Raw genomic sequence first — 55,564 nt, forward strand, 5'->3', positions numbered from 1 at the left:
CGAAGCAATCTCTACACAGGAAAGTCCGCCACGCATGTCGCCTACTTATCTATCGGGAGATTGCTTCGTACCTCGCAATGAGGCGGTGGTTTAGTTGGAAAACAAGGAAAATCCCCCTTGTCATTCAGAGCGATAGCGAAGAATCTATTGTACGCTATGTATAGCCGATATGCGATTCAATTTGTGTTTTCAAAATAGTTTCACTTGCTTTCTCGCCGCTATATCTGCCTTTGCTTCTTGGGCATCTTTCCACTCGGTTTTACCGGCAAACCCGGCTATGTTTTTAAACGGGATGGTTTTATAAGTTTTCCATTTGCCATGCGTGGTGCCAAAGCTTTCGCGCTGCAATATTTTTAGTTCGGAGATCCAGAATGGCTCCAGCAATTTTTTGTGCTTAAAGTTTGGCCATAGTTTAGTAAAATCAGCCTCGGGAACGTTTCTTACCACAGTGATATGAGGCACCACCGCTTTCTTTACGTTGAGATTTTTGCGTAGCAGGGCAAACCAGTTTTCCGTAGCAGGGGTGCTGCGGATGTAGGCGTAGATGGTGTTTTTGCTGTGCAGATGTTCGAAGTGCTTAAACCCATCCATGTGCAGCAGTACGGGGGGCATAGCCTGCAGGGTGCTTTCCATCCGCTCAAAGGCGGCGTCTATCATGTAGGGCTTTTGGCGCTCCAGTTGATTGATGGTGATATGCGCGGGCGAGTTCATACTACCAAAATCGCCAATGTATTTTACCGACGCTTTTTTATAACGCGCTACCTCGTGCCTGATGTTCTCTGGCGGTGTAAGCAGGAAGAGGTAGTCGGAGTAGCCGTTCATGCGTTGTGTTTTATCATACAAATTTTGCTAATTATTTTAGCATTTCAAATTAAATTTTCATATTTGTGTATGGATGCTCAACGGCATATTGTACATATTGATCTCGACTCATTCTTCGTATCTGTAGAGCGTAAATTCAACCCTTCGCTCATTGGCAAGGCGGTTATCATCGGCGGTTCGGCAGATCGGGGCGTGGTGGCATCGTGCAGTTACGAGGCACGTGCTTTTGGCGTGCACAGTGCTATGCCTACACGGCAAGCGCTTAAACTTTGCCCCCATGCTATCGTGATCCACGGTACCCACGGGCGCTACAGCGACGCCTCTCGCGAGGTTACGAAGATCATCCATAAAAGTGTGCCCCTTTACCAAAAAACCTCGGTAGATGAGTTCTATATCGACCTGAGCGGCATGGAGCGTTTCCACAACCCGTACCAACTGGCTACCGACCTGCGGCAACGGGTGATCAGCGAAACCGGACTGCCTATTTCCTTCGGGATGGCATCGGGCCGGACCGTAGCTAAAATGGCGACCAACCAGGCAAAACCAAACGGACAGCTTTGGATAAAAGCAGGTGAGGAGAAGGCTTTTTTGGCACCGCTGAACATCCGCAAAATACCCGGATTGGGCGAGCATACCTGCCAAAAACTGTATCAGTACGGCATTGAAAAAATTGGCGATCTGCAAAAAGTGAACATCAAATTCCTGGAGGCGGTTTTCGGCAAAGCGGGCACTTACATCTACAATAAAGCCAACGGGATAGACGATACGGAGATCGTTTCGCACACAGGTCGCAAATCCATATCTACTGAAACTACTTTCCACAGTGATGTAAAAGATATCCGCACGCTGGAAAACACCCTCGTAAGCATGACCGAAGAACTCGCCGGCAAACTGCGCCGTGAAAACAAGGTAAGCAGTTGCCTGGCCATCAAGATCCGCTACGCTAATTTCGAAACGCATACCTTTCAGCAAAAGATCCCGCTAACAGCAGCCGAGCATATTCTGATACCCGGCATTAAAAACCTCCTCAAAAAAGCATGGAACCAGCACCGGCCCATTCGCCTCATCGGCGTACGCCTGAGCGACCTGTGCACCGGCAGCTACCAGATAAACCTGTTTGAAGACAATGAGGAACGCATTAAACTATACCAAGCCATGGATCATATCAACTTCAGATACGGAGAGAAAACCGTTTGCAGGGCCGCCGGCATGGAGATCGGGGCAAGGACGTTTAATCCGTTTATGAGAGGGTAACCGGGATTAAACCGATTTTTGCGATTAAGGGATTTTGATTTGCTTGCCATGGATTCAAGCGTGTAGATGATGTGAAAATGACCGGCGTGGGTTCACATCTGCATATTTGAAAATATATAATCTGCACATCAAACCAACTCTTTCCGCATCAACAGATCTGTTTGTTCATCCTGGCCCAGCATAAATTTGTGCTTGTCGAAAATGCTGAAACCTTTGTTTTGGTAAAAGCGGATGGCACCGGCGTTGTGCTCCCATACGCCAAGCCAGATGTACGTGCATTTGGCATCAATGGCGGTTTGGATGGCAAACTCTATAAGTTGCTTGCCAATTTGCTGCCCCTGGTATCCTTTAGAAACGTAAATGCGTTCCACTTCGAGGGCATCCGCGTGCTGAAATTCGGTTTGGGCGTTGTTGTGGTTGAGTTTAATATATCCGGCTGGTTCGCCATCAATCATAGCGAAAAAGAAATAGGAATCGGGGTTGGCCAGTTGCTGGTCAAAGCTTTGCAGTGTGAACGCTTTGGAAGCAAAGGCTTCCATATCCGCAGGATTGTTGAGATGCGCGAAAGCATCGAAAAAGGTCCGACGGCTTAGCTCCAGCAAACGGACGGACAGATCGGGCGTTACTCTTTTTATACTGACGTTGACAGGCATCGGCCCAAAAATACTTAATTGAATTGTTCCTGCAAACGCACCAGGCGGTCTATCATCAGGTTCAGTTTCTCCTGTTCGCTGGCGAATATTCGGCCCTTTAAGTAAAAGGTACAAAACAATAACCATGCTGCGGTAAGCCCGTAAGCAGCCAGCTTAAATTGGGTTGAGGCGCTTTGCAGTACTTCAAAAAAGTACAGCGTAAGGCCTACGCTCAGCAGTAAAACATATAAATAATACATCCAGCCGTAAATAGTGGCGCGGCTTTTCTGGTATTCTTTTAAACTTTGTAAATACGAAGAGGGGTCGATAGTGAGGTCCTGTTTGTTAATGAGGCGGTAATCGCGTATCATCATCAGTACATAAATAACCATGGTTGATAGTATGACAGCTATACCGGCATAGGTTATCCAGGAATGGAATACAAAAAACAGCATCACCATTGAAATACCGAATAAGGCCAGCAGCATGCCCGTAATACTCCAGAAAAGGTTGCGCGTTAAGCTGCTCATCCCTTTTTTTACCTGTTTCAGCACTTCTTCTACCGCAACCGGCTCAAGTTTTGGCTGTCCCTGCCAAACCATCAATAAATGATCAAAGTCTTTCATAATGGTTGTATAATTCGGTTAATTTTTGTTTAATACGATATATCTTCACTCTCAAATTCCCTTCTGATATACCCGAAACATCTGCAATTTCGGGATACGGCACTTCATCAAGCACCAATGTTATTATAATTCTTTCCGATTCCTCCAGCTTAGATATACACTTGTACAGCAAAGCAACCTGTTCGTTCTTTTCAGAGAACTCCTCGCGTTTGTTTTCAGCAATTAGTGGGGTCAGCTCATCCTTGGCCTGCCGTTTTTCCGACCGCAGGTAGGTTAAGCAGGTGTTCACCGCTATACGGTAGATCCAGGTTGATATCAGCGCCTGGTTACGAAACTTGTGTAAATTTTGCCAAACCTTTAAAAAGGTCTCCTGTAGCAGGTCGTTAGCGGCATCATCGTCACCCGTGTAACCATAGCACAAATGGAAAATTTTCTTTGAATTGGCTTCATATACCTTCCGGAAAGCTTCTTCTTTATTATCGGCCACTTGTTAATAGTTTAGTAGTTTTTGAAAGTTTGACGAAGGTAGGGGGTAAATGTTACAACAGGTAACTTTTTTTATTTATCCAGGTGAGTTTATCTTCGGCATTATCCAGCAGGGCGTTGTAATCCTGACTGTAATCAAACTGCAGGTCCTCGTGTAATTTACCAATAGAGCCTTTTACTTTCTCCAGTTGGCGGGTGAATATGAGGCGGATAGGCTTATAAGATGTTTGGCGGACAACATACTGCAGGTAGTTTTGGCAAAAGTTAAGCAACAGCTCAATCTCGGCCGGTTTTGTGCCGATGAATTTGGTATACTTGGTCAGCATTTTTAATATTTTGCGCAGCCCCTTGGCTGTAAAATAGCTTTGCGCGGGCAGTTGGCTAAACATAAAACCTGCTTCGGCTTTAATGCTTTCTATAAAATCATGCTCGTTATTCGCCTCAAAGAGGAGGTAAGCCAGCAGTTCTTTGTTTTCCTTTTTATAGCGTATCAGCCGCAGTGCTAATTCGGCAAGCTGCTCTTGCGGCAGGTGCTGTAGTTCTTTTTTTATTTGTTGTAATCCGTAGGTGGCGATGCTCATATTAAACTTTCTGCAACATAGTAAATTTTGTAGTTTAGCGGCACTGATCGTAACCAAATGCAAAAAAACAAACTCACCTTGTATATTTTTATAGCGCTTGTACTGGGTGTTATAGCCGGCTATATATACAATGCTACGGTAATAAACGCCATTAACACCAAAATGAGTGTTGCCGAAGCGCAGATAAAAACCATAGACCTGCAAATAGCAGCTGCCAAAGATACCACAACCGCCGATTTTAAGGCGCTTAAAACACAACGCACAGCGCAGGCAAAAGTTCGCAAGGAAAGTGATACCGCACGCGAGGATAAGCTGGTTGGCTTTACAGTGCTGAGTGATATTTTCCTGAGGCTTATAAAAATGATCGTAGCACCGCTGGTGTTTACTACACTTGTAGTGGGCGTGGCCAAGGTAGGCGATATTAAATCCGTAGGGCGTATTGGTGGTAAAACATTGCTATGGTTTTTGAGCGCAACGCTGGTATCCTTACTGCTGGGTATGGTGTTGGTTAACTTTTTTAAACCTGGCGAAGCGATGCATTTGCCATTACCGGATGCTAACCTAAGCACAGGCATCCAAAAAACAGCCTTATCCCTGCGCGATTTCATCGGTCACGTTTTCCCGAAGAGCTTTATAGAGGCGATGGCTAATAACGAGATATTGCAGATCGTGGTGTTCTCGCTTTTCTTTGGTGTAGCAACCGCCGCTATTGGCGAACCCGGGCTGATCGTGATTAAAGCTTTAGATGCTATTGCCCACGTGATATTAAAGATAACCGGCTATGTAATGCAACTGGCACCTTTAGCCGTATTCGGCGCTATAACCGCAATTATTGCCAAGCAGGGTTTGGGCATCTTATCCACCTACGCCATATTTATAGGTGAGTTTTATTTTTCCCTGTTGATATTATGGACAGTAATTGTGCTGGCAGGCTTCGCCGTGCTGCAAAAGCGCGCGTTTAATTTGGTGGGCAGGATAAAGGATGCTATGCTCATCGCCTTCAGTACCTCAACCAGCGAAGCTGCTTACCCTAAAGTATTGTTAGAATTAGAGCGTTTTGGCTGTAATAACAAAATCGTGAGTTTTGTATTGCCGCTGGGCTATTCCTTTAACCTTGATGGCTCCATGATGTACATGACTTTTGCATCCTTGTTTTTGGCCCAATCGTACGGTATTCATCTTAGTTTTAGTCAGCAATTATCTATGTTGCTGGTGCTCATGCTTACCAGTAAAGGTATAGCGGGTGTGCCGCGTGCATCTTTAGTAGTAATAGCAGGTACAATCTCATTATTTAATATCCCCGAAGCGGGATTGGCCTTATTAATTGGTATAGATCCCCTGTTAGATATGGGCCGCTCAGCGACAAATGTTTTAGGCAACGCAATGGCGACAGCCGTTGTAAGCAAATGGGAGGGAGAGCTTGGCAATGATTGAATTAGTGAAGGAGTGAATGAGTGATTTATCGAAGCAGTGGTTGCATGATCTTGAATATTGACTTAATTGTGGTTAATTTCACATAAATAAGTATTTAATTTGCACCCGATATGCCCGAAACTAACAAAACCGAATTCGTAGAAGCATTCCGCAACCGTACAAAAAAATTCGTAGTAGATAATATTAGATTTTTTAGGACCCTGCCGAAGACCGAAGAGGCAAGAATCATCGACAGGCAACTGCTTCGTTCGTCCTCTTCTGTAGGTGCAAATTATAGGGCTGCATGCCGGGCAAGATCCCAGGCAGAATTTCATTCAAAATTATCTATTGTGGTAGAGGAAGCAGATGAATTTGCTTTTTGGACGGAAGTACTTGTTGAGGCAGACGTTGTTACATTACCGGAGTTAGAACCACTACTAAATGAAGCAAACCAAATCCTGAAAGTAACGGCTGCCGCCCGTAAAACCGTCTCTAAATAACCGCGAATGAGCTCTTAAATCACTCATTCGCTAAATCACTCATTCACTAATTTTCTTCCATGAAGTCGAAAAAAATATTTCTTATCCTAAGTATTGTTGTGCCTTTTTTGCTGTATTGCTTTTATTACTACGGCATGATGGTGAAGAACGCTCCTTATAAATTCTCGGAGTTTCAGTCGATGCAGTTTCAGTTTGGTTATAAGGACCGCCTCCTGAATAAATACGATTCTAAAACCGGCGACTACCAGTATCTCACCCGCAAAGATTCGTTAGTGAAGATGCATATGCGCCTAACTAATGACGACCTGCTATACCTGCACCGCAAAGCCGCAGAATTGGGTTTTTGGGATTTCCCGGCGAATGAGTTAAGTGAAGACAGTACTACGCGCGTACCGCGCTATATCATAACCTTCACTTACAAGCGTAAAACCAAGCGCATTGTGTTTGATGGCGATTACAATGGCCCCGAAAAATTGGTAGATGCCAACCAGCGCCTGATAAAAGAGATCCAGGGCAGGTTGGGTGATGCTGAGCAGCGCTTGAAAAAATAATATGAAATACCTGCTGGCTTTTACATTTATACTGTTTTGCACAACCGGTTTTGCACAACAAATTACGTATTCCGAATGGAAAATACAAGCAACAGAGGATATCCGTTTATTGCCAGAGTATGGGCACGTTGCTAAATCTGAAGAGCAAATTGCAGCCGATAAGGAATTGATTGCTACCGAACTTAAAGAAAACGGCACGCACAGGAAGGCATCTGATGCGCTGATAAAAATGGGCTTTACCTACTTCTACCGCGGCGACCTAAAAACGGCTATGTATCGGTTTAACCAGGCTTACCTGCTCGATGCAACTAATGAGAATATTTATTGGGGCTTTGGTGCTATTTATGGCTCGTTTGGCGATTACCCGGCTACATTGGAACAATACGATAAAGGTTTGGCCATTAATCCTGATAATGCATTGCTATTGACAGATAAGGCGACTATTTACTTTGTTAACTTTCAGCAGGAACGGGGAGTAGACAAAAGCAAACTCGATACAGCATTAAGCTTACTCACTAAGTCTTTCGCTATCGACCCAAAAAGCGAAAACACTACCTTTAAACTATCGGTATGTTATTTTTTGGCGAATGATTGCGCAGATGCGTGGAAATACTACGAGGCTTGTGTAAAGCTGGGGGGCAAACCAATCTCTGTCGAATATACGACCGCGCTGAAAAACCAGTGTAATAAGTAATTATTTGGTGTTGTTTATTATAAATGTAAACACTATATTTGCACCTCAAAATTTAAAACAATAATTAATCAACAATGTACGCAATAGTAAGTATAGCCGGGCAACAATTTAAAGTTGCGAAAGACCAGCAGATCTTTGTACACCGTTTACAAGGAGATGAAGGCGCTAATATTGAATTTGACAATGTGTTGTTAGCAGAGAACGAAGGCAGCTTTAAGTTAGGTTCAGACCTGGCAGGCGCTAAAGTATCGGCTAAGATCGTGTCTCATTTAAAAGGTGATAAAGTAATTATCTTCAAAAAGAAAAGAAGAAAAGGTTACCAGAAGAAAAATGGCCATCGCCAGCAATTTACCAAGATAGAGATCACCGGTATCACATTATAATTAAATTTTAACCGGGGTTTTACTATCCCACAAAAGAAATTAAGAAATGGCACACAAAAAAGGGGCCGGTAGTTCAAGAAACGGCCGCGAATCACATAGCAAGCGTTTAGGTATCAAAATTTTTGGTGGCCAGCCTGCAATTGCTGGTAACATCATCGTTCGTCAGCGTGGTACCAAGCACAACCCGGGTTTAAACGTAGGTATTGGTAAAGACCATACCCTGTTTGCTTTAATTGCAGGCAACGTAGTATTTAAAAAGAAAGCAGATAACCGTTCATACGTTTCTGTTATACCTTTCGAAGTGGCACCAATTGCTGAAGATGCTGCACCGGCACCTGTTGCTAAGGCAGAGCCTAAAGCTGTAAAAGTTGCTGCACCTGTTGCAGAAGTTGAAGCTGCTGAAGAAGCACCTAAAGCTAAGAAAGCGCCTAAAGCTAAAAAAGAAGAAGCTGCTGATACTGAAGAAGTTCCTGCTGCTGAGTAATTAGCAATAAGATAAGTATTAAAAAGCCCTGTATCGAAAGATATGGGGCTTTTTTTGTTGGATAACTTGCTAATCAACATTTTTTTTGCCGAACTCAAAGGCCAGATGCTTTACAAAGAATACCTGCCTCATCTCCGGTTGCGCAAATATGTAGAATGCTACTGGAAGTTTGTAATAGCCCCGGCTACAAACGATGCCGACGCCGCGCCTTTGAACCACATTTTCCCGCCAGATGGAAGCTGTACTTTATTATTCCTCAGTATGGCCTCGTTTCATCACAAAGGGATGGTGTTTGTAGGCCCTACAACGGTTATTAAAGAAATCCCTGTTTTTGCAAACTCCATTACCATAGGCGTGCGTTTAAAGCCAGGCTGCTCTCCATGGCTTAATAAGGTGGATGTAGGAACCATAATCAACAACGCTATACAATATCAGCCTTACGACATTAACGAATGGCAACAAGATTTTTTGCAACAACTGAGTTTAGATTTTGACGAGCCTCAAGTGTTAGATAACATCTTACTTAAAATAGAAGCCACAAGCGGTTTTGAACCGGATGACCGCGTGCTAAAAGCCGTCGATTTTATCATCGCCGGAAATGGGCAAGTTACGTTGCCAGAGATTGCCGCGGCGAGTTGTGCAAGCCCGCGACAATTACAACGTGTATTTACAACACAAACTGGTATCAGCATAAAACAATTTTGCCAATTAAGACGCTTGCGTAAAGCTATTATAGACCTGCATGTGCAGCACCGTACTTACCCCGAAATGGTGACCGACCGCGGCTTCGCCGACCAGGCGCATTACTATAAATCTTTTAAAAATGTTGCCGGGTACGACATTCGCAAATTTATAGGCTACATTGGCCAGATAGAACACATTATGGTTTAGCAAAATGTCGTAATTGTACAATACATTTCGGCATTGGGTAAATATTTTTGAGGAAAAAAAAACATGACAAAATTTACATCCTTAACCGCTGTGCTGCTTCTAATATCAGTAGCCTGCTTTTCGCAATCAACAGAAACCGACGCTACCGCGAAAACAGAGGTAAGCAAACTTGCATTCATCGCCGGTAAATGGGCCGGCAAAGGCTGGATGATGATGCAGAGTGGAAGAGAAAGCTTCAACCAAACCGAAAATGTACAAATGAAACTGGATAGCACTATTGTGCTGATAGAAGGGTTAGGCAAAGCTAACGGAAAAATGATACATAACGCACTGGCGTTTATTACATTCAACAAAGCCGGTGGTTACAATTTCCGGTCGTATCTGGCGACAGGCCGTGAGGGGCAGTTTAAAGCTGAGCTTATCGGCAGTAAAATACACTGGTACCCCACCGAAAACATGCGCTACATTATTGAACTGAACGACAAAGGCCAATGGTTTGAAACAGGCGAAATGAACCGCGACGGCAAATGGCTTAAGTTCTTCGAGATGACGCTGGATAAGGTGAAGTAAACAAGAAGCTACTGAATAGCAATATGATAAATATTGAAAAGCCCTGTATCGAGAGATGTGGGGCTTTTTGTGTGGATGTTCGTAGTAAAGGTCTTTATATCCTATTCTTCAGAAGCCATCATTAAGCAACTTACAGCCGATGAGTACTTACTTCTAACAGGTTTCCCCTTATTATAACCAGGGGTCCACTTAACACTTTTTATCTGTTTTAAAAATTGCGAAGCTATATCTTTATTGCCTCTTATGATACGTTCATGCGTGATCGTTCCATTTTTTTCGACAACGAATTCTACTGCTATTCTGGTATCAAAGCTGGAAGGGATGGGTTTCGGTACTCTAACTTTTTTTAAGAAGTCTATCGATAACTTATTTTCTGCACCGGGGTATTCAGGTGGAATTTCTGTGTAACTGTAGATAATAGTGTCAGGCTTAGATTGTGCCTTCAACATCGCAGGAAGTAACAGTAAACAAAAAAACACATTCCTCATTATAATATCTTTATTCGTAAACCACCCTCTTAAAATACCATCCATCAGCATCAACCAAGGGCATGGTTTTGCTGGTGATGCTTACACCCTTATCAGTTACGGTTATATGCTGTACACCAGCATCGGTAGTGATATCAAGTGGTAGTGGCATACTGATATTATCCAGTTTTACCAGGTATTTGCCATCCTGCCGTTGCGGGGTAACGCTTATCTGCAGCTTATCCGTAGTACGCAGGTACATATCAAACAGTGGCTTTAGGCTTTTGCCATAGGCTGCGCTGAAGTACTGCTCCACATCGTCGGTATTGTTGAGGTTGCTGTAGGTGTGCTTAGGGTCGGTTGCGAAACCTTTTAAGGTAGGGAAGAACAGGCTATCGCCCATTACATAGTTTAAGGTATGCATAAAGAACGCGCCCTTGCTGTATATATCACCGTTATAGGCCGATTCTTCGTCGATATCCTTACCCAGAACAATAGGCTGCTTGTTTTGGATCCCCTTTAACGTTTTTTGGAATAGCTTGATATAAGCCGGTTTGCCTGCAAACTCCAGGGTGAAAAGCGCGTCGGCATAGCTGCCGATGCCTTCGTGGATCCAGTAATCGGCCCAGTCGATTGCAGTTATTTTATTACCCCACCATTCGTGGCCAAACTCGTGGTGCAAAAGCCAATCATAATCCTGGCTGCCTACGCGCACGTATTTGAATTTGTTGCCATAAGCCACCATACTTTGGTGCTCCATACCTAAATGAGGCGTTTCTACTAATCCCACTTTTTCCTTGGCCCAGGGGTATTCGCCAAAATACTTTTCCTTTTCGTGGATGGTAACCTCAAACATGTCCATCAGCTTATTGGCCTTCTCGGCATGCTCTTTCAGCACGTAGAATTGGATAGGCACGGTGTTGCCCGCCACGCTTTTGTAAGTGCGCTGCACCAGCTTATAATCGCCCACGTTGAACAGGATGCTGTAATTATTGATGCTATAGTTGGTTTTCCAGTGAAAGGTGGCTTTGTCGCCTTTTTTGGTGGTTTTTATCAATAAGCCCGGCCCGGCAACTACCAGATCCTTAGGGACGGTGATGATAAGGTCTGCACCCTCGTTCGGCTCGTCGGACGGGTGATCTTTACAAGGATAGTACACCTTGCCACCGGTGCCTTCAGCGGTAATGGCCAGCCACTGGTGGCCGGTAGAATCCTTTGTAAAAGTAAACCCGTCATCCCATGGCGGGCGCACGGCAATGTGCGGTTTGCCTCCATAAACAACTTTTATGCTTGCTTTTCCGGCCGGCAATTCCTTCACCGTGTTAATGGTGATCATATTGTTTTTATAGATAAACGGCTCTTTTTTACCATTTACCAAAACAGCGCTTACGTTCAGCGAATCCAGCAGATCGAATAGCAATACGTGGGTGGGCTTCTCCAATATTACATCGATGGTTGCATAACCGTCGATGGTTTTTTGTTTGAAGTTTACATCCAGCGCGATGGTGTAATGCCTTACATCCATATTGGCCTGCTCGGGTTTTAATTTACCGCCTGAGGTTGTTTTGCTTTGGGCGGATGCTGTTAAGCATGCTACGCTTATCGCTAATGCAAAAGCACATGTTTTTAAAATGTTGTTAGTCATTACTTAAATTGAATGAAACAGGGATTGAATATTGAACCCGGACTGGCCGTCCTCCCTGTATACCGGGATTCCAGGCTGGCGACATCGCCATCAGGCGTAAAGCTTCGGCATCCGTTTCGGCTGACAGGCTTTTAATAACTTTTATGCCGGTTAAGGTACCGTCTCTCTCCACAACAAAACTTACAATTACCCGCCCCTGCACATTATCCTCTCTTGCTTTTTCGGGATATTTTAAATTTTTGGACAAAAACTTAAGGAGCTTTCCAAAACCTCCTTTAAAATCGGGTGGTACTTCTACGGGCTTAAATACCTGCACCGTGTCTTTTACGCTTTTTGCAGTATCAGCAGTTTGGGCTTTCGCAGCTAACATTGCCACGGAGAAAAGTAGGGTTAGGTATAGTTTTATTTTCATATTAACTCGAATATAGTTGGGAAAACAAGCATTCGCGTATAAAATTTCTTTTTCATTCTTCACTTGCCAAACATATAAATAGTGGCATGAAATATTGGCATCGTACAACATACCCTTTGTGAATTGCCGGCCTCCATTTGGGTGAAGCCTTTAGCAACCCAATCATCGATCTTTCTAAAGAGGTGTGCTGTGGCCGAACAATTTTAATTTGTTTAACACTACCATCTTTTTCAATAATAAATATTGCTGTTATTCTTCCCTGAGAATTTTCGTTCGGATAAGGGCCAGCATAACGGAGGTTTTTTAAGAGATATTTATTGAAGGCACCTTCATCCTTTCCAAATTGCGGCTGCTGTTCTACAGCTGTATAAACAGTAGTATCCTTCATATTAATTCGCGGCCTTGTGTGCTGCGCTTTTGCAAAAGAAGCCGAGAAAATAAAAACAATTACAAGAATTTGCTTCATGGCGATCTGGACTTAGTCTTCTTTTATAGCAAACATTAATGGTACGGTATACCCGCATTTAACCGGCTTGCCGAACTGCATTCCCGGCTTCCATTTCGGCATCTTTTTCAACGCTGATACGGCCGCCTTATCAAAGGCAGGATGTAAACTTTTAATTACCCTAAAGTCGGTTGTGCTGCCGTCTTTTTGTATTACAAAGCTGACAAGCACTCTGCCCTCTGCATCGATGTCGCCTTCCGGCCATTTCAGATTTTTTGCTATGAATTTTTTTAATGCAATCGGGCCACCCGGGAATTCAGACTGCAATTCTATTGGGCAATTTATGGCGTTGCTCGTGGCTTTCGCTTTGTTTGGCTGTGCGGAAACTGTAGCCGTAGCAAGCAACCCCATCAACAAAAATAAAATCACTTTCATACCCCTAAATATACTAATATTCCCTCACCAGCAAACCATCGGCAAAATCTCGCAGGTATTGTTTGCTGTCTTCGGGCAGGTTGATCTGCTCCAGCGCTTTAAAGGCTTTTTCGGCGTAGGCCTGCATTTCGTCCTCGGCGTATTGGCGCACGTTTACCGTGTTGTAAATTTGGGTAACTGTGGCTACTTTTTCTGCTGCATCAAAAGTTGCGGCGGTTACCCGGCTTTGCAGTTGTTCGGCATCGGTGCCTTCAACTAACTGCAGGGCCTTTATCAGCAGGTAAGTTTTTTTGTTGGAGATGATATCGCCGCCAACCTGTTTGCCAAATTTTGCAGGGTCGCCGTAAACATCCAGTATATCATCCTGTAGCTGGAATGCGATACCGAGGTTCACGCCGAAATCAGATAACAACTCGGCATCCTTTTCATCCGCTTCGCCAATCAACGCACCAATTTTTAATGCACCACCCAGCACCACGGCTGTTTTAAGGCGGATCATGTTGATGTATTCCTCAATGCTGATATCTGTGCTGGTCTCAAAGGTCATGTCCAGCTGCTGGCCTTCGCAAACACCAACGGCGGTTTCGTTAAAAATATCCAGCACGTGGCGCAGGATGTTATCGTGCACCTGCATCATCAGCTTGTAGCCTTCAATCAGCATTACATCGCCGCTGAGGATGGCCACATTTTGGTTCCATTTTTCGTGCACAGTTGAGCGACCGCGGCGGATGGGGGCGTTATCCATAATATCGTCATGCATCAGCGTGAAGTTATGGAACACCTCTATGGCCAGGGCAGGGGGCAGGGCCGCTTCCACATCGCCGCCAAACAGGTCGCAGGCCATTAGTAACAAGGCAGGCCTCATTCTTTTGCCGCCGATGGATAAAATATAACTTATAGGTTCGTACAGTTCGGCCGGATAAGTCGGGTATTTCAGCTGTTCTACGGAGGTTGCAATAAGTGCTTGCAGGTCTTCGAGTTTTCTCATTCTCAGGGGTTAAGTAGTGAGCGGTTGATCAGAGGATGGTTTTTGCAACCCCTCACCATTCAACCATTCACTACTCACAATAATTAATTAACTAACGAAAAATCTATCTGTTTCTTGGTCAGATCCACGTTCTTCACACGTATGGCAACTTCATCGCCAAGCTGGTAAATCTTCTTTTTGCGCTGGCCGATGATGGCGTAATTCTTCTCGTCCAAAGTGTAAAAATCGTCGCTGATATCGCGCAGCCGTATCATGCCCTCGCATTTGTTCTCAATGATCTCTACGTACATCCCCCATTCGGTAACACCCGAAATAATGCCGGTGAATACATTGCCCACCTGGTCTTTAAGGTACTCGGCCTGTTTGTATTTAACCGATGAACGCTCTGCATCCGCTGCCTTCTTCTCCATCTGCGAGCTGTGCTTACACAGTTCCTCGTAATGGTCGCCGTTTACGCTTTGCCCGCCATTTAAATAGTGGAAAAGCAGCCTGTGCACCATTACATCTGGGTATCGGCGGATAGGCGAGGTAAAGTGCGTATAGTGATCAAACGCCAAACCATAATGACTTGATGTTTTAGTGGTATAAATAGCCTTAGCCATAGAGCGGATGGCCAGGTGAGTAAGCACATTCTGCTCTTTTTTACCTTCCACATCCTCCATTAAAAAATTAAGAGATTTTGCAGTTTCTTTATCAGATTTTGTATTGATCTTATACCCAAACCGTGCTGCAAATTGCGCGAAGTTGGCCAGTGCATCGGGTTTAGGGGAATCGTGCGCGCGGTAAACAAAGGTGTACTTGTGTTTGCCTTTACCCATTTTGCTTACGTATTCGGCCACTTTTTTATTGGCCAAAAGCATAAAATCTTCAATCAGCTTGTGGGCGTCCTTACGTTCTTTTACATATACGCCGGTTGGTTTGCCGGTTTCATCCAGCTTAAATTTAACTTCAGTAGTTTCAAAGCTGATGGCGCCATTTTTAAATTTACGGTCGCGCAGTTTATAGGCAAGGGCGTTTAGCTGCTCAATTTCTTCTACGTAATCGCCGGTTTTGGTTTCTATTACATCCTGCACTTCCTCGTAAGTAAAGCGCCTGTCGCTATGGATAACGGTTTTGCCAAACCATTGCTCAATAATATTGGCGTCCGCATCCATCTCAAACACTGCCGCGAAGCAAAGCTTATCTTCCTTAGGGCGCAACGAGCATAGTCCGTTAGAAAGCCTTTCGGGCAGCATCGGGATTACCCTATCTACCAGGTAAACAGAGGTTCCGCGTTCGTAAGCCTCCTTATCCAAAGCCGAATCGGGGATGATATAATGCGATACATCGGCAATGTGCACACCTACCTCGTAATTGCCGTTATCCAGCTTTTTGTAGGAGATGGCATCATCGAAATCCTTGGCATCGAATGGATCGATGGTGATGGTGAGCGTGTTACGGAAATCTTTACGTTTAGCAATTTCGTCCGCAGAGATCTCCGCCGGAATTTCTTCGGCATCCTTCTCCACTTCGGCAGGGAAAGAAAGCGGGAAACCGTACTCCGCCAGGATGGCGTTCATTTCGGTATCGTTCTCGCCCTGGTTGCCCAGTACGTGTTTAATACGACCGATGGGGTTTTTAGCGCCGGCTGGCCAGTCGGTAATTTCGGCGATTGCTTTTATACCGTTCTTAGCACCGTTAAGATCGCTGATGGGAATAAAAATATCGTGCATCATCTTACGGTCGTCTGGGATGAAGAAGGCAAAACGCTCGGAGAGTTTTACAATACCGGTGAACTCCATTTTGTTGCGCTGCAAAATCTCTATCACTTCGCCTTCCTGGCGCTTACCCTTGCTGGCGGCGTATACGTATACTTTTACACGGTCGCCATTAAGCGCGTTGCGCAGCTTACGCGGTGCTACAAAAATATCGGTTTCGGCAGGGTCATCGGTAACGATGAACGCGGATCCATCGTTGGTAAGATCAACCTTGCCTTCAACAAAGGTTTTCAGTTCCAGCAGTTGAAATTTGCCGGGAGTGATCTCTTTCAGGACACCTTTGAAGGCTTCGTCCTTCAGTACATCAAAAATAACATCCCGGGCATCCGGGTCGCGTACGTTTAGCTTGGCCGAAACCTGCTTATGATTGAGTGGCGTATTGCCATTTTGTTCGAATATATCCAGCACCATTTGCGTAAGCACCTGGTTGATAGATGAATTGCCTTTTTTTTTCTTTTTAGACATAGGTATAATTAATGCGCTAAGATACGGAAAGAACTGTTAAGGAGGATTAACGATTTTATTTGATAAATAGTAGGCCAGGGAGCATTGTTATAAATTGAAACAAGCCGGGACGGCATTAGATGACGCCATCCGCAACATTATTGTGCATGTGGAGGAGAAGGCGACGGGATAGCGGGGACAAAAAACATTTCTTATTAAATAGCAGTACAAAGCAGGGGAGGGCGAGAAGATCATTTTTTCCGTATGTTGTTTTCTACCGAAACTATTTTGTTTGTGGCAGCATTTATTTTCACGATGTGTAAAATAATGGGATCGAACGGTCGGTCGAGTTTAATAAATATAGTCATCAGGTTTTCCGTCGAATCCTTTTTTGTCATGGGATCGTTTATCAACTCGAAGGATACGCTTTGCGGGATCCCGCTTGCCTTGGAAAGAGAATCGGCCTTTCGCTCATCGTCTTTAAATTCCTTTAAGTTGATCAGCGCGGTAATAAAGCCGGGTTGACCTGACTGTGGGGATTTTGACGCCGGTTTCCGTTGACATAGAGCCGTTGCCGATAAACAGCCAAAGGCAAATATTAATAGAAATATCTTTCTCATCCCACAATCGTTATACAATCCTCCGCAATCAACGCCTCCCCGCGATACCTCCGAATCAACTGCGCTGTCGCGATCACATCTTTTTGGCAATAAGTGCAAATGCGGGGCAGGTCGTCTTCTACCCAGTAAACGTGGCCTACCTGGCTGCCGTCGATATCATCTTTAGAGGTTGGGATATTAAAGATAGCAGTGAGCAGGTTTAGCGAGGTATAGTTTTTATAGTCGCCGAATTTCCAGAGTTCCATGGTATCCAGATGGTTTATTTCCCAGGGCTTTTTGCCGGCTATCTGCAAATGCGGCGGGAATGGTACGCCATTAATAAGCATCCTGCGGCAGATGTACGGAAAATCGAACTCCTTGCCGTTATGCGCGCAAAGGATAATACTGGGCGGCTGGCTGCTCAGCATCTTGCTAAAATCCTGCAGCAGTTCTTTTTCCTCGTGCCCGGCAAAGGATTTTACACGCAACCCTGTCTTTTTCCCGTTCAGAAAGATCCCTACTGAGATACAAACGATCTTGCCAAACTCGGCCCAGATAGATGCTCGCCCGTAGAATGCTTCCGGCGTTTCGTCCTTACGCTGATATTGAGACTTTGCTGCCCAAAGTTCCTGCAAATGTTCGGGCACCTCGTCATGTGTGGCATATTGCGGCACGGTTTCTATATCCAAAACCATCAGGTTACCCAGGTCGTATTGTTCAAGCATCGGTTGTTTATTATTAATGAACACGAATTTCACGAATTAAGCGAAATTTCACTAAACATAGCTTTTTAATTAGTCTCCAAAGGCAAATTACTTATGCAAATTGTTCACCTGTCCTGCGGGAGGCGCAAAGTATTGCGTCTCTACATTAAAGGGAAATCGTGTTAAATCGCTCAATCCTTTAATCGTGTTTATTTATTTTTATCCAGTACTTCAAAATTTGTACTGATGGTGTTGCCCGAGGCATCCACCAGCGTTAGTTTATGTTTTCCGGCGGTTGGGTTTAGCGCCACCTGGTGAAAGGTGGTTGTTTCACCTACGTATTTATCATCGAGGTGCCAAAATATTTTGATGCCGGGTTGCCGGTGCGCCGCATTAAACACCACCCGCCCGCGCTTGCCGTCAGCTTCCAGCGGAACATATATTTTGGCGTTCTCCTTAGGGTAAATGAGTTCCATCGGGTTACCGTTATCAGCTTCGCCGCAGCCGGGTTTAAAGGAAGGCAGTAAATGGTACTGGTAGTTTTTGGTTTTGTAATAGTACTCCATAGATGGCGGCAGCACAAACCAGCTTTTGTTTACCATATTTTCCGGTAGTTCGCAATTACCCGTCACCTGGTAATGTTCATCCGGCGACAGGTGCACCAGTCGATGCCATGGACAGGCGGCAGCTTTTAACCCTATTTTCGGCACAAATTGCTCCGTGGTATTATTGCAATATTGCCCGGCGCGGTAACCACTTTCCTTACACACGCTTATTTTCTCCATTTCGCCCATTGGCATGGTAAACCAATCCCGTGCGGCGGGCAGCAGGCGGAAGATCTCGAACAGGGCAGGAGCGGCGGTATTGATACCCGTTAACCCCGGGCGGCCCTCGCCATCGGTATTGCCCACCCAAACGCCCACCACATATTTAGGCGTAATGCCAATGGCCCAGCCATCGCGGAAGCCAAAACTGGTTCCCGTTTTCCAGGCGATCCGCTGGGTAGAACTGAACTGCTGCCAAAGCATTTCCTCACCGGGGCGCATTACTTCTTCCATGGCCTGCAACGTGTAGTACAACGAGCCGGCATCAAGCAAGCCATTTTTCTCCAACGCCGGTTCTTCTTTCGGCCCTAATGTGTAAACGGGGTGATGGTAGTCGGCCGGGTTGTATTTACCGCGATACTTATCGTAATGATTAAGAACCCGCGCCATGCCTGCATAAATGCCGGTAAGTTCCCATAGGGTGTTTTCGCCGCCGCCTAAAATGAGCGAGAGGCCGTAATGGTCGGCGGGTTGTTTTAAGGTGGTAACGCCGGCCTTTTTCATCATATCATAAAACCGCTCGTACTTGTATTGTTGCAGCATTTTCACCGCAGGCACATTAAGCGAGCGCGATAAAGCGTTGGAAGCCGGTACTGCGCCATCATAACTCAGGTCGAAATTCTCGGGGTGATAGCCCGCTATCTGCGTGGGCACATCGGCAATCAAACTATTGGGCAGTATCAGTCCATCGTGCATCATTGATGCGTATAGCAGTGGTTTTAGCGTACTCCCGGGGCTGCGCGGCGCATTTACCACATCTACATCGCTTTCCATTTCGGGGTCTTCGCGGTGCGAGATATTGCCGGCGTAGGCGAGGGTTGCGCCGGTTTCTACATCAAGCACTACCGCGGCGATATTATTAATATCATTAGCTTTTAAAACCTGGTGATGCTGCTCTAAAATATCTGCCACCTGCTGTTGCAGGCTGTTTTTTATAGTAGTAGTTATCCGGGTTAGCCCTTGTTGTTTATTTTTATAATCCGCTTTAAAGCGTTGCAGCAGGTGAGGGGCAATCTGCGGTAGGGCGACGGGCTTTTCGGGCACGGGTTCAAACGCGGCCAGTTTGGCTGTGGTGCTATCGATGGTGCCTTGTTTATAGAGCCTGTTGAGCAGCAGGTTGCGTTTTTTAAGCAGGATAAGCCGGTTCTTACCCGGGTGCACCAGCGATGGTGAATTTGGCAAGACCGCCAGCGCTGCCATTTCACCCCAGGAGAGCTTATCCGGTCCGCGACCAAAATACCGCCACGAAGCTGCATCCAAACCAATAACATTGCTGCCGAATGGCGCGTTACTGGCATACATGGCCAATATCTCCTTTTTACTATAGCCCAGTTCCAGGCGCAGGGCCATAAATATTTCACCTATTTTGTTGAGGATAGTGCGTTTGTGCCGGGTAGAAAGGCGCATCACCTGCATAGTAAGTGTACTGCCGCCGCTGGTGACCCTGCCGGTGCGCATGTTTTGCCGGATGGCCCTTCCAAAAGCCAACGCGTCGAAGCCGGGGTGGTGTTCAAAGCGCTTATCCTCAAAGGCGATGATGCATTGTTTGAATTTTTCGGGTACGCTGTCGTTGTAGGGGAAGCGCCATTGGCCGTCGGCTGCTATAGATGCACCTAACAACTGGCCGGCATCGTCGTCTATTACAAAAGATGTCGGACTGCTAAAAAGCGTTCTGGGCAGGCAAAGTGTAAACCACAGACTTAAAGCCAATAAAATGGCTGTTATTATAATTACTTTTGGCTTTTTAAATTGATTTTTGAGGTGTTGTAAGCGTAGTTGCATTAAAAGCCCGGCGTTTTAAATCCAGCCTGAAAATAGGTAAAATATAAATAATTACCCCGCTTATCGTTTATAAATTGGCAAACATATTTAAGTTTAAGCAGTTCGATGTAAACCAAAGCGGCTGCGCCATGAAGGTAAATACCGACGGCGTTTTGCTTGGCGCTTTAGCCAATGCGCCCGAGCCCAAAAACATACTGGATATTGGCACGGGGACAGGTGTTATAGTCCTGATGTTGTCGCAGCGGTTTATAAAGGCCCATATCGACGCGGTTGAAATAGACGAGGTCGCTGCAAAAACAGCGGACGAAAACTTTAACGCGTCGAAATTCGCAGATCGGTTAACGCTGTTTGCAGCGGGGTTTGAGGAGTATTTTAACGCTAATACCGAAAAGCAATACGACCTTATTGTTTCAAACCCGCCCTTCTTTTTAAATTCGCTGGCATCGCCGGGGGCGAAAAAGAATTTAGCAAGGCATACAGATGAGGCTTTTTTTGAAAAGTTTATCCTATGTGTATCGAGGCATTTAACAGATGATGGCCTTTGCACCATGATATTGCCCTTGCCGACAGCTAATTTTGTGAAAGTTTTATTAGCCGAAGTTGGGTTGTACCTGCAGACGATCATCAGCATAAAGTCCTTCGCCGAATCTATCCCGCACAGGGAGATCATTACCTTTGGGCGATTGCAAGCTATGGTTGATGAAACTGACGTGGTTATTTACGATGAGCCTAAAGTGTATTCCGCAGGTTATCAACAAGCATTAAAGGAGTTTTTGACTATATTTTAATATAAATCCGAATTGAAAATCCGACATCAATATGACTCGCATTGGCCTGATATCCGACACCCACAGCTACCTCGACGACGCCGTTTTTAAGCATTTTGATACCTGCGACGAGATCTGGCACGTGGGCGATTTTGGCACGCTGGAACTTGCTGATCAGCTCGCCGCATTTAAACCGCTAAAGGGCGTTTATGGCAATATTGATGGTGCCGACATCCGGCAGGTGTACCCCGAACACATCCGTTTTAAATGCGAAGCGGTTGATGTATGGATGACGCATATTGGTGGCTACCCCGACAAATACAGCCCTGCAGTGAGGAAGGATATTTACCTAACCCCGCCCATGTTGTTCATCAGCGGGCATTCGCATATCCTCAAAGTTATTTATGATAAAAAGATCAGCTGCCTGCATTTAAACCCCGGTGCGGCAGGTAAACAAGGCTGGCAAAAGGTACGCACGCTAATGCGTTTCAGCATAACCGAAGATAAGGTACATGGACTGGATGTGATTGAGTTGGGGGCGAAGTAGCCTTTAGTCCATTGACCATAGTTGATAGTCCATCGTAAAAGATGTAAAATTCCGCTATGGTCTATTGTCCATGGACTATGACAAATTAATCAACCTAATTTTGCTGCCTCTGCTTCAAAAACAGAATCAATCAATAACTCTTTTTGTTTGCCTGCTGCCACGGCAAGTACATCGCAGCGTTCATTCTCGGGGTGCCCATTGTGCCCGCGTACCCACACAAATTTAATTTGGTGCATTTTGCTGATGGTGAGGTATCTCAGCCAAAGATCCTTGTTTTTTTTGCCCGCAAAGCCTTTTGCAACCCAACCCTGCAGCCAGCGCTTCTCTATAGAATCGATCACGTATTTACTGTCGGAATAAATGGTAACCTGCTGGTTGGGAGATTTGATAGCTTCCAGTCCGCTGATAACGGCCAGTAATTCCATGCGGTTGTTGGTGGTTTTACGAAAGCCAGCCGATAGCTCCTTGTAATGAGCACCCGACCGCAAAATAACCCCATAACCACCCGGCCCCGGGTTCCCGCTGGATGCACCGTCTGTATAAATCTCGATCATTGTGCAAATATAGTAAAGCCTATGAGGCTCTAAAGTGGTGTTTTAATTTGCCAGTTTAAGTGCGTTTTAATAAAGGACTTACCTTTGCGCAAAAATTCGTAAAACGTTGTTCTTGCCTAAACTTGCCGCGTCCCGGAAATCCGCAGCTTTCCATACAGACCCGTAAATAACCAATAAAGTTGGTTCCATTGGGCTCATTTAAAAATATCGCATCTACGCAATCTTCCCCCGTGAGTTGTAAGGAGTAGACTGCGCCGCCACTAATATTGTCCTTATGGAGATAATCGGCAGCCAACTCCAAGGCGGGCTCGTTATAAATTTCAAGGCAATCATTCATGTAGTCTTTCCAATCATCAGAAGATACGTATTCAACAAGATCATCCAGGCTGGCTATTTGTATAGGGTCGGCTTCATCCCATAGCAAATCGGGGGAAGACTCATAATCCCAGGCAAAATTACAGCCAGCTACAGCTTTGTAAAACATTTTTAATGACAAGGGCACTTTGCCAAATTCGGCAACTGCCGTGTCAAGTTGGGTAAGAAGTTTATCGGTACCCGGAAGAGGCGCTACTAATGGTTTATCGGAGTTTGAATTAAACTCTGTTTTAAAGCAGTAACCAATGGCCGCCAACTCCTGTTGAATCAGGTTGAGGTTATAAGCAACCCGTTCAAAAGTTTCGGTGAGCACCGCTATTACGTCGTCAAAATGTTCATTGCTGAAGGCTCCCTGTTTTAAGTTGTAGATATCGGCGTATACAGATTTCCCGTCTTCGCCGTTTAGGTATCGCTCAATAAGTGTCAGCATGGTTCAAAGTTAAAACTCTGACTATATTAATGAAAATATGTTAAGTAGGTTGCTTGCAACAAATTTAGCGAAACTACCATGAACTATGAACCATCATCTATCAACTAACCTTCTTTACCTTCAACCTCAGCGAATTCCCAATTACAATAACATCGCTAAATGCCATGGCCAGCGCACCTACCATCGGGTTCAGGAAACCTAAAGCTGCAACGGGGATAGCAATAATGTTGTAAGCGAATGCCCAAAAAAGGTTTTGTTTAATGGTGAGTAGGGTATGCCTGCTGATCTGCAAAAATTTCACTACCGATTGCAAATCAGTATTCAGCAAGATAACTTTGGCTGACTGGATGGCTATGTGGCTGGCATCGTTCATAGATACGCCTACATCGGCCTGGGTGAGGGCAGGGGCATCATTTATACCGTCGCCTATCATAACGGTTTTGCCTTTTTTACGGTAAATATCTACCACGCTTAGCTTTTCATCAGGAAGTTTTTCGGAGTGTACATCAATAATACCTAATGTTTTTGCCACCGAAGCGCAGCGGCTGGCCTTATCGCCACTCAGAAGGATAGGTTTTATCCCCATCTTTTTTAACTGGACAATCAAATTCGCAGCGTCCGGTTTAATGGTATCTTCAATGGCTATCTGTGCAATCAACACCTGGTTTTTGTATAATGCAAGGTTAAAATTGTCGTTGTCGCTCAGTTTTGCGGTGCCCAAAAAGTAGTTGTTGCCTTCCACATCTTCGGCGCGCATACCAAGGCCTTTTTCTTCTGCAACAGATCTCAGTATCACTTTTTGCTTCGGCAAACCGCTTAAACCGTTTACTAAGGATTTTGCTATCGGGTGGTTAGAGCGCTCTTCAATGGCAACAATAGCTCCACGCACGCTCTCCATGTTTTGTCCCTCGGCTACCTCAATATCTTTTATGCTGAATTTGCCCGTGGTAAGCGTTCCCGTTTTATCAAATATTACAAATTTGGTGTTAGCAACCGCTTCAATAGTGTCGCCCCCTTTTATCAGGATGCCGTTTTTTGCCGCGCGGCCAAGGCCAACCATTACGGCGGTAGGTGTTGCTAAACCCATAGCGCAAGGGCAGGAAATCACCAACACGGCAATGGCATGCATTACGCTCCCTTGCATGCCGACATTGGTAGCGAAGTAAGTTATAATAAAGGTTAGCAGAGCGATCACTAAAACAACGGGTACAAATATGGCCGCCACTTTATCGCCCAGTTTTTGTACGGGAGGTTTAGCTGCCTGCGCTCTTTTCATCAGATCGATTATCTGCGAGAGCGTACTATTGCTGCCCACCTTGGTGGCCATTATTTTGATGTTGCCTTCCAGCACTATCGTTCCGCCTATAACGGTATCGTACTTCTTTTTTTGCACCGGGATGCTTTCACCGGTTATCATCGCCTCGTTTATCGATGCATCACCTGATAGTATTTCCCCATCTACCGGTATCTGGTCGCCCTCATTCACCTGCAGCGTATCACCGGCTATTACATCTTTTGCATTGATTATTTCAATACCGTCTTTAGTAACCCTGCTGGCGTTCACCTGCTGAAATTTCATCAGATCTTTCACCGCAGAGGTGGTTTGGTTTACGCTGCGTTTCTCCAGTACATTACCCAAAAGTACCAGGGTAATGATGGTCGCGCAGGTTTCGTAAAACAAATAATGTCCGCCTAAATTTTGCACGGTACCAACCAGGCTATAAATAAATGCCGATGTAGAACCGATAAAAATGAGCACATCCATATTGGGCACCCCACCTTTAACAGAACTGTAGGCACTTTTGCCAAAATGGAAACATCCCACCAAAAACACCGGCAGGCACAGTATTAACTGCACAACAGGATTGTGCAAAAAGTGCCAGGGGAACAGCATGTGTAGCAAAAGCGGAGCGGTAAACAGCGCGCAGAAGATAAATTTGTTCTCTACCTTATCATAAAATGGGGTTTTATGAGTGGCAATATCGTCCACTACATGAAAACCTAAATTTTCTATATCCGTGATTATTCCCGGTAGGAGGGACTGGTCGGCAGTAGAAAATTTTACTTCTTCGGAAGCAAAGCTCACCAATACATTTTGCAGTCCTTTCTTTTCCAATAACTTATGGATGCTCATTGCGCAGTTATTGCAATGCATTCCCGTTACGTTCAATTCCACCAGTTGCTCCGCCATGATGTACAAATTTACCCTTTAAATAGAACTGTTCTAAATAAATAGGGTAAGGCGATTGTAATTTTAAAAAAGCTTTGCAAATTCCCGCCGAATTTCTATTTTTGCACTCCCAACAAAGACGGTAGATGTAGCTCAGTTGGTTAGAGCATCGGTTTGTGGTACCGAGGGTCGTGGGTTCGAGCCCCATCATTTACCCTTAAAGCCTCTCATGAAAATGAGAGGCTTTTTTGTTTGATAATTTTAAAGTAAATGGTGCAATTATAACCGATCATAGGCCAATATCATTCAATTTTTAATGGCGGTCCTACAATCTGCATTTCGTTGTCTGCGAAAAGCTTAGCCATTTCGTCATGATTTGGTTCATGATCTAACCCCGCCAAGGTAACAAAGAAATTTTCCATCTTGCCTGCGGGTTGAAAAGTAACCGTCATCTTACCTTTTTCTGAAACCTGAGTCCACGCATGTGGAACTTTCATCGGCAGGAAAATACTGTCACCCGTAGAAAGATGATATTTATCATCACCCACTCTAAAATAATATTCCCCTTCCAGTACATAAAACATCTCATCCTGCGCATAATGGATATGCAAAGGCGTCCCTTTGCCTTGCGAAAGACTTGTCTGTTCAAAAACTGCGATATTTCCATCAGTGTCTGTCCCGGATAATTTAACGTCCAGTATATTTGCATTAACACCTTTTAGTTTAATATGCCCATGCAGCCTGCCCTCTCCTTTATTGGTTTTAAAACCTTTTCTTATTTTCAAATTATTTTGCTTATCGAAAGATTTTCCAACCAATGGTATAGCTGCAAGTGTTAGCACGTTCGAAATAAAAATTTTCCTCTTCATTTTTAATACTGACTTAAAGACTGTAAAACGATTTGTAGTTTGAAAGCTATATAAAAGTAGATATTATATTAAACAATTGAAAATAAAATAGATATGCTGAACTCAAGACGTGTTATCGATTTGGCTTTTTCATGTTCAGGTTTCCCCAACAATTAAATTTTCTTTAAGAAACTTGCGTAGTTAAATAACTACATATATATTGTAGTCAAATAACTACATAATGAATTTAAGACGAGATGTATTCCAGGCCATTGCCGATCCTACGAGGAGAGCCATACTGCTGTTAGTTGCTTCCCAATCGATGACGGCAGGCGTAATAGCTTCCAACTTTGATACCGCAAGGCCTACAGTTTCAAAGCACCTGCAAATACTTACCGAATGCGAATTGCTGAAACAAGAGCAAAACGGCAGGGAGATATATTATCACATCAACGCGAAAAACATGAAAGAAGTAGCCGACTTTATAGAGCCATTCCGCCAGATGTGGGAAGACAGGTTCAACAAATTAGAAACCATTATGAAAACGTACCAAACCAAAAAAACAACCTGATATGGAATTAAAAACAAAGATCAGCGCCGAAGATGGCAAACACGATCTAATAATAACAAGGGAATTTGAGCTGCCTCTGGAGTTGCTTTTTAAAGCGCACGTAGAGCCGGAAATTGTGGAGCAATGGATGGGCACGAAAGTGCTGAAACTGGAAAATAAGAAACATGGCGGCTGGCAGTATGAAACAAGCGACGCTAAGGGAAACGTGGTGTTCCGTGCGGATGGGGTGTTCCATGAGTTTGTGCCGAACCAGAAGATCATACGCACATTTGAAATGGAGAATGCGCCTTTTGGCGTTCAGCTGGAGTTTTTGGAATTTGAAGAATTGACCGAAGGCACCAGCAAACTTACCATACACAGCGTATTTAAATCGGCCGCGCTGAGAGATCAGATGTTACGGCTGCCCTTTGCCCAGGGCCTCAATATGGCGCACAATCGCTTACAAGACATCGCAAACAAATTAAAATAAACACAACATGACAAAGCGAAATAAAATTATCTATTGGGTTTCCACGCTCTGGCTTGCATTAGGGATGCTGTCTACCGGCGTTGTACAGCTAATAAAAATGAAGGAAGAAGTAGCCATGATGGAGCATCTCGGTTACCCAGTCTATTTTTTAACCATCCTGGGTATTTGGAAAATTCTGGGGACAGTAACGGTGCTAATTCCTAAATTTACTTTATTGAAGGAATGGGCTTACGCGGGTTTCTTTTTCGCCATGTCGGGCGCGGTGTTTTCTCATTTAGCTATTGGAGATAGCGCTAAGGAGCTTTTTGGGCCGATGCTATTGTTGGTACTAACAATAGTATCCTGGTATTTCAGGCCTGCGGAAAGAAGAGTAGTAGCGGTAAATTAATTAATGATGAGCACATGAATAATGATAAAAAGCAATTGTCGGTAGAGCGATCTGAAGAACTGCTCGGCGTGTTGAAAACCCGTTTCGAGAAAAACATGGAACGGCACAAAGGCCTGGAATGGGCTAAAATAAAAGTTAAGCTGGAAGCCAATGCCGAGAAACTATGGACCCTCGATGAGATGGAAATAACCGGCGGTGAACCGGATGTAGTTGGTATGGACGAAACGACGGGCGAATACCTGTTTTATGATTGCGCTGCAGAAAGCCCCAAGGGTCGCAGAAGTGTTTGCTACGACCACGAGGCCCTGCAATCGAGAAAAGAATACAAACCCGAAAATAGTGCGGTAGGGATGGCCGCCGATATGGGTATCGAAATTTTAACAGAAGAACAATACCGCGAATTGCAGGCACTTGGCAAGTTCGACCTGAAAACATCCAGCTGGGTGCAAACGCCTGCCAATATCAGAAAGCTGGGCGGTGCCGTTTTCTGCGACAGGCGGTACGATACGATATTCTTTTATCACAACGGGGCGGAATCCTATTACGCCGCCAGGGGCTTTCGTGGCTTGTTAAGGGTTTGAGCTTGTACAAAATAAAATGCTATGACAGAGAACGGAATGAATCCTAAGGCTGATTTTTACTTCGACAAAGCCCAAAAGTGGCAGGAAGAGATCGTGAAACTAAGAGCGATCATCCTTGGTTGCGGGCTTACCGAAGAGTTGAAGTGGGGTTGTCCCTGCTACACCTTTCAGCAAAATAACATTGTATTGATACATGTATTTAAGGAATATTGCGCGGTATTATTTTTTAAAGGCGCCCTGTTAAATGATGCTGATGGTATCCTCGTTCAGCAAACAGAGAACGTACAGGCGGCGCGCCAGGTAAGGTTCAGCAACATTAGGAAAATAGTGGAGCTGGAATCAACGCTTAAGACCTATGTTTTTGAAGCTATTGAGGTGGAGAAAGCCGGTTTGAAAGTTGATCTGAAAAAGACAACGGAATTTAGTGTTCCCGAAGAATTTCAGACTAAATTAGATGAGACATCGGGCCTGAAAGCCGCTTTTGAGGCATTAACGCCTGGGCGGCAAAGGGGATACCTGCTTCACTTTTCTCAACCAAAACAAGCCAAAACACGGGGGGCGAGGGTAGAAAAATATATCCCGCAGATACTCAACGGCAAGGGAATAGACGATTAGAAATTAAACAATTCACTATAAAGCAAGCGAAGGCTTCCAGTAAACTGTAGAACAACTGAAGGCGTATCTTGCGCAACAGGGTAAAATAAATTCAGTATAAACGTTATCCATTCGCATTTTGCGAATACAGCACAAAAACGACTATAATTAATGCAATTGCAAACAGTATCGCCAATGTGATCTTCATGGCGCTTAGCGGGCGCCCGCCAATTACCTCGCCTGTACTGGCATTTACCGTAAACTGGTATACTTTGTTATTATAGTTATAGGCGCTAACCCAAACCGGCAGCATAATGTATTTAATGGCTTTGTTGCGATAATCGGTGTCGGTATTATCGATGCGTTGCTCATCGCCACCAATATCGCTCCTGATGGAAGAATTGATTTCCTGCACGGTTTGTTCCTTTGCTTTAAGTAACCCATTTTCTGGGTCGAGCTGGTAGGTTTCTGAGCGGAACCCGCTCATATAACGTTCATCAAAACCGGCGAGCATATCCAGTTTCCATGGCGTAAGTTTATCAAGCGTTTTTTCGGGCAGCGATGTACTGGCCGGTACCAAAAGGTCGCGAAATTTGCAATCAACCGTGCCCGAGGCATACGACCAATTGGTGTGCCGTACCTGCCGGGTCCGCGTTTGGGTTTTGCCATCAACTGTTTCGGTATAGGTTTCGGTGGTGTAGTAGTAGTCGCCACGTTCGCCGGTGTAGTCGGTTGTCGTATCGGTATCGTAAGCCCAGTAAGGCAGGTAAACACCATTTAACGCCGATGACGTGCCACCCGCTTTTTGCGCAAGATCGTTCGGCGCCCACCAAAGGCCCTTGAGCCATTTCTGAAAAAAATCGGCGCCTTGTTTTTGGGTTACCTCAAACGGTAAAATATAATGTGGAGGCAGATAAGTTTTGCCGGCCTGCAAGTTTAACACCAAAGGCGCGGTACAAAACGGGCAATTATCAGAGGTAACAGAAGCATCCAACACCGTTTGCGAACCGCAGTTTTTGCAGTCGACCACCTTTACATTATCGGTAGCTTTTTTTACATCAATATTCGCTATAAAATCCTCATAATCTACAGGTTCTATAGATGCTTCGGTATTGGCTATCACGTTGCTCTCCCCGCAATAACTGCATTGCAACGTACGGGTGCCGGGCACAAAGCGCAGCAAAGCGCCACAGCCCGCGCATTTTAACGAATTGCTGATGCTATCCGCCGGTTTTAAAAGTTCGCTCATGTACGATTTAAGTTCAGGTGTGATCAGGCTAATGGAGGAGGTTCGTTATTAAAAAGATCGTCAAGTTCTGCAACGGTGCCTGCTGCAACCCAGGCGGCCATACCTTTTTTCCAAACCATAGTTTCTTTATTGATCGCTTTAGCCGCGATCATTTTATCAATGTCGGCCAGGCTATGCGGTCCGTCAGATTTACCATCTACAGCGATATGATACTGTGTAGTCGGGAAGGGCGGCGGCGCATCGGCACCACTTGGGTTGGCTCCATCAAAATTATTTTGTTTAAATACGTTGCCAACCTGGTTCATCATAGCGGCACCTACACCCAAACCCATGCCCGCAGCGCCAAGGTTGCCGCCTATGCTGTTCTCCGCGGATTTTTCCATGGCGTTTGCAGCCTGGAACTGAGCATACGCGCCCAGGTTACCAATGATGCCCATCTGGCTGCGTTTATCAAGCGCGGCCTCAACTTCTGCCGGCAGCGAGATATTCTCTACCAATAGCTTGGATAGGGTAAGCCCTATTTCGGCAAAATCGGGTTGTATCGTGTCAGATATCAGCAGGCCCATTTCGTTGTAATTCGCGGCAAGGTCCAGTATCGGTATTTTAGATTGTGCCACGGCATCCATCCCGCGCGCAACAATGGTATTGCGCAATTGCTCCTCAATATACGCTACATTAAAATCGGGGTTCGTTGCCGAAATTTGGTTCAGGAACACTTTTGGGTCCTGTACTTTAAAATTAAAAGAACCGAACGCGCGTAGCCTTACTGGGCCAAACTCGGCATCGCGTATCATCACCGGGTTTTTTGTTCCCCATTTTTGGTTAACAAACTGGCGGGTGCTCACAAAATAAACATCGGCCTTAAAAGGGCTGTTAAAGCCGTATTTCCAGCTGAGTAGGGTAGTAAGGATAGGCATGTTCTCGGTCTGTAACTCGTACATACCGGGCATAAAAACGTCGGCTATGCGGCCTTCATTCATGAAAATAGCTGCCTGCGATTCGCGTACAGTAAGCTTAGCGCCCATTTTTATGGCGTTGTCATTCCGCGGAAATTTCCACACTAAGGTATCCTGGGTAGTGTCTACCCATTCTATTATATCTATAAATTCGTTCAGCAGTTTACTAAAAAAGCCCATATGGTTTAAGGTTAGATAAAAAAATAAATATGCTAAAAAAAAGCCCGATGTACGTGTGGACTGGTAAATTATTAATTTTTTGTTGGAATATCGAAGCTGGTAACGTTTAAGAGCACCTAATTGCAATGCCTGTGTTTGTTAAATTGGCAGTTGGGTAAAACCATACCGGCCACAAGCTGTTAAACTAAAAAATACATAGATGAATAACTTTTTTAGAGGCCTTATAGCGGCCTGGGGTGCAAAAAAACTTGGTGGGGGCTGCTTCTCCACTATTATTATATTTATCATTATCTGGGTGTTGCTGGGCAAGTGTAATCAACAATCGCAGGCTGCTGCGCAACTGGTGCGTACAAAGGTTGCGATAAGTAAATAAGGCTTGTTGGCTGAACTATTGCCCTACTACGATGAGGTCTTTTTTACGAAGCCAGCCCTTGCTTGTTTCTCCGTTTTTGTTGGTGAATACCACATAAATATAGCCATTTTGGTCGTCAAGCGCTTTTAAGCGGGCATTATCCCATTGGCTGATATTAGCCGCCCGTTTACTACCCTCGCTGGGGGTACTGTGAAAATAGGCGTACGTTGTGAAAAGCGAATACACCTTGCCAACATCTCCACCTTTTCCTGGGTTAAGGGGAGGGGCAGTAGGTTTATCGGCTTTTGGCGAATCTTTTTTAACCACTTTTTTCGCGGAATCTTTTTTTGCTTTTTTGTGTACGGCCAGCGTCTCCGGCTTTATTTCAGCTTTTTTAATCGGTATCACCTTTTCTTTTGCCTCCCCGGACTTAGAATTTGCCGCTGCGATGGTGTCGTGCGAAGCTTTACCGGTAACCGCATCAAGCTGTTTTATTGATGAAGTTGTATCGGGCAAAGTTTTTACAGCAGCAGCTTTGCTACCACTAAAAAGATACCGCCCGGCAAATGCGCCCAGGCACAACAGCAAAATCCCCAAACCGATCAGCATTGCCTTAGAAGCTGTTTTTGTATTACTTTTAGCTGCAACCGGGGTGGCAAGAGGAGTAGCGCCGACCGAGGCCCGGCTTTGTTTTAGCTCTGCTATTTCCTGCAATAAAGTAGTGTTCTTTGCCTGTTCTTCCTTTAATTTTGCTTGTAGTTCTGTTTTTTCGTTTTGCAGTATTAAGGCGCTTTCGGTATCGCTTTTTACGGTAATTACGCTGCTTTGTATGGCCTGGCGCAGTTCGGTACCATCAGCATATCGGGCGGCGGGGTTTTTTTGCAGGCATTTGTAAATAAGGTTCAGCAGCCATTCTGGTACCTGCATTTCGCGCTTACGCTGATCTTCGGGCCAGTTAAGCGGCATGTTTTTTTCACGGAGGACGAGCAGGTCCGGCGGTTCCTGTTCCAGGTGCGCAATCATTACGGCGTTGCGCGCCGTTTGGCCGTTGTCATTCAGTTTAAAGGGGACTGTACCTGCCAGCAGTTCGTAGAGGATAATGCCATAACTGTACACATCGCTTTGCGGCAACAGGTTGCCCTCACTCTGTTCAGGTGCCATAAATTCAACCGCGCCGGCGTTGCGCAAGCTGCTGCGTCGCTGCTCATCGGTCATGATGGCCAGGCCAAAATCAAGCAGCATATAGTTGCCGGTATTGATATTGAATTTAACGTTATTGCTTTTGATATCGCCATGCTTTACCGATACCTTATGGCAATGGCTTAACGCGTTTGCGAGTTGGTAGGCCACTTTTATAGCTTCGGGGAGGGTGAAAACGGGTGTTTCTTTTTCGGTCAGCAGTTCGGCGAGGTCGGGCCCTTCGATAAACTCCATCTCGATGAATGGCAGCGATCCGCTTTCGGTAATGCCCGAATTAAGGATCTTAACCACATTTGGGTTTGATACCTGGTTAACCTTTTTAAGCTTCTCTACCTCGTTTATAAAATCTTTATAGTGCTTGTCGTTTTCGTCTTCGGCATAAATAGGGGTGGGTAGTAACTTTACCGCAACATAAATTTCGCCGATCCGCTTGCCTTTATATACCGAACCCTGGCCACCAGTGTGCAGCGCACCCATGTTTTCGAGCCCTTCGGTTATTGTAAAAATTTTACCCATTTATTTTTGCTGTAAGCCTGTTTCGCTATAAAGATATTCATCTGTAAACCCCGCATCAAGTAAATAGTTTACCCGCGAACGAGATATTAGAGCGCAGGAGACTTTAAGGGTTTAGTTTGTACCGGCGCAGACTTGGTAAACTATGTAACAGCTTGATTTAAATTGATAAAATGCGCTATCTTTTGTCCTGATTTAGCAAGGTCTATTAACGGCTTTAAACTACAATTAAACCTTATAAAACACAATAAATGGCCCTACCTAACATTTTTACGCAGCCGGTTGCAGATAGCGTAATAGAGCGGATAAACAAACTTACACCGCAAACTACGCCCGATTGGGGTAAAATGAATGTTTCGCAAATGCTGGCACATTGTAATGTATCCTACGAGATGGTTTATGAGGCCCGGAAGCACCCTGCGCCAAATGCCTTTATGGAACTCATTTTAAAACTGCTGGTTAAGAATAAAGTAGTAACCGAAGTCCCCTATGGCCGCAACGGGCCAACAGCGCCAGCCTTCATCATTAAAGGCGATAAAGATTTTGAGGTTGAAAAGGCAAGGCTTATCAGTTATATCCGTAAAACTCAGGAATTGGGCGAAAGCGAATTTAATGGCCTGATGTCGCATTCGTTTGGCACATTAACCGCTGATGAATGGAACAATATGTTTTATAAACACCTTAACCATCACCTTACACAGTTTGGCGTATAAACGGGTTATTCTTTATTAAAGACGATTTCTTCTGTTTTGTCGGATATTCCGCGGATGATGCCGTCCAGAAAACAGGGGCATCGGGCAACAAAATTAATGTTGGTGACGGGAAAAGGGCAAATATTTGGTTGAGTGTTGAGTGATCCAGCATGTTTAATTATCCAGGCTCCGGTTGATATTCGCATTAATTAGCAGCCAAGTTGGGGGAAATCGGCTTGCTTTCATAAACATATAGGTATTATGCTATAAGTTGTTTAACAAATATTTGTTTTTTAAATATCTACTATCAGGCGAAAGGGCTAAACCGCATTAAATAACCATCGCAATGCAACATAAGAGACGTAAAGACTCGCGGCGAGAAAAATGATGAGAACAATCACGATCAATAGGATAATGCCTTTACCGCTGCCCTGGTGTTTATCTTCCTGGTAATGCTCTTTTAGTAATTTAATATTGCGGGTGTTGGCTTTAAAGTAAAAATCGGTTACCTGCCCAAGGATAGGAATGGCGCCGAGAAGAGCGTCCACGGAGATATTCAATGCCATCAAAACCAATACTTTACGACTTACCCCACCGTTTTTCGCGATCACATAAAGCAGGGCAGCCGCTACGATAAAGCCCGATACATCACCTGCAAAGGGAATAAAGTTGAGGATAGGATCGAGCCCGAAGCGGAAATTAGTACCCGGCAGCCTGAATTTATCGTCCATAACCGAGGCCACGCGCTCCACCCATTTAAGCTGGCCGGTAAGTTGTGTTTTGTTTGGTAACTGTTTCATCTTGTTATAAGGAAGGCAAAGAGGCACAATTTGTTTTAAAACATTTTCGACCTTCGGTATGGTTATTGTTTAAGATAGTGCATGGCTGCAAAGCCGCTATTTTATAACTAATACATTTTATTATGAAAAGCCAGGATCAGAAAAATAACAACAACGGGCAGGGGCAAACAACATCCGACCGCGCGTTTAACAATCAAAATGAACACCTGAAACAAACAGGCATCAGTAACTCGGGCGGCCAGCGTTCCGACCAAACCTCGAGCCGCGACAGCGCCCATAAGCCGGAACATAAGAAACAATAATAAGATACAGCGCCCCGTTCAGGGGCGTTTTTAGTTAACACGAATTTCACGCGCGAATTTCACGAATTTGGGAGGTGCGGGTATTAAACGATCTTGACTTAAATATTCGTGAAATCTTTTTTTATCGTGAAATTCGCAGGCATAATGCCAACACAGTACCTATTCTTTCTTATAATTCTCTTCGTCATTCTCATTGCGGTTTACAAGTTCGGTAAACTAACATTGGTGGGGACTCTTACGGGCGGATTGGTTGCGGTTTGTATTTTCATGGGTGCCGGTTTACGCGGCATTTTAATGCTGGCCGCATTTTTTATCATGGCAACCATCGCCACTTCCTGGAAAAAGGATTTAAAAGGCAAAACCCATCCCGAGGTTCGCGATGCTGCGCAGGTACTGGCCAACGGAGGTATAGCAGCACTTTTTGGACTGGTAATATGGTTGATGCCCGCATCCGGGGATTTAATGCAGATTTTATTAGCCTCGGCGTTGTCATCCGCCACAGCGGATACGCTTTCCTCCGAACTGGGCACAGTTTACGGGCGGCGATTTTATAATATCACCAGTTTTAAACCCGATGAGAAGGGCGGGAACGGGGTGATTAGTTTGGAAGGTACTTTCATCGGCATAGCCGGATCAATGGTAATCGCCCTTATCTACGCGTTGTTTTCCGGCTGGAGCCGGGAATTTTGTTTTATCATTATTGCAGGTACAGCCGGCAACCTGCTCGATTCGGTTTTAGGTGCAACGTTGGAGCGTAGCGGCTATATCAAAAACAACCTTGTGAACTTTCTTAATACCATTTTCGCCGCGTTGGTGGCTTATTTGTTGTTGCTTATTTAATCACCACCTGCGCGGTATTCCTGTTGGTTTGTTTCATCAGAATGGTTTTGCCGGCAGTTATTTCGGCGAGCGCATCATCGGTATAATGCCTTAAGGTAATCAGCGTAAGGTTATCGTTGTATCTTACTTTAAAGTAAGGCTTAAGCGATGCAAGCAATTTCTCAAAACGCCCGGATACAAAATCTATACAAGCCGTAAAGCTCAGTGCCGAGGTTTGCATTACATTCACCTTTACCTGGTTTTTTGCAAACAGGCCGAAGATCTCGCTAAGGTGGCTCTCGGATATAAAAGAGTAATCTAATGTGGAGACAGACAGCAGTACCTGTTTTTGCTTGAGGATGATAACCGGCTTTGCAAAGCTGTTTACCGCATCTTCTTTAATAACCGTGCCCGGCGCATCAGGATCTGTAAAGGGTTTTACCAGCAGCGGAATTTTGGCGTTCTGAAGCGGCTTAATCGTTTTTGGGTGAATAACACTCGCGCCGTAGTAGGTCATTTCTATGGCTTCCTGGTAGCTTAGCTCATCAAACTTAATGGTATCGACAAAGTGTTTTGGGTCGGCGTTTAAAATGCCCGGCACATCTTTCCACGTAGTTACCGATTCGGCACCTAAGCACGAAGCGATTATGGAGGCGGTATAATCAGAGCCCTCGCGACCAAGCGTGGTGGTGAAATTCTCCGAAGTACCTCCCAAAAAGCCTTGCGTTACTATAATGCTTTTCTCCAGCAGCGCGGGTAGTTCGTTTTGAATACTTGCCCGGGTTTTATCCCAATCTACCACGCCTTCGCGGTAAGTATTATCGGTATGGATATAGCCGCGAACATCCAGCCACTTGCTGGCAATACCCTCGTGGTTAAACCAGGCGTTTACAATGCGGGTAGATACCAATTCGCCTATGGATACTATCTGGTCGTAAATAAAGTCGTAATCGTCGTGCGGTTCATCCTCTATCATCCAGTCTATCTCCACAAAAGTATTGGCCACTTCATCAAAAACCGGATTTTTAGGTTCAAACAATTCAGACAGGATCTGGTAATGGTAATCTTTTATCTCGTCGAAGATCTCGTGCACATCGCCTTCGCCATTCACATAAGCGTTGGTGAGTTTTTCGAGGGCGTTGGTGGTTTTGCCCATGGCCGATACCACAACCAGCAGTTGGTTGCCTGCATAACGGCTCACTACTTTTCCTAAATTAACTACGCCCTGCGCATCTTTAACCGATGCTCCTCCGAATTTAAATACCAGCATCTTTTTTTGTGTATGTTGTAACAACCGCGTCGGGCCGTATCAATGTTTTTATTTGTGCCCAGGGGATCAGCAATTCTGTTTGCCCGGCGGCGTAGGGCTTTATCTCGTACTGATTGTAAACAAACCTGATGCCCGAAGGGGTGAACAGGTAATTCTCGTTCAGCGCGAATTTGTTATCTCTAAAAAAATAATCGCGGGCAAGAGAGGATGTGTCCTTCAATTTTTCATTTTTCCGGAAAATCCGCTCTGCAATTTTGGTCAGCTGCGGATAAGACCCGGGTAACAATAAATCCTTTAAGTAAATCGCCTTTTTGGTTTTTGGGTTCCAGTTAAGAAATTCTTTAAAATCGGCCCCATGGGCGTCTCCTTCGTACACATAACCGCCAAATTCCAATGCAAGCAGGCTACTGTCCTGATTTACTACTTTCGCGTAGGTGTCCAGCGTAAAAAAACTATCTTCACTTTTATTATATTTTTTAAAATCAGCGTATACTTCAAAGTACCTGTCTACCATCATTTTTAAGGTGGTATCCGTATCGTTATTATCCGAAAAATTAATGCGCAGCAACCCGCGTTTTACGCTATCATTTAAGGCATTATGACCTTTAAACAGGGGATAGGTAATTTTCGCGATAGTACAGGCGCTATCCGCTTTATTGCCGCAATCGTTGGCACGCTGGTAGATCTTTTGCATGGTGTAGGCAACCGTATCCGTAAAGATCTCCGGCTTGCCGGGAGCATACGGTTTGCCAAACTCGCACGAAGCAAATATCATCAGCACAAAACAAAGCAGCAATAATGCCCTCATTGGCCTAAAAATTATTAACCTGTTCCTTTGATAAGGCGGCATTTAACCAGCCGGCCTCTATGTTTGCCTCATATTTATTGTAGAATTTAATGGCGAGTTCGTTCCAATCCAGCACCTGCCAAACCATGCCGCTAAAGCCAAGCTCGCAGGTTTCCTGTATCAGCCTGTCGAATAATAATTTACCTAATCCCTTCCCACGGTAAGCTTCAGTAATCACCAAATCTTCTAAATAGAGCCTTTGGCCTTTCCAGGTAGAATAGCGGATGTAATACAGCGCGAAGCCTACTATCTGGCCTTCGGCCTCAATCACAAAGGCTTTCCAAACGGGTTTGGCTCCAAAACCGGCATCCTCAAATTCTGCAGGAGTAACGGTAACCGCGTCCGGCTCTTTTTCAAATATGGCCAGTTCTATGATCAGCTCCAGAAGCCGCGGACAATCTTCCTTAACGGCAACGCGGAGAGAAGGCCCCCCAACCCCCTGAAGGGGGAGCTTTTGAAGCCCCTCAGTCCCCTGAAGGGGAAGTTCTTGATTAGTATTACCCATATAATTCTGTTAATCCTTTAATTCTGTAAATTCTGATTTAGCAAAAAATCGTGTCAATCTCTTAATCCCTAAATCGTGTCATTTTTCCAGTGCTTCACCACTCTCGCACCAAATATGGTGCTGCCAAGCCGGACCATATTACTGCCTTGTTCTATAGCCAGCTTATAATCTGCCGACATGCCCATCGACAGCGTATCAAACGACGCTTCCTTGCGGAAAAAACTTGTTTTCACACCGTCGAAAAATGTTTTAAGTTCGTAATATTCATCCTTTATCTGCTTTTCGTTATCGGTATTGGTTGCTATGCCCATCAGTCCGCGAATGCGGATGTTCTTCAAAGCTGTGTATTCCTCGCTGCGGAGCAATTCTATGGCTTCGTCAAAACCCAAACCATATTTGGTGTCTTCATCGGCAATATAGATCTGTAGAAGGCAATCAATTACGCGCTTGTTCTTTTCGGCATGTTTGTTAATTTCCTGCAGCAATTTAATACTGTCTACGGATTGTATCATGCTAACGAAAGGCGCGATGTATTTCACTTTATTGGTTTGCAGGTGGCCTATCAGGTGCCATTCAATATCTTTTGGCAGTGTTTCTTGTTTTTCTACCAGTTCCTGCACCATATTTTCGCCAAATAAGCGTTGTCCTGCATTATAGGCCTCCATCAGCGCTTCGGCGGGTTTGGTTTTAGAAACAGCCAGCAACGTAACCTTTATCCCGTCGGTTTCCTTTTTTAGGCTTTTGATATTATCTGCAATGCTCATTTATCCGTAAATTTGTCTTTTATAAACGCCGCTAAATTACAGAATGCATAAATATATCATCTTGTTTTTTTCAGTATTGGTATTTTTAACCGCGTGTGGCGGCAATAATGCACCTGAAGGAATAATTGAACAACCCCAAATGGTGGGCCTGCTTACCGAGATCCACATCACCGATGGCGGCCTGTACAACGTGCCCCAGGTGCCCGATAGCATTTACAAATACGGCTCGGCGCGTTATGCTGCGGTATTTAAACGCTTCCACACCAGCGATAAGCAATTTTCGGCCAGCCTTAAATATTACACCACACAGCCCCTTAAACTGGTAGCGATATACGACCAGGTATCGCAAAACATCAAGGGGAAAACAGATTCGTTAGTGAAAAAAAGTACGCCAAAGAGTACATTAAAAAATAAAGATGCTGTACCCGTTAAATAGCGCCGATAAGCTGGGTTTCACCGAAATAAAAGAACTGATAAAGGCACATTGCCTGAGTGTTATGGGCCAGCAAATGGTTGATAAGATACAGGTAATGAGCAATTACGACCTGATATCCAAGTTCCTGAACCAGGCCAATGAATTTAAGAACATCCTCCAAAACGACGATGCGCTGCCCATTAACCATTTTTACGACATCAAAACGCTGGCCAATAAGGCGAGGATAGAGGGTGCTTTCCTGTCGGAAGAGGAGTTTTTCCAGGTGCAGGCATCGCTTACAACTGTATTCGCGGTTATCGCGTACTTTAACCAGCGTAAGGACGTTTACCCCAACCTCGAGGCGCTTTTTGAGCACCTGCCAATAGAGAAGGCGATCCTAAAAAAGATAGATATGGTGATAGACCCGAAAGGGAAGATCCGCCATAGCGCTTCGCGCGAACTGATGGAAATTACCAGCGGTATTGCCAAAGCCGAGCAGGAAGCCCGTAAAAAGATAGACCAGATATTTAAAGCCGCTACCGCCAGTAACTGGACGGCCGATGGATCGCTTACGGTGCGCGATGGCAGGCTTTGTATCCCGCTGTTAGCCGAGAACAAACGTAAAGTGAAAGGGTTTATCCATGATGAATCCGCCTCCGGGCAAACGGTTTATCTGGAGCCGGAAGAAGTTTTCTCGCTTAACAACCGCATCCGCGATCTGGAGTTTGACCGCCGCCGCGAGATCATCAAGATCTTGACCATACTTACCGACGACCTGCGCCCTTATGTTCCTTTGCTGTTATCGTACCACGGCTTACTTACCAAGCTTGACTTTGTGCGTGCTAAAGCACTTTTCGCGATAGATATTGAGGCTGAAATGCCAAAGGTGGTTAACGAAGGCCGGTTCACCTTTTACAACGCACGCCACCCGCTGTTGTACCTCAACTTTAAAAAGGAGAAGAGAACAGTAGTGCCGCTTAATGTGTCGATTGATGAGGGGACACGCATCATCGTGGTTTCCGGGCCTAACGCGGGTGGTAAATCCGTCTGCATGAAAACGGTTGGGTTATTACAGATGATGGTACAGGCCGGCTTGCTTATACCCGCCAGCGCGGATAGTGTGGCCGGTGTATTTAAGCAGCTTTTTGTAGATATCGGCGATGACCAATCCATAGAAAGTGATTTGAGTACTTATAGCGCGCATCTATCCAAAATGAAATACTTTGTGGAAGGTGCCAACGGCAAAACGCTGATACTGATAGATGAGTTTGGTACCGGTACCGACCCGCAATTTGGCGGCCCGATAGCCGAGGCAGTACTGGAGGCCCTGAACCATAAAAAGGTACGCGGCATGGTAACCACGCACTACTCCAACCTCAAAATTTTTGCCAGCCATACCGAGGGGATTGAGAACGCGTCGATGCTTTTTAATAACACCGCTATGCAACCGCTTTATATGCTGGAAGTTGGTAAACCGGGCAGTTCCTACGCGTTTGAGATAGCGCAAAAGATAGGACTCCCGCAAAATGTTTTAAACCTGGCACGCAACAAAGTAAGCGCCGGGCAAAAAAAGGTCGACAGCCTGTTGGTTGACCTGGAGCGGGAGAAAAAAGAGATTTTTGATACCAAACAAAAGCTGGATAAACAGCAGCGCCATGTAAACCTTTTGCTGAAAGAGAACGAAGAGCTGAAAAGCTTTTTGGACGAGAATCGCAAAGCGCTGTTAAAGGAGGCAAAGCAGGAGGCAAAAGACATCATCCTGAACGCGAACAAGCTGGTGGAAAACACCATTGCCGAAATAAAAAGCAGCAACGCTGATAAGGAGGTGACTAAAACCCTGCGCGACAACCTTACCGCCGAAGTTAACAAGAACACCGTTAAAGCGGAAGTGCCAAAAGCTACTGCCAATACCGATGAAGAAATAAAAGCCGGCGATTGGGTGAAACTGATAGACGGCGATACAACCGGGCAGGTGATAGAATTAATAAAAGATAACGTAGTAATTGCCATGGGCGAATTGCGCACAGTGGTGAAGCGTAAACGGGTAGAAAAGGTTGCCAAAGCCACAGTGCCGAAGGAAGTAAGGCGCAGCAATATTGGACACACCAGCGATATAGCCAGCTTTAGTCCGGAGATAGACGTGCGCGGGATGCGTACCGAGGACGCGCTTTTCGCGATAGAGAAACTGTTTGACCGGGCCCTGATGATGGGCTTTGCGACCCTGAAAATACTGCACGGCAAAGGTGACGGGATCCTGAGAAAAATGATTCGCCAATACCTGAAAAAGTACGAGCAGGTGGATAGGATGGAAGATGAACACGCCGACAGGGGCGGAGCGGGGATAACCTACGTTTATTTTAAATAAACACTGATTTCAATAAATTAAAACAAATCGAATCCAAGAATTAGCATGATGAAAAGACTAACTACCTTCCACTTAATTGTTTTAATAAGCGCTTGCTTTTCCATCAGCTGTACAGCGCAAACGGTAGTATCCTATACCGACCCGAATATCCATTACATGGGGCGTATCGGTATGAAGGACGACGCTGCTGAACTAACCTGGACGGCCTCATCCGCTGTTATTAGTTTTGAGGGTACCGGCGCTAAGGCCACCTTACAGGATGATACCGGCTTTGATTTTGTTACCGTAGTAGTTGATGGGACGGTTGTGAATACCATTCAGGTTAAAAACTACAAAAAGGAATATGTGCTGGCGGCTGGCCTGCTAAAAGGCCCGCATAAACTGGAACTGTTTAAACGCACCGAATATGAAATGGGCCGGTTGCTATTCTATAAATTTACTTTAGATGCCGATGCCAAAGTGTTGCCGCCACCTGTTTACAAGCATCGCATTGAGTTTTACGGTAACTCCATTACCTGTGGCTACGCCATTGAGGACCTGGAAGGGAAAGATCGTGGCTCTTATGAGTTTGAGAATGGTTACAAAAGCTACGCTAACATAACCGCGCGGCACTTTAACGCCGATTATTATTGTATTGCAAAGAGCGGAATAGGTGTTACCGTAAGCTGGTTTCCATACGTAATGCCGGATATATATAACCGTACCTATGCCATGGACTCAACCAAGTTGTGGGATTTTAAAAAATACACACCCGAAGTAGTGGTGGTGAACCTTTTTCAGAATGATGCCTGGATAGTTTTACAGCATGACAACCCGAACTTTAAGGCCCGTTTTGGTGATACTCCACCAACACTGGAGTTTATCATTGCCGCCTATCAACAATTCATCAGCAACATCCGCGGTAAATACCCGGATGCTAAAATTATATGCGCCTTAGGCGCTATGGATGCTACTAAGAAAGGTTCGCCATGGCCGGGTTACATCGAAAAAGCGGTGAATAATATGCACGATAAAGGAATTTATACGCACTTCTTCCCCTACAAAGAAACCGGCGGTCACCCCAGTGAAAGTGAACACAAAGCAATGGCCGCCGACTTAATAAAGTTTATAGAGAAGAAGATGAAGTGGTAAGGGATAGACGCAAATTGTGGGGTGGGTCATGGTGAGCCTGTCGAAACCATAGCGGGGAGGCCAGCCGCACACCCTTCGACAGGCTCAGGATGACCCTGCGCTTTTTCTTATTTCCTACAGAGGCCGCGAGTTTTAAACGTCAGCATGACATCGCGGGTTTGAGTTTATTCCCCAACTCTTTGCTGATCGGGTGTTTCATTTGGCCCCGGTATGTTTACATCATTGCCGTCGGCAGTACCTTCCTGGTAAGTTTTATTTTGTTCGTTCTTGTTATCAGCCGCATCTGCAACATCCGGGTCTTCGCGCACAGGGCCGGTGTTTTCTGTGTCCGATTGGCCAGTTTTCGCCGCATCTGCAGCCTGCGTATAATTAGGCTGTCCTAATTGGCTTGCTTCCTTAAAATTGGAATTTTCCGGGTGTTCGTCTGAGGGTTCGGTACGGGCGAAATACCCGTTGGAATTACCCGCCAGCTGCGTTGGGTTGTTTTTATCATCCCCGGACGGCGTATTACTGTTTTCGCCGAACCGTTGACCGCCAGCCGGCGAACTTTCTAAGCCGGGCTCATTACCCTGTTTTTCTTCATCACCGCTGCCAAACAGGAAGGAGCGACGCAGGTCTTTTTCTTCAAGATTATCGTCGTCTTTTACTTTGTATGCGTTTGGTTGGGTGTTTTGGTTTTCGTTGAGTTCCATGATGTTTACTTTTTGGTTGATAGTTCATAGATGATCGTTCATAGTAAACAAGATGTATGCCAAGAAGGGGTCATGGTTCATAGTTGATGGATTATGGTAAAAGGCGTTTGGTTTATAGTTCATAATTAAAGGTTTTCCAGTATTTGAGCCACCTCCTAACTTCGGCCATGATCTATGAACCATCAACTATGAACTAATTTATCTAATTTTGCCCCAACCAATTATTTACCATGAATAAAGTTGTGAGCGGCGCCGATGAGGCGATCCGCGATATAGAAGACGGCATGACACTCATGCTGGGGGGCTTCGGCATGTGCGGCCTGCCCGAAAAATGCATATCAGCTCTTGTGAAAAAGGGGGTGAAAGACCTTACCTGTATCTCAAACAATGCCGGTGTGGACGATTTTGGCATTGGCCTGCTCTTGCATCAGCGCCAGGTTAAAAAAATGATTTCCTCCTACGTTGGCGAGAACGCCATATTTGAGCAACAACTGCTTAGCGGCGAACTGGAAGTGGAACTCATCCCGCAGGGAACATTAGCCACCCGCTGTATGGCGGCAGGCTATGGAATGCCCGCCATTTTCACCCCGGCAGGTATCGGCACAGAAGTAGCCATAGGCAAAGAAGTTAGAAATTTTAACGGCAAAGATTACCTGATGGAAATGGCCTTTGATGCCGATTTCGCCATTGTAAAAGCCTGGAAAGGGGATAGGATGGGCAACCTCGTCTATCGCTCCACTGCCCGTAACTTTAATCCGGTAATGGCAATGGCAGGCAGGACCACCATCGCAGAAGTGGAAGAATTGGTAGAGCCCGGCGAACTTGACCCGGATAATGTGCACACCCCGGGAATTTATGTGCATAGGATCTTTCAGGGTAATAACTACGAAAAGCGCATAGAACAACGGACTGTTCGTAAAAAGGATAACTAATAAACAATCGCACAGCCACGCGATGCTCCTCGCAATGACAAAAAATAGAATATAACTTATGTTAGATAAGACAGGAATAGCGAAACGCATCGCAAAAGAAATAAAAGACGGTTACTATGTAAACCTGGGCATTGGCATACCCACCCTGGTAGCCAATTACATCCCCGAACATATAGATGTAGTGCTGCAATCCGAAAACGGTTTGCTGGGTATGGGGCCGTTCCCATTTGAGGGTGAAGAAGACCCCGATGTGATAAACGCTGGTAAACAAACCATTACCATGCTGCCCGGCTCGGCGGTGTTCGATTCTGCCATGAGCTTTGGGATGATCCGCTCCAAAAAAGTAAACCTCACCATATTAGGTGCCATGGAGGTATCCGAAAACGGCGACATCGCCAACTGGAAGATTCCCGGCAAAATGGTAAAAGGCATGGGCGGCGCTATGGACCTGGTGGCATCTGCTGAGAATATCATTGTAGCCATGCAGCATGTAAACAAAGCCGGCGAATCTAAATTACTCCCCAACTGCACACTGCCCTTAACCGGTGTAAACTGCGTTAAAAAAATAGTGACCGAACTGGCTGTGCTGGATGTTTTGCCCGAAGGCGGTTTTAAGCTTTTAGAGCGTGCGCCGGGTGTGAGTGTGGAAGAAATTATAAAGGCAACAGCGGGTAAGCTGATTATTGAAGGCGAAATACCTGAGATGATGATATAATTTGCTTTTTAATACAGTATCGTCCTGCTGAACTTGTTTCAGCACCCCACATGCAAAGTATGCGATTGCAAAGTAATGAGCATAGTCTGCTATCTGTCCTGTGGGGTCCCGAAATAAATTCGGGATGACGCAGGGGTGATAGCAATCCTTATTAGCCTTCCAACTTTTTATAAATTTCCAACCCACAACTCCTATCTTTACCCCATGAACCACCTGATAGCGCCTTCAATTTTAGCTGCCGATTTTGCAAACATGCAGCGCGATGTTGAAATGATGAACAATAGCCGGGCCGACTGGATGCACTTTGATGTAATGGATGGCATGTTTGTGCCCAATATTTCTTTTGGTTTCCCGGTGTTAAAGGCGGTAAAAAAGTATGCCCTAAAACCGATCGACGTTCACTTGATGATCGTTGATCCCGACCGTTACCTCAAAGCTTTTGCCGAGGAAGGCGCTTACAGTATTACCGTGCATTACGAGGCTTGCCCACACTTACATCGCACCGTACAGGCCATAAAAGAACTGGGCTGCAAGGCATCGGTTGCCATCAATCCGCATACGCCAGCTTTGTTATTAAAGGATATTATTGCCCAGTTGGATATGGTGCTGGTAATGTCGGTTAACCCGGGCTTCGGCGCTCAAAAGTTTATTCCGCATAGTTACACCAAAATAGCCGAAGTAAGGGAACTGGCCAAAAATGTTAATCCCGGTTTGCTGATAGAGGTAGACGGAGGGGTAGACGATACCAACGCTGCCCAGCTTTTGGCGGCAGGCGCAAACGTGTTGGTTGCCGGCAACTCGGTGTTCTCGGCACCAAACCCTGCGGCAGCTATAACCGCGCTGAAGCAGGTTACTTACTAAATACCTGTTGCTGCTGCGTGTAGACTTGCCTTATGTCAACTTTTTCTAAAAAATGTAAAAAAAGTCTATGAACTTTGTAGGATTTATTAACTTCGGCACTTCAAAATACAAAGTTGATAATCAAACATCAGCATAAAATAAACTCATAATATGAAACACAATTTCGGTGCCGGCCCCGGCATATTACCACACGAAGTGTTAAAACAGGCTGCAGCAGCAGTAATTGATTTTAACGGTACAGGTTTGTCTTTGCTCGAAATTTCGCACCGATCGCCGGAATTTGAAGCGGTATTGGACGAAGCTGTTAAACTGGTAAAAGAACTGTTTGAAGTTCCTGCGGGGTATTCGGTATTGTTTTTACAGGGCGGTGCCAGCACGCAATTTGCTTTGGTACCATACAACTTGCTGCCCGAAGGTGGTAAAGCTGCATACCTGGAAACAGGCGTTTGGGCTAACAAGGCCTTAAAGGAAGCTAAATTTTTTGGCGAGGTGCAGGTTGTTGCAACTTCAAAAGAAAGCAACTTTACTTACATCCCTAAAGATTACGAAATACCTGCCGATGCAGCTTATTTCCACATCACATCAAACAACACTATTTACGGTACGCAGTTGAAGCAATTCCCTGCATCATCGCCGATACCTGTTGTTTGTGATATGTCGTCGGATATTTTTAGCCGCAAAGTAAACGTTGCCGATTTTGGTGTGATATACGCCGGCGCGCAAAAGAACATGGGCCCTGCCGGTGTTACTTTGGTAATTGTGAAGGATGACCTGTTGGGTAAAACCGGCCGTAAGATCCCGGCTATGTTTAATTACCAGGTACAAATAGAAGGTGGATCGATGTACAACACGCCGCCATGCTTCGCTATCTATGTATCAATGCTTACGCTGAACTGGCTGAAAGCCAAGGGTGGTGTTGAGGCTATTGAAAAAGAGAACGATGCCAAAGCTCGCGTACTTTACGAAGAAATAGACCGCAACCCGTTGTTTAAAGCTGTTGCTGCAACCGAAGACCGTTCGCACATGAACGTTTGCTTTGTTGCCGCTAACCCTGAGCACGAAAAACCTTTCCTGAAGTTTTGCGACGAAAAAGGTATCGTAGGCTTAAAAGGCCACAGGAGCGTAGGCGGTTTCCGCGCATCTATTTACAACGCATTGCCTATCACCAGCGTTTACGTACTGATAGATGCCATGCAAGAGTTTGCTGAGAAAAATAAATAATTTAGGGAGTAGTGAGTGGTGAATGGTGAGTGGTTTGCTTATCGTATTTATCCACTCACCATTCACCACTAACCATTCACTACAATGATCAAAATATTAGCCAATGACGGCATCGACCCGATAGGCAAAAAAATGTTAGAAGAAGCGGGCTTTTTTGTTGAAACCAACAATATCCCGCAGGATGAATTACCTGTACGTTTACAGGAGTTTGACGCCATAACCGTACGCAGCGCTACCAAAGTGCGTAAAGCCCTTATAGACGCCTGCCCGGGCCTTAAACTGATTGGCCGTGGCGGTGTAGGTGTTGACAACATCGACGTAGATTACGCAAAAGAAAAAGGCATCGGCGTTTACAATACGCCTGCATCTTCATCTTTATCTGTTGCCGAATTGGTATTCGCGCAGCTTTTCACCGGTGTGCGCTTTCTGCATGATAGCAACCGCAAAATGCCGGTTGATGGTGGCACCAAATTTAACGACCTGAAAAAGGCTTATGCTAAAGGTGTTGAACTGCGCGGCAAAACCCTCGGTATAGTAGGTTTTGGCCGCATAGGCCGCGAAGTTGCCAAGATCGCTATCGGCGTGGGCATGGATGTGATCGCTTACGATCTTTTCCCTTTCAACCCCGAAGTGGAAATTGTATTAGGCACGGGTGGTACTAAAGTTAACGTGACTGTTAAAACCTCAACACTTGATGAGATCATCAAAACAGCAGATTTTATTACCCTGCACACACCGTTTATTGATAAAGCCCTGATCGGTGCCGAGGAATTAGCCCAAATGAAAAAAGGCGTTCAGTTGGTAAACATCTCTCGCGGTGGTTTAATTGACGAACTGGCATTGATAGAAGCGCTGAACAGCGGCCAGGTATCATACGCGGCATTAGACGTGTTTGATAACGAACCAACTCCACGTGCGGAGATCTTAGCTCATCCAAAAATTTCACTTACTCCGCACATCGGTGCAGCTACCAACGAAGCGCAGGAGCGTATTGGCGTTGAGCTGGCAAGCTTAATTATCGCCCATTTCAAAGGATAATCTGTCCTTTAAATATATTGGAAAGCCCTTTGACGGAATGTTGAAGGGCTTTTTGTTTAAACAAACACCATATTCTTCAAATTTCTTTTGGCAAGGTTAGCCGCAATCCCGTAATTTGCAATAGCCTACTGAAAATCAATGAGGATCATCCAGCCACCCAAACCGGGCGATTACCCACCGTACGCCATCATGTACATGAAGCTGATACCAGCCGATGGAATGGTGCTGAAATATTTGCAGAACAACTTTTTCCGGGTGAAGGACCTGGTTTATTCGCTACCCGAGGAACGCCTGCTCTACCGTTACGCGCCCGGTAAATGGAGTATTAAGGAAACCCTGGTGCACATTATTGATGATGAGCGCATCTTCGCTTACCGCGCGCTGCGGTTTGCCCGTAACGAACAGCAAAGTTTGATAGGGTTCGATCAGGACGCCTACACCAAATACTCCGGTGCCGATAAGCGCGATCTGGATAATATATTTGAGGAGTATGAAGCGGTACGGAACGCCACTATCGCCCTTTTCAATGGCCTGCCCGAAGAAGCTTTCGACAGGAAGGGGCATGGCACCGGCACCGCCAATGATGCCACCGTACGCGCCCTGGCCTATCACATTGCCGGGCACGAAATGCACCATTATTTTTTAATAAAGAATAAGTATTTGACGCTGTAGGTGGGGGAACTAATTTGTCACCCTGAGCGGCAGCGAAGGATCTAATGAACGCCTTGCTTGTCGACGACCTGCTTGTCGGCGAATAAATGCTTCACTATCGTTCAGCATGACAAGGTTTTTCCTGCCACATTTTTGCGGAGTATCGGACACGCCGCCAAAATCCCCCACAATTTACTTTCCCCTTATATAAAAAATCCTATTTTTGCGCTAAATGTAAATCACGTTAGTATGTGATTTTTTATAGTTTACTATTTATTAAAATTTAAATCATAGTTGTAGATGATTAGTATTACACTTCCTGATGGTTCCGTTCGTCAGTACGACAAAGGGATCACTGCCATGCAGATAGCATTGTCTATCTCCGAAGGCTTAGCACGAAACGTATTAGCTGCCGAAGTAAACGGCGAAGTATGGGATGCGAGCCGCCCAATTGACGCCGATTCATCCGTTAAATTATTAACCTGGAACGATCCTAAGGGTAAAGCAACCTACTGGCACTCGTCGGCGCACTTGCTGGCCGAGGCTTTGGAAGCATTGTACCCCGGCACAAAATTTGGTATCGGTCCGGCTATCGAAACCGGTTTTTATTACGATGTGGATTTCGGCGACAAAACCCTTTCTTCTGACGATTTTAAGCAGATAGAGGATAAGATGATCGAACTGGCTAAAGCCAAGAACGAGTACATCCGCAAGCCGGTGAGCAAAGCTGATGCTATTGCTTACTTTACCGAAAAAGACGATGAATACAAGCTGGACCTGTTAAAGGACCTGCCCGATGGCGCTATAACTTTTTACACACAAGGTAACTTTACCGATCTGTGCCGCGGGCCGCATATTCCCAATACAGGCTTTGTAAAGGCCGCCAAGCTAATGAGTCTTGCCGGTGCCTACTGGCGCGGCGATGAAAGCCGTAAGCAGCTTACACGCATCTATGGGGTTACTTTCCCTAAGGCGAGCGAGCTTACAGAATACCTGCATCTGATTGAGGAAGCCAAAAAACGCGATCACCGTAAATTAGGTAAAGAGTTGGAGCTGTTTGCTTTTAGCGAAAAAGTAGGCATGGGTTTACCTTTGTGGTTACCTAAAGGCACCGCTTTGCGCGAACGCCTGCAAAACTTCCTGCAAAAAGCGCAGGTAAAAGCCGGTTACGAGCAGGTGATGACCCCGCACATCGGGCATAAAAACCTGTATGTAACATCGGGTCACTATGAAAAATACGGCGCGGATTCTTTCCAGCCGATCCGTACCCCGCAGGAAGGGGAGGAGTTCTTCTTAAAACCGATGAACTGCCCGCATCACTGCGAGATCTATAAAACAAAACCGCGTTCGTATAAGGATCTTCCTGTTCGTTTGGCGGAGTTTGGTACCGTGTACCGTTACGAGCAAAGCGGCGAGCTGCATGGCTTAACCCGTGTGCGTGGCTTTACACAGGATGATGCCCACTTATTTTGCCGGCCAGACCAGGTGAAGGAAGAGTTTAAAAAGGTTATTGACCTGGTATTATATGTTTTTAAAGCCTTGGGCTTCGAAAATTATACCGCGCAGGTTTCCCTTCGCGACCCTGAAAATAAAACCAAATATATCGGTACTGATGAGAACTGGGCTCTGGCCGAGTCGTCGATCATAGAAGCTGCTGCCGAAAAAGGTTTAACTACCGTTGTTGAACTGGGCGAGGCCGCGTTCTATGGCCCGAAACTCGATTTTATGGTGAAGGATGCCCTTGGCCGTAAATGGCAATTAGGAACTATCCAGGTAGATTATAACCTGCCGGAGCGTTTCGAGTTGGAATACACAGGTAGCGACAACCAGAAGCACCGCCCGGTAATGATCCACCGTGCACCGTTTGGCTCGATGGAGCGCTTTATTGCCGTATTGATTGAGCATTGCGCTGGTAATTTTCCGCTTTGGTTATCTCCGGAGCAATTTATTATCCTCCCGATATCTGAAAAGTATGAAGATTATGCAAAAAAACTTTCAGATGAGTTAAAAGATTCCGATATTTGCGGGCTGATTGACTTTAGGGATGAAAAGATAGGTCGCAAAATACGCGACGCTGAAGTTAAAAAGATCCCATATATGCTTATCGTGGGCGAAAAAGAAGCAGCCGAAGGGCAGGTTTCGGTTCGTAAACATGGGCAGGGCGATTTGGGAAGCATGAGCATTGAAGAATTAAAACAACAAATAATTAAAGAAATAACAGTATAACTTGGCTTTAAACAAACCTTTCAACAGAGGACCAAGGCTCCCTTTTAAGAAAAAAGAAGCCGAACACAATATCAATCAGTTCATTAGGGCTCAGGAAGTGCGCCTTGTAGGTGACAACGTTGAGCAGGGTATATTCTCGTTAAGAGATGCTTTGGCGATAGCTCAGGAACAGGAACTCGACCTGGTCGAGATCTCCCCGAACGCCAGTCCGCCCGTTTGTAAAGTAACAGACTATAACAAGTTTATTTACGAGCAAAAGAAGAAGCTTAAAGAGATAAAAAGCAACGCCAAGCAAACTGTAATTAAAGAGATCCGTTTCGGGCCTAATACTGATGACCATGATTTCGATTTTAAGTTGAAACATGCCACCAAGTTTTTAGAAGCCGGCGAAAAGGTGAGGGCATACGTGCACTTTAAGGGCCGCGCCATTGTTTATAAAGAACAGGGCGAGATCTTACTGCTGCGTTTTGCACAGGCTTTAGAAGAAGTTGGCAAGGTAGAGCAACTGCCAAAGCTTGAGGGAAAACGGATGTTTTTAACCGTGGCACCAAAGGCGCTCAAAAAATAGAGGCAAGAATTTAGAATCAAGAAGCAAGAGTTTTGTCTTGATTCCTGGCTCTTAACTCTTGTTTCCAAAAGAGAATAAATTAAATACATATATAATAGAGTTATGCCAAAAATGAAAACCAATTCCAGTGCAAAAAAGCGTTTTAAGCTTACTGGAACCGGTAAAATTACCCGTAAAAACGCATACAAAAGCCACATCTTAACCAAGATGTCGACCAAACGTAAACGTAACTTGGGCCACACCAGCTTAGTTTCTAAAGCTGACTCAGGTAACGTTAAACGTATGCTTTGTATCGGAAAGTAATTACACAAATTTTTTAACCAGGTATTAGAGTCGAAAAGCTGCCGCGAGGCACACTCACTACCAAAAACAACAACACATGCCACGTTCAGTTAACGCAGTCGCGTCGAGAAGACGCCGAAAAAGGATCATGATCCTCGCCAAAGGTTATTGGGGATCACGCAGCAAGGTTTATACCGTTGCTAAAAACACAGTAGAAAAAGGTTTACAGTACGCTTACCGTGACCGTAAAACCAAGAAAAGAGAATTCAGAGCTTTATGGATCCAGCGTATCAACGCCGGTGCCCGCCAGCACGGAATTTCTTATTCACAATTAATAGGCAAATTAGCCGCTAAAGAAATCGGTTTAAACCGTAAAGTATTAGCCGATTTAGCCATGAACCATCCAGATGCTTTCAAAGCAGTTATTGATGCAGTGAAATAAGAAGTAATTCTTTAAATATATTAAAAACGGCCTTCGAGTAATCGGAGGCCGTTTTTTGTTTAGGCGAATTTTATATGCTATCTTGTTTAAAACTTAAACCAATGAAAGTCTTAAAAATCATTGTATTAGCGGTGTCACTCGTTTCATTCAAAAACACGACAGCAACGTCCCAGGAGAAATTGGAAAAGAAAACAGTCACTATTACCGTTACTTACGGATATGTGGGCTGCACTTGTGCACAATGGGTTATCAATAACAGCAATATCAACAAACCACAGAGAGAATATATTTATCTGGAGCCAGCGAACGATAAGTTAAAAGATGCTGATAAGCAGGTAGACGGGACGCATGTTTTGAAAGTTAAAATTACCGGACATTTTTATCTGGAAAAAGGCTATCCTGAAAATTATAACCCCGCCAAAGGCAGGGGAGATGCAGCACGGATTTTTAGGTATGATAAAATCAAGATTGTTAGATAAAAACAATTCCACTTGCGCTCATCTGCGACGAGTACTTAGTATGGTTTTCCGCTTTACCCCGATGTCATTCCGAACCGAGGTACGAGGGAGGAATGTTGTTAGATATGCAAAGTGGCGACAAACTTTTCCGCCTTGCTTATCTAACAAGATTTTTCTTCGCCCGTTGGCTCTTTCCTGCACGCTGCTCATCATCTGACAAAGTAGTTTTTTAACTAAGCTCTATAGGCGTTGCCTGCGGCCCGGGCTTTCCGTTGCAAATCCTCGCCAGGCCCCGACAGCGTCCATCGCGGCTGCGGGTTTTCACTGCAATCCCTAACGCACATCGGTACTAATTAAAACATCTCCCGTTAAATAAACATGTAATTTGTAGTCCTCGCTATCGCAGTGCCCTGCTTGTGGCCCGATGCAAGATAACTGACGTGTGTCGTATGCTATCAAAGTGTGATGGACAACCGCGCATAAACCAACTAAAGGCGATAATCCCCTCCACCAGCCCGGTCTGCCCCCTGTTTATTATGGATTTGCCACTCACTGTCAGGTAGTTATAATGATACTTTTACCGCATTATAAACCAATAAATCAAATTTCATGAAAAAACAAATTTTGATCCTGTTTGCCTGTGCATTAAGTTATTTGCTGGCCGGATGTTCTAAAAAAGACAATGTTGCACCCGCCAATGTTGTGCCCGAAGTGCCCGTAACCGAAAATGTTACAGTTAACGCTGTTGGTGCAGCAGGTATTGCCGGGGTAAACTGGGCCGACGGGCGCGATAATTTTGTAGATGGCTGGGTGATCCCATCGGGCCTTACGGCTTCAGATTCCTACACAACAGTTTCGGCAAAGGCCAATGCTGTACTCAGTGGTTTTCAAACCAATATCGCGGGTGCGAACACGGTGCGGTTGCCTATAAACCCGCCAAGTGTGCTGGAATCGTGGTGGGGGGCCTATACCGGCGCTATCGATCGCGCGCTCAGTAAAAATATGAAAGTGATTTTAGGCTGCTGGGAGGGGGCATCTTCTAAAGATGGAATCATTGATAATACTACACAGTTTTGGGCGATGTGGCAAACAGTGGTAAACAAGTATGGCAGCAATAACAACGTGTACTTTGAAGTATTTAACGAGCCGCACGGCTACACACTTGCCCAGCTTACCACCATATATGCCGAATTTTTGACCAGGTACCCCACCGTACCTAAAGGGCGGATAATATTATCCGGTACAGGCTATTCGGAAAATGTTACTGGTGTGGGCGCCGATAGCCGTTTCACAAGCTGCTTGCTGGCCTTGCACAACTACGCCTACTGGGCAACCCGTACTACTGCCGGCTGGGAAGCTGACTGGCGCAGCCGGATGGGGAGCTATAAAAACCGCACGGTTGTTACCGAGTACGGAGCTACCATGACTACAGGTAAGAATTATAACGGCTCGCAATCAGATAACGAAGTGGCTTACATTGTGGGCTCGTGTAATGTGTTCAGAAACGATGGCGTTGCCAGCGTTTACTGGCCCGGTTTGCGCGATGATGATACGTATAGCATACAAAGACGAGGAGGGTCGGGCACCAGTATTACCATGACGACCACCAATGCTTCCGGCGTTTCGAGGATACGATACGGCTGGGGATTGTAACTAATTTTGCTGTAAACTAAAAGAAGCTGTATCACACAAATGATACAGCCTCTTTTAAACTAAGTGCACGCTATTTTAAAGGAGCGCAGGCACGTTATTCTATCTAATAATTATTCCCCTCCGCGTTTGGCCATTGCCTTTGCTTCTCTACTTCATCTCCTGCGGGAGTAGAGGTATTGTCCTGTTCTGCATCAGGCTTAAACTCATCCTGGCTTGCAGCTTCCTGGTAATTAAAGGGCTCTTCTTCTTCTTCAATAATAATACCCTCTATTACATAGGCATCCGGTTCTTCGAAAGTGGAGTAGCCGCCTTCAATGTCCATATATTGTTTAAAGTTACGTACATCGTTATCAACCATGTTTTTAAACACCGGGTTTAAGATGTGTGCAATGCCGCCACCGAAACCGCCAACCGGCGGGCGGTAGGAGATAGTGATATCTACCAAAGTGCCATGCCCATCCGGGTTGTCCTTGAAGCGCACTTTACCTGCATTATCTATCAATGAATCGGGAAGTGAACTCCAACCTATTATATAACCCGGGTCGTCGTGTACAATTTCGGCATCCCAACTCACTGCAGGTACACCCAATGGCAATTTTAGCACCCAATGAGAGCGTTTATCGTCAATCAGTTCCACACTTTTAAGGTGTTTCATAAACAGGGGGAGGTTATCCAGTTTGCGCCAGAAATTATAAACCTCCTGCCTTGGCTTATTGATAAAGTACGACGAACGGATGTTTACGTTCACCGGCTCGGTACTGTTACGGCCCATACCTGAGTAT

64 protein-coding genes and 1 tRNA gene (1 of these 65 cut by a window edge) are annotated in these 55,564 nt (G+C 45.2%); 36 read left to right on the forward strand and 29 right to left on the reverse strand.

Features of this window, described 5'->3' with window-relative positions; translation table 11 throughout:
• Nucleotides 1-189: 189 nt before the first annotated feature.
• Complete coding sequence (locus ABIX36_RS05515; RefSeq protein ID WP_348081162.1) at nt 190-822, reverse strand: 2'-5' RNA ligase family protein; 633 nt, start codon at nt 820-822, stop codon at nt 190-192.
• Nucleotides 823-891: 69 nt separating this feature from the next.
• Between ABIX36_RS05515 and dinB the strand changes: the two genes are divergently transcribed.
• Nucleotides 892-2,076, forward strand: a complete 1,185-nt coding sequence (dinB, locus tag ABIX36_RS05520) for a DNA polymerase IV (protein ID WP_348081163.1) — start codon at nt 892-894, stop codon at nt 2,074-2,076.
• Between the two features lie 128 nt (nt 2,077-2,204).
• On the opposite strand, the gene ABIX36_RS05525 is transcribed toward dinB, so the two are convergent.
• From ABIX36_RS05525 to ABIX36_RS05540, 4 genes are read right to left on the reverse strand one after another with little or no spacing between them, the layout of a single operon-like run.
• Nucleotides 2,205-2,729: a GNAT family N-acetyltransferase gene (locus tag ABIX36_RS05525; protein WP_348081164.1), complete on the reverse strand. Its 525-nt coding sequence runs from the start codon at nt 2,727-2,729 to the stop codon at nt 2,205-2,207.
• Nucleotides 2,730-2,743: 14 nt separating this feature from the next.
• Entirely contained in the window at nt 2,744-3,334 is a 591-nt protein-coding gene (locus tag ABIX36_RS05530; RefSeq protein WP_348081165.1) for a hypothetical protein, read from the reverse strand.
• Nucleotides 3,321-3,821, reverse strand: coding sequence for an RNA polymerase sigma factor (locus tag ABIX36_RS05535; RefSeq protein WP_191190517.1), 501 nt, complete (start codon nt 3,819-3,821; stop codon nt 3,321-3,323). Before ABIX36_RS05535 ends, ABIX36_RS05530 begins: the two co-directional genes overlap by 14 nt.
• A gap of 52 nt (nt 3,822-3,873) precedes the next feature.
• Nucleotides 3,874-4,401 (reverse strand): hypothetical protein, encoded by a 528-nt coding sequence (locus ABIX36_RS05540; RefSeq protein WP_348081166.1) that lies wholly within the window; start codon nt 4,399-4,401, stop codon nt 3,874-3,876.
• A 57-nt stretch (nt 4,402-4,458) separates the two neighbouring features.
• Between ABIX36_RS05540 and ABIX36_RS05545 the strand changes: the two genes are divergently transcribed.
• The 8 genes from ABIX36_RS05545 to ABIX36_RS05580 all read left to right on the forward strand — a co-directional run bounded on the left by ABIX36_RS05545 (nt 4,459) and on the right by ABIX36_RS05580 (nt 9,887).
• A complete protein-coding gene (locus ABIX36_RS05545) occupies nt 4,459-5,835 on the forward strand; it encodes a dicarboxylate/amino acid:cation symporter (protein WP_348081167.1) in 1,377 nt (458 codons plus the stop codon).
• A 110-nt stretch (nt 5,836-5,945) separates the two neighbouring features.
• Nucleotides 5,946-6,314, forward strand: coding sequence for a four helix bundle protein (locus ABIX36_RS05550; RefSeq protein WP_348081168.1), 369 nt, complete (start codon nt 5,946-5,948; stop codon nt 6,312-6,314).
• Between the two features lie 59 nt (nt 6,315-6,373).
• Nucleotides 6,374-6,865 carry a hypothetical protein gene (locus ABIX36_RS05555; protein WP_348081169.1) on the forward strand — a complete coding sequence of 164 codons (492 nt, stop codon included), beginning with the start codon at nt 6,374-6,376 and terminating at the stop codon, nt 6,863-6,865.
• 1 nt (nt 6,866) lies between these two features.
• Nucleotides 6,867-7,559 carry a hypothetical protein gene (locus tag ABIX36_RS05560; RefSeq protein WP_348081170.1) on the forward strand — a complete coding sequence of 231 codons (693 nt, stop codon included), beginning with the start codon at nt 6,867-6,869 and terminating at the stop codon, nt 7,557-7,559.
• 74 nt (nt 7,560-7,633) lie between these two features.
• Entirely contained in the window at nt 7,634-7,942 is a 309-nt protein-coding gene (gene rplU / locus ABIX36_RS05565; protein WP_128535000.1) for a 50S ribosomal protein L21, read from the forward strand.
• A 46-nt stretch (nt 7,943-7,988) separates the two neighbouring features.
• Nucleotides 7,989-8,426, forward strand: a complete 438-nt coding sequence (rpmA, locus tag ABIX36_RS05570; RefSeq protein ID WP_348081171.1) for a 50S ribosomal protein L27 — start codon at nt 7,989-7,991, stop codon at nt 8,424-8,426.
• 66 nt (nt 8,427-8,492) lie between these two features.
• Complete coding sequence (locus ABIX36_RS05575; RefSeq protein WP_348081172.1) at nt 8,493-9,317, forward strand: helix-turn-helix domain-containing protein; 825 nt, start codon at nt 8,493-8,495, stop codon at nt 9,315-9,317.
• Nucleotides 9,318-9,380: 63 nt separating this feature from the next.
• The gene (locus ABIX36_RS05580) at nt 9,381-9,887 is read left to right on the forward strand and encodes a hypothetical protein (RefSeq protein WP_348081173.1); all 507 of its coding nucleotides are present in this window, start codon (nt 9,381-9,383) and stop codon (nt 9,885-9,887) included.
• Between the two features lie 101 nt (nt 9,888-9,988).
• Here ABIX36_RS05580 and ABIX36_RS05585 read toward each other — a convergent pair whose 3' ends face one another.
• The 10 genes from ABIX36_RS05585 to pbpC form a co-directional block, all read right to left on the reverse strand.
• On the reverse strand, nt 9,989-10,426 hold the full coding sequence (locus ABIX36_RS05585) for a hypothetical protein (RefSeq protein ID WP_348081174.1): 438 nt from the start codon (nt 10,424-10,426) through the stop codon (nt 9,989-9,991).
• Nucleotides 10,386-11,999: a M1 family metallopeptidase gene (locus tag ABIX36_RS05590; protein ID WP_348081175.1), complete on the reverse strand. Its 1,614-nt coding sequence runs from the start codon at nt 11,997-11,999 to the stop codon at nt 10,386-10,388. Before ABIX36_RS05590 ends, ABIX36_RS05585 begins: the two co-directional genes overlap by 41 nt.
• On the reverse strand, nt 11,992-12,474 hold the full coding sequence (locus ABIX36_RS05595) for an energy transducer TonB (RefSeq protein ID WP_348081176.1): 483 nt from the start codon (nt 12,472-12,474) through the stop codon (nt 11,992-11,994). Before ABIX36_RS05595 ends, ABIX36_RS05590 begins: the two co-directional genes overlap by 8 nt.
• The gene (locus tag ABIX36_RS05600) at nt 12,464-12,877 is read right to left on the reverse strand and encodes an energy transducer TonB (RefSeq protein ID WP_348081177.1); all 414 of its coding nucleotides are present in this window, start codon (nt 12,875-12,877) and stop codon (nt 12,464-12,466) included. Before ABIX36_RS05600 ends, ABIX36_RS05595 begins: the two co-directional genes overlap by 11 nt.
• A 12-nt stretch (nt 12,878-12,889) precedes the next feature.
• Entirely contained in the window at nt 12,890-13,291 is a 402-nt protein-coding gene (locus ABIX36_RS05605) for an energy transducer TonB (protein WP_348081178.1), read from the reverse strand.
• Between the two features lie 13 nt (nt 13,292-13,304).
• Nucleotides 13,305-14,279, reverse strand: coding sequence for a polyprenyl synthetase family protein (locus ABIX36_RS05610; protein WP_348081179.1), 975 nt, complete (start codon nt 14,277-14,279; stop codon nt 13,305-13,307).
• Between the two features lie 83 nt (nt 14,280-14,362).
• Nucleotides 14,363-16,501: a ribonuclease R gene (gene rnr, locus ABIX36_RS05615; protein ID WP_348081180.1), complete on the reverse strand. Its 2,139-nt coding sequence runs from the start codon at nt 16,499-16,501 to the stop codon at nt 14,363-14,365.
• Between the two features lie 230 nt (nt 16,502-16,731).
• Complete coding sequence (locus ABIX36_RS05620; RefSeq protein WP_348081181.1) at nt 16,732-17,100, reverse strand: hypothetical protein; 369 nt, start codon at nt 17,098-17,100, stop codon at nt 16,732-16,734.
• Nucleotides 17,097-17,804 (reverse strand): 3'-5' exonuclease, encoded by a 708-nt coding sequence (locus ABIX36_RS05625; protein WP_348081182.1) that lies wholly within the window; start codon nt 17,802-17,804, stop codon nt 17,097-17,099. The genes ABIX36_RS05620 and ABIX36_RS05625 overlap by 4 nt, the downstream gene beginning before the upstream one ends.
• Before the next feature lie 188 nt (nt 17,805-17,992).
• A complete protein-coding gene (gene pbpC / locus ABIX36_RS05630) occupies nt 17,993-20,389 on the reverse strand; it encodes a penicillin-binding protein 1C (protein WP_348081183.1) in 2,397 nt (798 codons plus the stop codon).
• Nucleotides 20,390-20,463: 74 nt separating this feature from the next.
• On the opposite strand from pbpC, the gene ABIX36_RS05635 reads away from it, so the two are divergent.
• Together ABIX36_RS05635 and ABIX36_RS05640 are read left to right on the forward strand one after the other, a co-directional pair.
• Nucleotides 20,464-21,177, forward strand: coding sequence for a methyltransferase (locus ABIX36_RS05635; RefSeq protein ID WP_348081184.1), 714 nt, complete (start codon nt 20,464-20,466; stop codon nt 21,175-21,177).
• Between the two features lie 31 nt (nt 21,178-21,208).
• Complete coding sequence (locus tag ABIX36_RS05640; RefSeq protein ID WP_348081185.1) at nt 21,209-21,703, forward strand: metallophosphoesterase family protein; 495 nt, start codon at nt 21,209-21,211, stop codon at nt 21,701-21,703.
• A gap of 89 nt (nt 21,704-21,792) precedes the next feature.
• On the opposite strand, the gene rnhA is transcribed toward ABIX36_RS05640, so the two are convergent.
• The 3 genes from rnhA to ABIX36_RS05655 form a co-directional block, all read right to left on the reverse strand.
• Nucleotides 21,793-22,257, reverse strand: coding sequence for a ribonuclease HI (gene rnhA, locus ABIX36_RS05645; protein WP_348081186.1), 465 nt, complete (start codon nt 22,255-22,257; stop codon nt 21,793-21,795).
• A gap of 55 nt (nt 22,258-22,312) precedes the next feature.
• On the reverse strand, nt 22,313-23,062 hold the full coding sequence (locus tag ABIX36_RS05650) for a hypothetical protein (RefSeq protein WP_348081187.1): 750 nt from the start codon (nt 23,060-23,062) through the stop codon (nt 22,313-22,315).
• Between the two features lie 100 nt (nt 23,063-23,162).
• The gene (locus tag ABIX36_RS05655; RefSeq protein ID WP_348081188.1) at nt 23,163-25,253 is read right to left on the reverse strand and encodes a cation-translocating P-type ATPase; all 2,091 of its coding nucleotides are present in this window, start codon (nt 25,251-25,253) and stop codon (nt 23,163-23,165) included.
• A gap of 121 nt (nt 25,254-25,374) precedes the next feature.
• Between ABIX36_RS05655 and ABIX36_RS05660 the strand changes: the two genes are divergently transcribed.
• Nucleotides 25,375-25,448, forward strand: a tRNA-His gene (locus ABIX36_RS05660).
• An 86-nt stretch (nt 25,449-25,534) separates the two neighbouring features.
• Here ABIX36_RS05660 and ABIX36_RS05665 read toward each other — a convergent pair.
• The gene (locus tag ABIX36_RS05665; protein ID WP_348081189.1) at nt 25,535-26,101 is read right to left on the reverse strand and encodes a cupin domain-containing protein; all 567 of its coding nucleotides are present in this window, start codon (nt 26,099-26,101) and stop codon (nt 25,535-25,537) included.
• 220 nt (nt 26,102-26,321) lie between these two features.
• Here ABIX36_RS05665 and ABIX36_RS05670 point away from each other — a divergent pair, with 220 nt between their 5' ends.
• From ABIX36_RS05670 to ABIX36_RS05690, 5 genes are read left to right on the forward strand one after another with little or no spacing between them, the layout of a single operon-like run.
• A complete protein-coding gene (locus ABIX36_RS05670) occupies nt 26,322-26,651 on the forward strand; it encodes a metalloregulator ArsR/SmtB family transcription factor (protein ID WP_348081190.1) in 330 nt (109 codons plus the stop codon).
• Nucleotide 26,652: 1 nt separating this feature from the next.
• Nucleotides 26,653-27,120 (forward strand): SRPBCC domain-containing protein, encoded by a 468-nt coding sequence (locus tag ABIX36_RS05675; RefSeq protein WP_348081191.1) that lies wholly within the window; start codon nt 26,653-26,655, stop codon nt 27,118-27,120.
• A gap of 7 nt (nt 27,121-27,127) precedes the next feature.
• The gene (locus tag ABIX36_RS05680) at nt 27,128-27,508 is read left to right on the forward strand and encodes a DoxX family protein (RefSeq protein ID WP_348081192.1); all 381 of its coding nucleotides are present in this window, start codon (nt 27,128-27,130) and stop codon (nt 27,506-27,508) included.
• 14 nt (nt 27,509-27,522) lie between these two features.
• Nucleotides 27,523-28,089, forward strand: a complete 567-nt coding sequence (locus tag ABIX36_RS05685; protein WP_348081193.1) for a DUF4256 domain-containing protein — start codon at nt 27,523-27,525, stop codon at nt 28,087-28,089.
• 21 nt (nt 28,090-28,110) lie between these two features.
• Entirely contained in the window at nt 28,111-28,704 is a 594-nt protein-coding gene (locus tag ABIX36_RS05690) for a YdeI/OmpD-associated family protein (protein ID WP_348081194.1), read from the forward strand.
• Nucleotides 28,705-28,807: 103 nt separating this feature from the next.
• Here ABIX36_RS05690 and ABIX36_RS05695 read toward each other — a convergent pair whose 3' ends face one another.
• The gene (locus tag ABIX36_RS05695) at nt 28,808-29,932 is read right to left on the reverse strand and encodes a hypothetical protein (protein WP_348081195.1); all 1,125 of its coding nucleotides are present in this window, start codon (nt 29,930-29,932) and stop codon (nt 28,808-28,810) included.
• Between the two features lie 23 nt (nt 29,933-29,955).
• Nucleotides 29,956-31,068, reverse strand: a complete 1,113-nt coding sequence (locus ABIX36_RS05700; protein WP_348081196.1) for an SPFH domain-containing protein — start codon at nt 31,066-31,068, stop codon at nt 29,956-29,958.
• A gap of 199 nt (nt 31,069-31,267) precedes the next feature.
• Here ABIX36_RS05700 and ABIX36_RS05705 point away from each other — a divergent pair, with 199 nt between their 5' ends.
• Entirely contained in the window at nt 31,268-31,441 is a 174-nt protein-coding gene (locus ABIX36_RS05705) for a hypothetical protein (protein ID WP_348081197.1), read from the forward strand.
• Between the two features lie 15 nt (nt 31,442-31,456).
• Here the strand turns inward: ABIX36_RS05705 and ABIX36_RS05710 are convergent, their stop codons facing one another.
• On the reverse strand, nt 31,457-33,136 hold the full coding sequence (locus ABIX36_RS05710; RefSeq protein ID WP_348081198.1) for a serine/threonine-protein kinase: 1,680 nt from the start codon (nt 33,134-33,136) through the stop codon (nt 31,457-31,459).
• A 248-nt stretch (nt 33,137-33,384) separates the two neighbouring features.
• Between ABIX36_RS05710 and ABIX36_RS05715 the strand changes: the two genes are divergently transcribed.
• A complete protein-coding gene (locus ABIX36_RS05715; RefSeq protein ID WP_348081199.1) occupies nt 33,385-33,846 on the forward strand; it encodes a DUF1569 domain-containing protein in 462 nt (153 codons plus the stop codon).
• Between the two features lie 299 nt (nt 33,847-34,145).
• Here the strand turns inward: ABIX36_RS05715 and ABIX36_RS05720 are convergent, their stop codons facing one another.
• Complete coding sequence (locus ABIX36_RS05720; RefSeq protein ID WP_348081200.1) at nt 34,146-34,625, reverse strand: DUF4112 domain-containing protein; 480 nt, start codon at nt 34,623-34,625, stop codon at nt 34,146-34,148.
• Nucleotides 34,626-34,747: 122 nt separating this feature from the next.
• Between ABIX36_RS05720 and ABIX36_RS05725 the strand changes: the two genes are divergently transcribed.
• Both ABIX36_RS05725 and ABIX36_RS05730 read left to right on the forward strand, forming a co-directional pair.
• Entirely contained in the window at nt 34,748-34,927 is a 180-nt protein-coding gene (locus ABIX36_RS05725; RefSeq protein ID WP_348081201.1) for a hypothetical protein, read from the forward strand.
• Between the two features lie 144 nt (nt 34,928-35,071).
• Nucleotides 35,072-35,767, forward strand: a complete 696-nt coding sequence (locus ABIX36_RS05730) for a DUF92 domain-containing protein (RefSeq protein WP_348081202.1) — start codon at nt 35,072-35,074, stop codon at nt 35,765-35,767.
• On the opposite strand, the gene ABIX36_RS05735 is transcribed toward ABIX36_RS05730, so the two are convergent.
• From ABIX36_RS05735 to ABIX36_RS05750, 4 genes are all read right to left on the reverse strand, one after another.
• Nucleotides 35,760-37,016 carry an aspartate kinase gene (locus ABIX36_RS05735; RefSeq protein WP_348081203.1) on the reverse strand — a complete coding sequence of 419 codons (1,257 nt, stop codon included), beginning with the start codon at nt 37,014-37,016 and terminating at the stop codon, nt 35,760-35,762. The genes ABIX36_RS05730 and ABIX36_RS05735 overlap by 8 nt on opposite strands.
• Nucleotides 37,003-37,824, reverse strand: a complete 822-nt coding sequence (locus ABIX36_RS05740; RefSeq protein ID WP_348081204.1) for an RsiV family protein — start codon at nt 37,822-37,824, stop codon at nt 37,003-37,005. Before ABIX36_RS05740 ends, ABIX36_RS05735 begins: the two co-directional genes overlap by 14 nt.
• 4 nt (nt 37,825-37,828) lie before the next feature.
• Entirely contained in the window at nt 37,829-38,368 is a 540-nt protein-coding gene (locus ABIX36_RS05745) for a GNAT family N-acetyltransferase (protein ID WP_348081205.1), read from the reverse strand.
• Nucleotides 38,369-38,436: 68 nt separating this feature from the next.
• Nucleotides 38,437-39,132: a YggS family pyridoxal phosphate-dependent enzyme gene (locus tag ABIX36_RS05750; protein WP_348081206.1), complete on the reverse strand. Its 696-nt coding sequence runs from the start codon at nt 39,130-39,132 to the stop codon at nt 38,437-38,439.
• A gap of 43 nt (nt 39,133-39,175) precedes the next feature.
• Between ABIX36_RS05750 and ABIX36_RS05755 the strand changes: the two genes are divergently transcribed.
• The 3 genes from ABIX36_RS05755 to ABIX36_RS05765 are packed head-to-tail and all read left to right on the forward strand — an operon-like array spanning nt 39,176 to nt 43,043.
• Entirely contained in the window at nt 39,176-39,568 is a 393-nt protein-coding gene (locus tag ABIX36_RS05755; RefSeq protein ID WP_348081207.1) for a DUF4296 domain-containing protein, read from the forward strand.
• Complete coding sequence (locus tag ABIX36_RS05760) at nt 39,549-41,912, forward strand: endonuclease MutS2 (protein WP_348081208.1); 2,364 nt, start codon at nt 39,549-39,551, stop codon at nt 41,910-41,912. The genes ABIX36_RS05755 and ABIX36_RS05760 overlap by 20 nt, the downstream gene beginning before the upstream one ends.
• A 45-nt stretch (nt 41,913-41,957) precedes the next feature.
• Entirely contained in the window at nt 41,958-43,043 is a 1,086-nt protein-coding gene (locus tag ABIX36_RS05765; RefSeq protein WP_348081209.1) for an SGNH/GDSL hydrolase family protein, read from the forward strand.
• Nucleotides 43,044-43,207: 164 nt separating this feature from the next.
• Here the strand turns inward: ABIX36_RS05765 and ABIX36_RS05770 are convergent, their stop codons facing one another.
• Nucleotides 43,208-43,735 (reverse strand): hypothetical protein, encoded by a 528-nt coding sequence (locus tag ABIX36_RS05770; protein WP_348081210.1) that lies wholly within the window; start codon nt 43,733-43,735, stop codon nt 43,208-43,210.
• 230 nt (nt 43,736-43,965) lie between these two features.
• On the opposite strand from ABIX36_RS05770, the gene ABIX36_RS05775 reads away from it, so the two are divergent.
• The 12 genes from ABIX36_RS05775 to ABIX36_RS05830 all read left to right on the forward strand — a co-directional run bounded on the left by ABIX36_RS05775 (nt 43,966) and on the right by ABIX36_RS05830 (nt 54,782).
• Nucleotides 43,966-44,667 (forward strand): CoA transferase subunit A, encoded by a 702-nt coding sequence (locus ABIX36_RS05775; protein WP_348081211.1) that lies wholly within the window; start codon nt 43,966-43,968, stop codon nt 44,665-44,667.
• A 58-nt stretch (nt 44,668-44,725) separates the two neighbouring features.
• Nucleotides 44,726-45,382: a 3-oxoacid CoA-transferase subunit B gene (locus tag ABIX36_RS05780; protein ID WP_348081212.1), complete on the forward strand. Its 657-nt coding sequence runs from the start codon at nt 44,726-44,728 to the stop codon at nt 45,380-45,382.
• A gap of 204 nt (nt 45,383-45,586) precedes the next feature.
• A complete protein-coding gene (gene rpe / locus ABIX36_RS05785) occupies nt 45,587-46,243 on the forward strand; it encodes a ribulose-phosphate 3-epimerase (protein ID WP_348081213.1) in 657 nt (218 codons plus the stop codon).
• A 150-nt stretch (nt 46,244-46,393) separates the two neighbouring features.
• Nucleotides 46,394-47,464, forward strand: coding sequence for a 3-phosphoserine/phosphohydroxythreonine transaminase (gene serC, locus ABIX36_RS05790; RefSeq protein WP_348081214.1), 1,071 nt, complete (start codon nt 46,394-46,396; stop codon nt 47,462-47,464).
• Between the two features lie 84 nt (nt 47,465-47,548).
• Complete coding sequence (locus ABIX36_RS05795) at nt 47,549-48,502, forward strand: D-2-hydroxyacid dehydrogenase (protein ID WP_348081215.1); 954 nt, start codon at nt 47,549-47,551, stop codon at nt 48,500-48,502.
• 138 nt (nt 48,503-48,640) lie between these two features.
• Nucleotides 48,641-49,174, forward strand: a complete 534-nt coding sequence (locus ABIX36_RS05800; RefSeq protein ID WP_348081216.1) for a DinB family protein — start codon at nt 48,641-48,643, stop codon at nt 49,172-49,174.
• Between the two features lie 279 nt (nt 49,175-49,453).
• A complete protein-coding gene (thrS, locus tag ABIX36_RS05805) occupies nt 49,454-51,379 on the forward strand; it encodes a threonine--tRNA ligase (protein ID WP_348081217.1) in 1,926 nt (641 codons plus the stop codon).
• A gap of 1 nt (nt 51,380) precedes the next feature.
• Nucleotides 51,381-51,947, forward strand: a complete 567-nt coding sequence (gene infC / locus ABIX36_RS05810) for a translation initiation factor IF-3 (RefSeq protein WP_128535115.1) — start codon at nt 51,381-51,383, stop codon at nt 51,945-51,947.
• Nucleotides 51,948-52,049: 102 nt separating this feature from the next.
• Nucleotides 52,050-52,250, forward strand: coding sequence for a 50S ribosomal protein L35 (gene rpmI, locus ABIX36_RS05815; protein WP_128535116.1), 201 nt, complete (start codon nt 52,050-52,052; stop codon nt 52,248-52,250).
• A 76-nt stretch (nt 52,251-52,326) separates the two neighbouring features.
• Nucleotides 52,327-52,671 carry a 50S ribosomal protein L20 gene (rplT, locus tag ABIX36_RS05820; protein ID WP_128535117.1) on the forward strand — a complete coding sequence of 115 codons (345 nt, stop codon included), beginning with the start codon at nt 52,327-52,329 and terminating at the stop codon, nt 52,669-52,671.
• A gap of 101 nt (nt 52,672-52,772) precedes the next feature.
• Entirely contained in the window at nt 52,773-53,150 is a 378-nt protein-coding gene (locus tag ABIX36_RS05825) for a hypothetical protein (RefSeq protein ID WP_348081218.1), read from the forward strand.
• A gap of 588 nt (nt 53,151-53,738) precedes the next feature.
• On the forward strand, nt 53,739-54,782 hold the full coding sequence (locus ABIX36_RS05830; protein ID WP_348081219.1) for a cellulase family glycosylhydrolase: 1,044 nt from the start codon (nt 53,739-53,741) through the stop codon (nt 54,780-54,782).
• A 103-nt stretch (nt 54,783-54,885) separates the two neighbouring features.
• Here ABIX36_RS05830 and ABIX36_RS05835 read toward each other — a convergent pair whose 3' ends face one another.
• Nucleotides 54,886-55,564, reverse strand: the 3' portion of a protein-coding gene (locus tag ABIX36_RS05835) for an SRPBCC family protein (protein WP_348081220.1). 218 nt of this gene lie beyond the right edge of the window; only the last 679 of its 897 coding nucleotides appear in the window; its start codon lies beyond the right edge, outside the window; the stop codon is at nt 54,886-54,888.

It is taken from the genome of Mucilaginibacter sp., from assembly GCF_039925265.1.
In the GTDB taxonomy this organism is placed as follows: Bacteria; Bacteroidota; Bacteroidia; order Sphingobacteriales; family Sphingobacteriaceae; genus Mucilaginibacter.

Excerpts from the sequence above, each read along its gene's own strand:
- ABIX36_RS05515 (WP_348081162.1), bottom strand. The coding sequence starts at position 822 with ATGAACGGCTACTCCGACTACCTCTTCCTGCTTACACCGCCAGAGAAC.
- dinB (WP_348081163.1), top strand. The coding sequence starts at position 892 with ATGGATGCTCAACGGCATATTGTACATATTGATCTCGACTCATTCTTC.
- ABIX36_RS05525 (WP_348081164.1), bottom strand. The coding sequence starts at position 2,729 with ATGCCTGTCAACGTCAGTATAAAAAGAGTAACGCCCGATCTGTCCGTC.
- ABIX36_RS05530 (WP_348081165.1), bottom strand. The coding sequence starts at position 3,334 with ATGAAAGACTTTGATCATTTATTGATGGTTTGGCAGGGACAGCCAAAA.
- ABIX36_RS05540 (WP_348081166.1), bottom strand. The coding sequence starts at position 4,401 with ATGAGCATCGCCACCTACGGATTACAACAAATAAAAAAAGAACTACAG.
- ABIX36_RS05545 (WP_348081167.1), top strand. The coding sequence starts at position 4,459 with ATGCAAAAAAACAAACTCACCTTGTATATTTTTATAGCGCTTGTACTG.
- ABIX36_RS05550 (WP_348081168.1), top strand. The coding sequence starts at position 5,946 with ATGCCCGAAACTAACAAAACCGAATTCGTAGAAGCATTCCGCAACCGT.
- ABIX36_RS05555 (WP_348081169.1), top strand. The coding sequence starts at position 6,374 with ATGAAGTCGAAAAAAATATTTCTTATCCTAAGTATTGTTGTGCCTTTT.
- ABIX36_RS05560 (WP_348081170.1), top strand. The coding sequence starts at position 6,867 with ATGAAATACCTGCTGGCTTTTACATTTATACTGTTTTGCACAACCGGT.
- rplU (WP_128535000.1), top strand. The coding sequence starts at position 7,634 with ATGTACGCAATAGTAAGTATAGCCGGGCAACAATTTAAAGTTGCGAAA.
- rpmA (WP_348081171.1), top strand. The coding sequence starts at position 7,989 with ATGGCACACAAAAAAGGGGCCGGTAGTTCAAGAAACGGCCGCGAATCA.
- ABIX36_RS05580 (WP_348081173.1), top strand. The coding sequence starts at position 9,381 with ATGACAAAATTTACATCCTTAACCGCTGTGCTGCTTCTAATATCAGTA.
- ABIX36_RS05585 (WP_348081174.1), bottom strand. The coding sequence starts at position 10,426 with ATGCTGATGGATGGTATTTTAAGAGGGTGGTTTACGAATAAAGATATT.
- ABIX36_RS05590 (WP_348081175.1), bottom strand. The coding sequence starts at position 11,999 with ATGACTAACAACATTTTAAAAACATGTGCTTTTGCATTAGCGATAAGC.
- ABIX36_RS05600 (WP_348081177.1), bottom strand. The coding sequence starts at position 12,877 with ATGAAGCAAATTCTTGTAATTGTTTTTATTTTCTCGGCTTCTTTTGCA.
- ABIX36_RS05605 (WP_348081178.1), bottom strand. The coding sequence starts at position 13,291 with ATGAAAGTGATTTTATTTTTGTTGATGGGGTTGCTTGCTACGGCTACA.
- ABIX36_RS05610 (WP_348081179.1), bottom strand. The coding sequence starts at position 14,279 with ATGAGAAAACTCGAAGACCTGCAAGCACTTATTGCAACCTCCGTAGAA.
- rnr (WP_348081180.1), bottom strand. The coding sequence starts at position 16,501 with ATGTCTAAAAAGAAAAAAAAAGGCAATTCATCTATCAACCAGGTGCTT.
- ABIX36_RS05620 (WP_348081181.1), bottom strand. The coding sequence starts at position 17,100 with ATGAGAAAGATATTTCTATTAATATTTGCCTTTGGCTGTTTATCGGCA.
- ABIX36_RS05625 (WP_348081182.1), bottom strand. The coding sequence starts at position 17,804 with ATGCTTGAACAATACGACCTGGGTAACCTGATGGTTTTGGATATAGAA.
- pbpC (WP_348081183.1), bottom strand. The coding sequence starts at position 20,389 with ATGCAACTACGCTTACAACACCTCAAAAATCAATTTAAAAAGCCAAAA.
- ABIX36_RS05640 (WP_348081185.1), top strand. The coding sequence starts at position 21,209 with ATGACTCGCATTGGCCTGATATCCGACACCCACAGCTACCTCGACGAC.
- rnhA (WP_348081186.1), bottom strand. The coding sequence starts at position 22,257 with ATGATCGAGATTTATACAGACGGTGCATCCAGCGGGAACCCGGGGCCG.
- ABIX36_RS05650 (WP_348081187.1), bottom strand. The coding sequence starts at position 23,062 with ATGCTGACACTTATTGAGCGATACCTAAACGGCGAAGACGGGAAATCT.
- ABIX36_RS05655 (WP_348081188.1), bottom strand. The coding sequence starts at position 25,253 with ATGGCGGAGCAACTGGTGGAATTGAACGTAACGGGAATGCATTGCAAT.
- ABIX36_RS05665 (WP_348081189.1), bottom strand. The coding sequence starts at position 26,101 with ATGAAGAGGAAAATTTTTATTTCGAACGTGCTAACACTTGCAGCTATA.
- ABIX36_RS05670 (WP_348081190.1), top strand. The coding sequence starts at position 26,322 with ATGAATTTAAGACGAGATGTATTCCAGGCCATTGCCGATCCTACGAGG.
- ABIX36_RS05675 (WP_348081191.1), top strand. The coding sequence starts at position 26,653 with ATGGAATTAAAAACAAAGATCAGCGCCGAAGATGGCAAACACGATCTA.
- ABIX36_RS05680 (WP_348081192.1), top strand. The coding sequence starts at position 27,128 with ATGACAAAGCGAAATAAAATTATCTATTGGGTTTCCACGCTCTGGCTT.
- ABIX36_RS05685 (WP_348081193.1), top strand. The coding sequence starts at position 27,523 with ATGAATAATGATAAAAAGCAATTGTCGGTAGAGCGATCTGAAGAACTG.
- ABIX36_RS05690 (WP_348081194.1), top strand. The coding sequence starts at position 28,111 with ATGACAGAGAACGGAATGAATCCTAAGGCTGATTTTTACTTCGACAAA.
- ABIX36_RS05695 (WP_348081195.1), bottom strand. The coding sequence starts at position 29,932 with ATGAGCGAACTTTTAAAACCGGCGGATAGCATCAGCAATTCGTTAAAA.
- ABIX36_RS05700 (WP_348081196.1), bottom strand. The coding sequence starts at position 31,068 with ATGGGCTTTTTTAGTAAACTGCTGAACGAATTTATAGATATAATAGAA.
- ABIX36_RS05705 (WP_348081197.1), top strand. The coding sequence starts at position 31,268 with ATGAATAACTTTTTTAGAGGCCTTATAGCGGCCTGGGGTGCAAAAAAA.
- ABIX36_RS05710 (WP_348081198.1), bottom strand. The coding sequence starts at position 33,136 with ATGGGTAAAATTTTTACAATAACCGAAGGGCTCGAAAACATGGGTGCG.
- ABIX36_RS05715 (WP_348081199.1), top strand. The coding sequence starts at position 33,385 with ATGGCCCTACCTAACATTTTTACGCAGCCGGTTGCAGATAGCGTAATA.
- ABIX36_RS05720 (WP_348081200.1), bottom strand. The coding sequence starts at position 34,625 with ATGAAACAGTTACCAAACAAAACACAACTTACCGGCCAGCTTAAATGG.
- ABIX36_RS05725 (WP_348081201.1), top strand. The coding sequence starts at position 34,748 with ATGAAAAGCCAGGATCAGAAAAATAACAACAACGGGCAGGGGCAAACA.
- ABIX36_RS05730 (WP_348081202.1), top strand. The coding sequence starts at position 35,072 with ATGCCAACACAGTACCTATTCTTTCTTATAATTCTCTTCGTCATTCTC.
- ABIX36_RS05735 (WP_348081203.1), bottom strand. The coding sequence starts at position 37,016 with ATGCTGGTATTTAAATTCGGAGGAGCATCGGTTAAAGATGCGCAGGGC.
- ABIX36_RS05740 (WP_348081204.1), bottom strand. The coding sequence starts at position 37,824 with ATGAGGGCATTATTGCTGCTTTGTTTTGTGCTGATGATATTTGCTTCG.
- ABIX36_RS05745 (WP_348081205.1), bottom strand. The coding sequence starts at position 38,368 with ATGGGTAATACTAATCAAGAACTTCCCCTTCAGGGGACTGAGGGGCTT.
- ABIX36_RS05750 (WP_348081206.1), bottom strand. The coding sequence starts at position 39,132 with ATGAGCATTGCAGATAATATCAAAAGCCTAAAAAAGGAAACCGACGGG.
- ABIX36_RS05755 (WP_348081207.1), top strand. The coding sequence starts at position 39,176 with ATGCATAAATATATCATCTTGTTTTTTTCAGTATTGGTATTTTTAACC.
- ABIX36_RS05760 (WP_348081208.1), top strand. The coding sequence starts at position 39,549 with ATGCTGTACCCGTTAAATAGCGCCGATAAGCTGGGTTTCACCGAAATA.
- ABIX36_RS05765 (WP_348081209.1), top strand. The coding sequence starts at position 41,958 with ATGATGAAAAGACTAACTACCTTCCACTTAATTGTTTTAATAAGCGCT.
- ABIX36_RS05770 (WP_348081210.1), bottom strand. The coding sequence starts at position 43,735 with ATGGAACTCAACGAAAACCAAAACACCCAACCAAACGCATACAAAGTA.
- ABIX36_RS05775 (WP_348081211.1), top strand. The coding sequence starts at position 43,966 with ATGAATAAAGTTGTGAGCGGCGCCGATGAGGCGATCCGCGATATAGAA.
- ABIX36_RS05780 (WP_348081212.1), top strand. The coding sequence starts at position 44,726 with ATGTTAGATAAGACAGGAATAGCGAAACGCATCGCAAAAGAAATAAAA.
- rpe (WP_348081213.1), top strand. The coding sequence starts at position 45,587 with ATGAACCACCTGATAGCGCCTTCAATTTTAGCTGCCGATTTTGCAAAC.
- serC (WP_348081214.1), top strand. The coding sequence starts at position 46,394 with ATGAAACACAATTTCGGTGCCGGCCCCGGCATATTACCACACGAAGTG.
- ABIX36_RS05795 (WP_348081215.1), top strand. The coding sequence starts at position 47,549 with ATGATCAAAATATTAGCCAATGACGGCATCGACCCGATAGGCAAAAAA.
- ABIX36_RS05800 (WP_348081216.1), top strand. The coding sequence starts at position 48,641 with ATGAGGATCATCCAGCCACCCAAACCGGGCGATTACCCACCGTACGCC.
- thrS (WP_348081217.1), top strand. The coding sequence starts at position 49,454 with ATGATTAGTATTACACTTCCTGATGGTTCCGTTCGTCAGTACGACAAA.
- rpmI (WP_128535116.1), top strand. The coding sequence starts at position 52,050 with ATGCCAAAAATGAAAACCAATTCCAGTGCAAAAAAGCGTTTTAAGCTT.
- rplT (WP_128535117.1), top strand. The coding sequence starts at position 52,327 with ATGCCACGTTCAGTTAACGCAGTCGCGTCGAGAAGACGCCGAAAAAGG.
- ABIX36_RS05825 (WP_348081218.1), top strand. The coding sequence starts at position 52,773 with ATGAAAGTCTTAAAAATCATTGTATTAGCGGTGTCACTCGTTTCATTC.
- ABIX36_RS05830 (WP_348081219.1), top strand. The coding sequence starts at position 53,739 with ATGAAAAAACAAATTTTGATCCTGTTTGCCTGTGCATTAAGTTATTTG.